This is a genomic window from Paenibacillus sp. LC231 (assembly GCF_001860525.1).
Taxonomy (GTDB): domain Bacteria; phylum Bacillota; class Bacilli; order Paenibacillales; family Paenibacillaceae; genus Paenibacillus_AQ.
In genome coordinates this window covers 1-57,671 of record NZ_JFOM01000049.1, presented here as the reverse complement: position 1 = coordinate 57,671, position 57,671 = coordinate 1, and the positions used below count along the sequence as shown (strand labels likewise).

The window sequence follows — 57,671 nt, the reverse complement described above, 5'->3', positions numbered from 1 at the left end:
CTCTGACCGAAATCTCAACATCAAATTCAGGAAGACCCCGATCATCCAGATGGACGCGAATGATCCGGTTGAACTCCTTGACTTCATAAACAAGCTGTTTGCCGTAAACAACCAGTTCCAATGATGCTGTTTTGACCGTTCCCTGGATCATATTACGGCCCGTGGTTTCATCCTGGTCCAGAAAGCCCTTGAACTTGTAGTTCTCACCGTTAAACACTGCGGCGCCACTGGTGGATATTCTGTCATCCTCCGTGATGGAAATCTTAGGTAGGGCATAACTGGACTTGGATAGCAGAAAATGATGCAGTTCACCAATATTTGTAGGAGGCGTTATGGATTCGCTCTTGTCCTTATTCTCTTGCGTTGAACGAATATATTGCGCAGGCAAGGTTTCAATCTTCGAATGGGTTTCCAGTATCTTGCTTGCCTCTCCATGAGAGACCATAATATTAGATGCTCTTCGGTTCTCCGGATCCCTGACGAATAAATCCAGTACATCGCCAACGTGCTCCGTTTCAACCAGTTTCTCCGAGATGACGATCACTTGGTTATGGGCAAGATAAGGAGAGCGGCTGATCTCATTCGACATCTTCCGTGCAGCCTTGAATACGCTGTCCGCGGTTGAGGATAGATTGATAAAAGGGCTTCCTCCCTCATTCTTCTGACCGCTGGACCCTTTCATCTGTGTAGGCACGACAATTTGAAACGTAAGCTTAATTTGTCCATCCTCTGCCGCATCAAGTGCAGTACCTACCACAAATCCACGCTCCTCGATTTCTATGCGGTCCCAGCAGCCTGCCAAAGGCCACACCAGCATGAACAACATCAGCATCCGAAGCATTTTAGCCATTGCCCTTCACCCCCCGTATCTTGGCCACCAAGAGCAGCAGAGCCGGAAGCAACCAGGCGAATCCGATACCCATATAGCTGATCCATTCGGCAAATACGTTAAGCTCCCTGAGCGTGCTTGGCAATAAACCGAGTATGAACAGGATTGGTGCCAGAATGAGGATCATCGTAAATCTGCGATATTTAGGAAAAACGGATTCCAGTGCCAGTAAAGCTACATCAAACGCCATCGCATTCGTGCTGAATAACGTCATCAACCAGATGACAAAAAAGAAAAATTCAAACCGTTCAAATATACCCCCAGGGACCTCAACCTCTTTAGCCAATTCCGCTAACGGATACAGTGTATTGGAGACCACGATCGGTCCAAAAACACCAATGACAAAAACGAAAATAATGAAGTAGATAAAGATGGGTATTAACACCCCCCGGAAGACGGAACCGAGAAGCTTGCTTTTCCTGACAACGTAAATGTTATAGAACAGCATAATTTCGAGCCCTAAATAGGAGAATACCGTATCTTTTGAAGTGATAACGATTCGTCTCCAGTCGGTTTTAAACACAGGCAGCAGATAATGCAAGTTTAAACTTCCGAGATTCAAAATTACGATCAGCAGCATGATCGATACAACGATGGGGAAAAAAATCAGATTCAGGCGTATCAAAGCGATGCTTGGCCCTGCGACTGCATAAATGAGCACCAGTAAGTAAACTAGACCGATGATTTCCTCCGGCGTGTTATCAAATAGATATAGTCTTGTGATGGTGGAAACCCCGCGTACTTGATAACTGACAAACAACAATAGGTATAGACTGATCAGCAGCGTCACCACATGGGCTGCTTTTCGATTCAGGATGAACGTTGCCATCGCATGATAATTTTTGCCGGGAAACCTTGATGCCAACGCCCCGATCGCCCATGCAAATCCAAGAGCGATCATGCCCCCAAGCATGATCGACATCCAGCCATCCGAAAAATGGGTATTCCTTGCAATCGTATTAGGGAGCGTAAGAATCCCGAGTCCTATCAACATATTACTAACAGAATATACAATCTCTTTACTGCCAATCGATTGATTGCTTAATTGGTTATTGTTCATTACAAATCACCGCTTTTTTGCCCGATGGATGTCTTGGGGCTTCATAAATAAAGGTCTGCGCGTAAGCCAAGTCACCGGCACGCGGATAAACATATCCTTCCAATCATGCTGAATAGAGGGGGCAATGGGACTGAGATAAGGGATTCCAAAAGTGTGCAGCCTCATCAAGTGGATACAGATCATGATAAAAGTCAACACGATCCCGTACAGTCCCAGAAAGCTTGCAGCAATCATGATTGCAAAGCGCAGCATTCGAAAAGATATGCCTGCGCTGTAAGATGGAATGGCAAAAGACGATATCGCTGTCAGTGCCACAATGATAACCATAATCGGGCTCACGATCCCAGCCTGAACCGCAGCCTCCCCTATTACAAGTCCTCCGACAATACCAATCGTCTGACCTATCGGCTTCGGTAGGCGGATTCCCGCTTCACGCAGCAATTCCAGTGTAACCTCCATCAGTAAGGCTTCGATCACAGCAGGGAAAGGTACGCCTTCCCGGGAAGCAGCAATCGAGAATACGAGTTTAAACGGGATCATCCCTGGATGGAAAGACAGAATAGCAATATACAGCGCAGGTAGAAACAAGGTAATTCCGATAGCCGCGAGGCGCAGCAAGCGTATAAGCGAGCCAATGCTCCATCGTTCATAATAATCTTCTGGGGAATGTAACAGAGAGACAAAAGTAAACGGTAGAAGCAGCACAAAGGGGGTACCATCCAACAAAATCGCTACTTTTCCCTGCAGCAGGGCAGAAGTCACTTTATCAGGTCGTTCGGTATTCAGGATCTGCGGAAACGGCGATAAAAAGCTGTCCTCAATCCACTGCTCTACCGTCCCGGATTCAGGAGCATAATCAAGATCCAGTGACTTCAGCCTGCGGTTCACTTCTTCAATTAGATCGGGATTCGTCAGGCCTTTAATATAGATGACCGCAAGGGATTGATTGGATCGTCTGCCGATGATGTGCGTGTCGATCGTCAGATTAGGCTCCCGAATATGTCTTCGTAATAGAGATATGTTCGTGTAAATGCTCTCCGTGAATCCCACCCTCGGCCCGCGAACCAGCGCTTCGGTTTGAGGCTCCTCAATGCTGCGTGCCGGCCACTTGCGGCTTTTGATCAGTAAGACTTCATCCGTCCCCTCCAGCATTAATGCCGTATCGCCCGAGAGAATGATAGGAATCACCTCATCCCATCGCCTTGTACGATTGGTTATCTGCAGCGATATCATCCGATTCTCAATCTCGTGCAGCATCATATGAGCACTTATCATGGATTCCTGGGAAAGCTCCTGATTTTGCTGGATCGGCTGGATAATCTGCTCCTTAATCAACAATTGATCAGATAACCCTTCGAGGCTGACAATGGCAGAGGTATAAGCGCTCCCTCCAACCTGCAGCACTTTCGTGGTAAGGTCGCTAGGATCGTTGAGTAACAAGCTAAATGTTGTCAGATTTTCCTTAAGATTCGTTGACAGGAATTCAGGTGTATGACCAGGCTGCCTTGTATCCAAGTGACCTCGACTCCTTCAACCATATTCTCCGTTATCATTGCCTCTGAAAGTTATTTTTATCCGGCATCAAAAATAGCCCCACAAAGTGGAGCCTATGCTTCGTTGCTTATTCGCTTCGCTGAAAACTAATAAATTCAGTAATATGAAAAAGGCTGCCCCATCAGCTTAAGCGGATAGAGCAGCCTTTGAATTATATTTCAATCTTACAGTCTAAAACGAGACAAGGTCTCTTTCAGGTCATTCGATACATTCTCCAGCTGCGATGATAGATTAACCAGCTGACTGCTAACGCTTTGCTGCTCTGTAGAGAGAGAAGCCACCTCTTCCGAAGTTGCGGAGGATTCTTCGGCTACCGCGCTCACATTACTCATCGCTTCCGAGAGTACATTCTGAGATTCATTCAGTTCATCAATCGAATGCGTTACCGAATCCAAGGACTCGATAAAATCGACCATCTGCTGCTGAACGGATACGAAGATATCATTCGTCTCCTTAACAGCATCCATCTGACCTTTGAAAAGTGGATTCGCATCCAGCAATACCTGGACGGTTTCATTCATCTCCGTCATGATGCGGTCTGTAATCTGGCTGACCATATCGATGGACTGCCTGGATTGGTCTGCCAGCTGGCGGATCTCATCGGCCACGACCATAAAGCCTTTACCAGCCGCCCCAGCACGGGCAGCCTCGATTGTCGCATTCAATGAAAGGATATTCGTTTGCTTTGTAATATTCTGAAGTACGTCCAGCACTTTGACAACCGAGGAAGTTGTCTCCTTCAAGCCATCAACCTTGTGCATCATCGAACGGGTCATATCCTCAGTCTGATGGGTCTTATCCAGCAAGTCACTCAAATGCTTCGTTCCAAGCTCACTGGCGCTTTCCACGTGACGGGCCGATTTGCCCATCTCTTCGTTGGCTGATACGACCATTTGCATCTGCTTCGAGATATTGTTGGTCAGATCGCTGCCGCGCTCGGCTTCAACCGCCAGACTGCTGGCACCGTTGGCAATCTCCTCGGTCGCTACGGCAATTTCTTTGGCGGAAATTGCCGTCTTCTTCGAGGCATCACTTAACTCGGTTGCCGTTCTAAGCACTTCCTGAGCGGTATTGCTCGTTTGCTGAACGAGTCCGGTAATCTGCTCCATCATATCGTTAAAGCTTGCGGAGAGCTGACCGATTTCGTCCTGGCTCTTATGATCTGTGCGAACATTCAAATTGCCTTTGGCGCCTTCCTTCATCAACAGGTTAAGCTTGCCTAATGGACGGGCAATCATTCTTACCATCCAAATCCCGATCAGAATAGCAAAAATAACGTCGATGGCAGCCACGATAAGCGTGATGACCAGTATGCTTGATGCATCCTTTGTCAGCTCGCTGGTTTGGACAGATCCTACGAGCTTCCAATCGTTGGTGTTCAGCGTATTATAGACCGCCAGTACATTTCTTCCTTCCTCATCCTTCGTTCTTACGTCATCCGTTTTGGTGTCGGCCGGAAATTCCTTCGCAAACGTCCAAGCGGTTTCCGAACCCACAATGGAGGACTCGCTGGAGGAAACAACGATGCCTTCCGGACTGATCAATTGCAGCTGGCCGTTCTCGCCCAGATTGATTCCCTTCAGCTGCGTGTCCAGTACCGAGGCGTTAAGTTCAAACATTACCACATACGTTGAAGTCAGATCGTTCATAGACCCCAAAGAACGGGCAATCGTGAAATATGGTGCCCCGCTGTTCTGCATCGTTGGCAGCCACGTAATCTTCTTGTCGCCTTCCTTCAATTCGGTATACCAGCTTTGCTCAAGGACGGTTTTCGAGGACTCCGAGGCTTGACCTGCCGATATGATCTTCTCACCCTTGGTAGGGATCAAATAAATGGCTCGGATCGACGAATCCGATGTTATCTGATTGGATAGTTTATCCCGAATGCTGCGCTCCACCGTAAACGCGTCGTAATCGCTTAACTTTTTATCCGTGTATTCAGACAACAACTTCTGCAATTCAATGTCATAGAAGATTTGTCTACCGGCATTCTCGTACTTCTCCAGAATGATGTCGATTTTCTCAGAGGTTTGAATGATCGTCTGCTGATTGCCGTTTGCAGCATTCTTCTCAATCGTGCTCTTCGCCTTATCGTAGGACAGATAACCCAAGACGATCACAAAAAATACAATCGCTGACAAAAAGATCAGGAACAACCGGATTCCGACGGATTTCGCCGGGTTCATCGGCATCCGGCTTACAGCCGTTCCCACGTTTGCAAAAAACGACTTGGCAGTATGTATCCCTGTTGATGCCGAAGGTTTTTCCTTTTTCTCTTTGATACCCCCGGGCTTCTTGCCCTTTTTCGGCTTCTTATCATGCTGCTCAACTTCTGACATTAGCTGTTCACCTACCACAATCATATTATTAATACGTCGGTCCAATCCCTTGAAACGTATTCGTTACTCTTTATTTCGACAATTGGAGGTGTTTTCCTTTGGGTTTTCGCAAAAAAATAATTCTTAATCCCTAATTTTTTCACAAACAAAAAGAATCCAAGGTCCATCCACAGACCCGGATTCTCAATTGTGTAGTTCTTTAGAATTATATTTTGTTATCCTTTACGCTTTCTCATCATATCAAAATGGCGCACCGGCTGATCCACCTTCATGCGAATGAGCTGCAAAGGATGGCGAGCTGCATCAAGTTCATTGCCGTTCTCATCCTCAATAGGACCAACTGCCTGCTTAAAGAAGGTTCCTTCCGGTCCGAAAAACTCGATTTCATCCCCTGGCTTAAAGTGGTTCCGCTGCTGAATGACAGCCGTTCCCGACTTCTCGTCATACTCCATCACCAGGCCGGCGAAGTCATAAGGGACCGCCTTCTCTTCGGGTTCATAGATATGATCCTCATGGTCAGGTGTATCATAGAAGAACCCGGTATTCAGCGGTCGATTGGCCGCTTTATTAATTTCTTCGATCCATTCCGGCTTCAATACATAATGATCAGGGTCAGCCATATAGGAATCAATCGCCTGTCGATATACATTAACCACAGTCGCTACGTAATGGATCGATTTCATCCGTCCTTCAATCTTGAAGCTGTCGATTCCCACCTCAATCAGATCCGGAATATGCCCCAGCATGCAGAGATCCTTCGACCCCATCGTAAACTGGTTGTCTTCCGGCTGGAACAGCGGGATCTGTGTAACGCCTGGTTTGAATGGGGACGGAGCAGGGGCTGGCTGTTCCATCAACTGCTGCTCTTCCGATATCCATTGGCCTTGCTCTTCTCTTCCATCCACAAACAAATCGTATTTCCAACGGCAGGATTGGCAGCATCCGCCCCGGTTGGAATCACGATCCGTAAAATGATTGGACAACACGCAGCGACCGGAGAACGAGGAGCACATCGCGCCATGGATAAAGGCTTCAATCTCAATATCGACATGCTCTTTAATCGCCGCGATTTCCTCCAGACTCGCCTCGCGTCCAAGTACAACCCGCGGCAATCCTTCATCCTTCCAGAACTTCACGGCCTGCCAATTCAGCGTGGATTGCTGTGTGCTCAGATGAACTTCGAGCTTGGGCGCGGCATGTTTGGCCACTTCAATAATTGCCGGATCTGCGGCGATGATTGCCGCAATGCCTGCTTCCTCCAAACTTCGCAGGTAGGCTTCAATTCCCTCAATGTCCTCATTATGCGCATATATGTTGGTTGCCACAAATACTTTGGCGCCGTATTTCTTGGCGAACTCCACGCCTTCTTTCATTTCTTCAAAGCTGAAGTTGTCCGCATTTGAACGAAGCCCGTATTTCTGACCCCCAATGTATACCGCATCAGCGCCATAATGCACCGCAAATTTCAGTTTTTCCAGATTACCCGCCGGGGCGAGCAATTCCGGCTTGTCCAGGCGATAGCGTTTGCCCTTGTACTTTGGCTGTGCCATTGCTTCCATGCTGTCCACTCCTTAATAAACTTGTTCCTTATAGAAAAATCCAAACGACAATTCACGTTCCGGATCCTGAATCGCACGAATTCCGTCCATCCACTCTTCCTGAAAAGCATAAGTGGATGCATCTGCAGCATATAAATCAATCGCTTGGCGATAGGTTCGAATCACCAGCTCATTGTAATGCCGCGGCTTCAGCAGCGTCTCAACCTTAAAGCTATCCATGCCTGCTGCCATTAACAGATGCAAATCCTCCAGGATGCAAATATCCTCCGAACTCATAATATGGGTTCCGTTGATATCTTCATAGATCGGATATTTCTCTTCTTGACGCTCAGCTTCAATGAGAAACAAACCGCGCTCCTTGCCAAGGCTGCCTTCATTCACCGGTCTGCCCTGCTGCTGCATATAGCTGTTCACCAGGCGCCGCTTGGAATGATAGATGTTGGTCATGCCATGAACCTGAACCTGTGCTTCCAGCTGAAGCTGCGGCTTCATGTCGGTTACCTCGTCCATATTTAATTCACGCGCAAGAATAACCCGGGAGGCGCCTTTGCTTCCCCAGTAATTGGCCGTTGAATAGTTGGTGGCGGTCATTTCTGCGTTCCAATGAAGTTTTACCTGTGGAGCCAGCTCTTTTACGGTAGTGAGTACGGATGGATCGTTAAATTCCACCGCGTCTACCCCGATTTCTCCGAGCGCCTTAACATAGGCAGGCAGCTCGGGCAGCAAATCATTTGTCATCAAGTTGTTCAAGCTGACGTACACTTTGCCTCCTCGTTCATGAGCAAGCTGTACGACTTGGGTTATTTCGTCCAAAGTCAGACTGCCAGGCAGTCTCATGCCGAATCGATCCTCGCCAACGAGCAGTGCGTCAGCTCCCGCTTCCAGATAAGCAGCGGCATCAGCCAGAGACCCGGCTGCTGCCATTAATTCAGGTTTGATACTCATTTAAAAAGTCCTCCCTACTTAGAGGTTGTTCAACAAGACTCTTCTGAGTACGAGCTGGATCTGTTCCTTGTCACTCAGCGTATCAGCGGACTTGCTCAACACGTAATATTATTGTTGTGCCATCTTCTTGCTGGTCTCGATATTCTTCAAATGCTCTTTATACGTTTTGGCAAACAGATGCTCTTGTGTACCGTCTTTCTTTGTTACATAGAACAAATAATCGGATTTCTCCGGATTCAAAGCAGCCTGAATCGATTGCAGGCTCGGGCTCGAGATCGGGCCAGGCGGCAGACCCTTTTGACGATATGTGTTATACGGGCTTTCAACCTCAAGGTCGGCATAAAGCAATCGTTCCTTCGGTTTATCCAACAGATATTGAACGGTTGCATCGATTTCCAGCTTCATGTCCTCTTCCAATCGATTATATATAACGCCAGCCACCAGGGCACGCTCCTGATCTGCAACCACTTCCCGCTCCACCAGCGAAGCGATGGTCATGAGTTCATGGAACGTTATGTCGCGAGCCTCCAATTGACGCTCCCAACCCGGAATTTCGGCCAAACGTTTCTCCGTTTCTTTCAGCATGGTTTCTACAATGCCTTTTGCCGTAATATCCTTCTTCGGCAGTTCATAGGTCGCAGGGAACAAGTATCCCTCGAGATGATGCCGGAGGTCTGCCTCCTGGGGAATTTCTCCAGCAATCGGAACATCCCAGCCGGCAGGCTGATCCACAACCTTCAAGAATTCCTTCTCGTCGATTCCGCTCTCTTGAGCGATGGTCTCCGCCATCTGAAGGATCGTATATCCCTCAGGGATCGTGAAACGAACCATCTCCTCGGGCTTCACTTCGCCATTGTTCATCTTCGATAACAGTTCCTGGAACGGAGTGCCCGGGGTTGCCTCATAGGTTCCTGCCATCAGACGGCTTCCTTCCCCGCTAAGTTTTAAATAACCTTTAAGTATAAGGGCATTCTTGATCAGTCCCTTTTCCTCAAGCAGATCGGCGATAGAGGACGTGCTCATGCCGGACTCCACGGTGAATTCGACGGGAGTTTCCGAGCTTTGAACGGGCTGTAAACCATTCCATACGTAAAATACGGCCCCGCCCGCAAGGAGGATCAGGACCAATACTGCTATTGCCAGTTTCTTCAATCTACTCATCCCTTCACACCAAAAGGGGCGGACAGCTCCGCCCCTTCCTGAACTTTCATTTGAAAATTAAGCATGTGCTCCTGCAGGAGGGAACTTAATCCTCGTCTCCTTCGGGAAACGTCAGCTCATCATAGAGCTCTGACACATTCTCCCATTCCTCGTCGTCGTCAATGGTTGCCAGCTGCAATCCGCCGTCCTCGCCCTTGACGATACGTAGCACCTCGTACTCCTCATCGGTTCGATCCGGCTGAACCAGAATGGCATACCCTTGACCATCCACTTCAAATTCGGCGGCAATATCATAAACCTCGATATGGCCTTTATCGTCCTCAAGCTCGACACTCTCACCGAATGCTTCCTTAAGTACTTGGGTCCATACGATATTCTCAACCGAAAAATCAGACATCATTCGTCTCTCCCGTCCAGCTCTTCCACGAGCGTATTGAAGGTTTCTTCAACAATGGCCCATTCTTCATCGTCTTCAATCATAAACAATTTCAAGTCGTCTCCGTCTTCCTCATAACGGAAGGCGTAGACCTCGTCTGTCTCTTCGTCGGCAGACTCCCTTGGTACGACCATCATATATTTAGCATCCGAGCCATCCACTTCGAATTTCATGATGACTTCGAATTCTTCCTCGTTGCCTTCATCGTCGGGAATATAAATAATTTCCGGTTCTTCTTCCATACCAATATGCTCATTAGCCATTGTAATCACCCTCACCTTTACCTTTTAGAATCCAAGTAGTTTTGCAAAATCAAGCTTGCCGCCATTTTATCTACAACCTGTTTTCGCTTCTTTCGGCTGACATCGGCTTCAAGCAATGTCCTTTCAGCGGATACTGTTGATAGCCGTTCATCCCAAAGGTGAACGGGTAAGGATAGGGACTCTCGCAATGTGCTTGCGAATTCCATGCAGATTTCGCCCCGCGGACCAATCGTGCCGTTCATATTTTTAGGCAAGCCGACCACGATTTCACCGACCTCGTTATCTTTAACGAGTGCGGCAATTCTGTCCAGTTCGGCTTCATCACGGCGGCGCTCGATAACTTCAACCCCTTGGGCCGTCCATCCGAACGCGTCGCTTATGGCAACACCGATTCTGCGGTCCCCGTAATCCAATCCCATGATCTTCTTCATCCCTGTGTGCTCCTAACGGTGACTGGCTAAATAGAACCGGACCAGTTCTTCAATCAATTCATCTCGCTCTTTTTTCCGGATCAAACTTCTGGCATTATTGTGCCGAGGTATATAAGCGGGATCCCCGGACAAAAGATACCCTACGATTTGGTTAATCGGATTGTACTCCTTCTCTACCAGCGAATCGTATACCGAAAGTAGAATGTCCTGGGCGGAAGCCTCCTTTTCATCACCTTTTACATTGAACTTGACAGTCTTATCCATGGAGTCCATGTGTGACACACCTCGCTTCTTCAAAGAACATGTTTACCATGCTTCGTCGAATAAATATTTACCAGCTTGATCTAGTTATATCATAACATAATCCTAAGTCTCTACGGAAATCGAAAGCGAAATATTTAGAGAGTGTTCCAAAAAATTCGGGATTGTGTACAGCAAAACGTTGGATCCCGCTTACGATTGCTTGCTGTACACAATCTGGACAAATCTGTTACACGCCCCGGGCTATGAGATCCTCGGCGTGCTGCAGCGCCTGGGTCAGTTTGGAACCGTCCTTGCCGCCGGCTTGCGCCATATCCGGACGGCCTCCGCCGCCTCCACCGCATATTGAAGCCACTTCTTTAACGAGCTTGCCGGCATGATAGCCCTGCTTCACCAGATCCTGCGGAACGGCTACGACGAAATTCACCTTGTCGCCTGCTTTGGAGCCGAGCACGAGGATCGTCTCCGGCAGCTTGCCCTTCAATTCGTCAGCAATGCCGCGGAGTCCATCCATGCTGCCAGCCTGCACTTCAGCTGCAAGCAGCGACGTGTTTCCGACCTGCTTCACTTTATCGGTCAACTGGCTAGCCTCAATCGCTCCGAGTTTGCCTTGCAGGGACTCGTTCTCCCGGGCAAGATCCTTCACCTGCTGGTTCAGGCCTTCAATCCGCTTTGGCACGTCCGCAAGATTGCTCTTCAACAAACCTGCGGCTTGCTTGAGCAGGTCCATTTGGCCTTCCAGATGCTCATAAGCGTAACGTCCCGTTACGGCTTCAATCCGGCGAACGCCGGAGCCGATGCCGCTCTCGCCAAGCAGCTTGAAGATTCCGATCTGGGAGGTGTTGCCTACATGGCATCCGCCGCACAGCTCGATGCTGTAATCTCCGACCTGAACGACACGGACGATATCTCCGTATTTCTCTCCGAACAACGCCATGGCGCCCATCGCCTTCGCTTCATCAATGGCCTTGCGCTCGATAACAACCGGAATGCTCTTCCATACCTGTTCATTCACGCGGCGCTCAATATCGGCCAGCTCCTCAGGCGTAATGCTGCCGAAGTGGGAGAAGTCGAAGCGCAGACGCTGCGGTTCAACAAGGGAACCTGCCTGATTGACATGATCGCCCAGCACTTCCTTCAACGCTTTATGCAAAAGGTGTGTAGCGGTATGGTTCTTGACGATATCATTGCGCATAGCGGAGTCCACCTGCGCTTTGACCGTATCGCCCACTTTAAGCTCGCCGAGCTCTACGGTTACGAAATGCACATGCTGTCCATGCGGAGCCTTGAAGAGACCTTCCACTCTGGCACGAACGGATCCGCCTTCTATCATCCCCTGGTCGCTGACCTGACCGCCGCTTTCGGCATAGAACGGGGTAACGTCCAGAATGACCTGACAGGTCTCGCCTTCACTGACGCTGTCTGCGAAGCTGTCACCTGAAACAATGGCGAGCACTTTCGCCTCGCTGACGGTGTCATTATATCCAACAAATTCACTTTTAACCGTATAATCGGAAAGAACGCCGCCTTGAACCTTCATGCTTTCCGTTTCATGACGGGCCGCACGCGCACGGTCACGCTGTTCCTTCATCGCAGCATCAAAGCCTTCACGGTCCACGGTCAATCCGTGTTCGGACGCATAATCCTCCGTTAAATCAAACGGGAAGCCATACGTATCGTACAATTTGAACGCGTCGCTGCCGCTGATGACCGATTTGCCCTGCTTCTTCGCATCGGCGCTAACGTCAGCCAGGATGTTCAAGCCGTCGGAGAGCGTTTTGTGGAACTGTTCTTCTTCCGTTGCGATGACCTTCTCGATAAAGGCGCGCTTCTCAACGACCTCTGGGTAGTATACGCCCATAATATCACCTACGGTTCCGGTCAAAGTATACATGAATGGTTTGTCCAGCCCGAGCACCTTTCCGTATCGAACCGCACGGCGGAGCAAACGACGGATGACATAACCGCGTCCTTCGTTGGAAGGCAGAACGCCATCGCCTACTGCGAATGCAACCGTACGGATATGGTCTGCAATGACCTTCAGCGCGATATCGTACTCCGTCTTCTCATTGTATTTAACGCCGACTAGCTCTGCCGTCTTCTGAATGATCGGCTGGAACAGGTCGGTATCGAAGTTGGACGCTACGTTTTGCAGGATGGAAGCAAAGCGCTCAAGTCCCGCACCCGTATCAATGTTCTTGTTCGGAAGCGGTGTATAGCTGCCGTCCTTGTTGTGATTGAACTGGGAGAATACGAGATTCCATACTTCGAGCCAGCGTTCATTCTCACCGCCAGGGAACATTTCGGATTCCGGAGCATCCGTGTCGTATCCTTCGCCGCGATCATAGAAAATCTCGGTACAAGGTCCGCAAGGTCCTTCGCCGATATCCCAGAAGTTATCCTGCAGCTTAATGATGCGTTCCTTCGGAAGTCCGATTTTTTCGTTCCACAATTTGAAGGCTTCCTCGTCTTCCGGATAGACGGTAACGGACAGCTTCTCCGGATCGAAGCCGATCCATTTCTTGTCCGTCAGGAACTCCCAAGCCCAGGTGATAACCTCTTCCTTAAAATAATCCCCAATGGAGAAGTTGCCCAACATTTCGAAGAATGTATGGTGACGACGGGTTTTGCCGACATTCTCAATATCATTGGTCCGAATACATTTCTGCGAGTTCGCAATTCGCGGATTTTCCGGCTTCACGCGCCCGTCAAAATAAGGCTTGAGCGGAGCCATGCCTGCATTAATCCAGAGCAGGGACGGGTCATTGTGCGGAACAAGCGATGCACTTGGCTCGATATTGTGGCCTTTCTCTGCAAAAAACTCTAGCCATTTGGAACGGATTTCACTAGCTTTCATCTCTACACTTCCTCCAGTCATAATATGGCGCCCGGATCACTTGGTTCCGAACACAAAAAACGCCCCTGAATTAAATTCAGGGACGATGTTCTCGCGGTACCACCCTGGTTATCGTCCATTCATCCTCCAGCAGGGTCCTCCTGGAATCACATATGTGACGATCGCCTCGTAACGGCTGGATAACGGGGGCCACCCGGTGAATTTGAATCACACTCAAAAATTAGCATTCGGCTTAGGTTCGCTTCCAGGTTCTCGCAGCCAGCCGGAAATTCTCCGGGCAGGAACCTGTTCTCTGGGCAAGGTACGCAAAGCCTACTTGATTTTCTCATCGTTTTGTTCGTTTATAGGTTTATCATTTCAAGTATATATAGGGCGAAACTATCTGTCAATGCATGAACATTGCCGCTACAAGACTGGAGTCTTCAGCCGGATTTCCTTCTGACATAATAAGCGAAAAAATGCTGCAGCAGCACTTTGATGACGGCAAAGACGGGAACAGCCAAAATCAAGCCCACGGTTCCTGCGATCTGACCGCCGACAAGGAGCGCAAAAATGATCAGGAGCGGATGCATATGCAGCTTTTTCCCCACCACTTGGGGCGAAATGATGTTGCTCTCCAGCGTCTGGCAGATCATATTAACGGCCACCACCAGCAGCACCATCTTCCAGGATATCGTGGACGCCATCACAAGCGCAGGCGCCGCCCCGAGAAAAGGGCCCAAATACGGAATGATGTTAAACACCGCCACGATGCTTGCCAGCAGCAATGCGTACGGCATACCAACGATCATATAGCCTACATAAGCCAGCACGCCGATGATTAAGCATACCAGGAATTGTCCGCGGACATAGTTTCCAAGAGCCGTGTCGATTTCCTTAAGCAGCGTAACAATCGACTTCCGGCGGCTCCGCGGCAGATAGGATACCGCGGTTCGCTGGAACACCTCAAAATCTTTTAATATGTAAAAGATCAAGAATGGAACAATTAACACGTTAAACAGGATATTAATCGTGTTGCCGATATTGTCCATGAAATCCGAGATCCCTCCGGCCAGCCTCGATTCCATCTGCAAGAACCAGCTGTTGACGCCTGTCCTTACTCCCGGAGGCAGCAGCCTGCTGTCCAGATTGGTCATCAAGCTTTGGGCGTTCATCGTTAATTCAGGCAAGTGCTCGTTGAGCTCCTCCAGCTGCCGAATCAGCATCGGAATCATGTTCATCAGAATGACGGCAAGGGACGTGAGAAAGACGGCATAAATGAGCAGCACCGCCATGCTCCGCGGAACTTTGCGGTCAGAGAGCATGCATACAACCGGATTGAGCACATAAGATATGATCATGGCAACCAGAAATGGCGCCAGGACAGCTTTGAGAAATCGATAGACATCCAGAAACAGCGGACGCAGCAGCCAGACAAAGTAAAGAGAGATGAGTCCGAGCATTAACCATACCAACAATCGAAACCATTTGTTCTCGGTCAACTGTTCCACACAGGCACCCTCCTTTTTCGAAAGCTACCCTGTAGTATATGTACAAGCATACAGAAATAAACTAACATTTCCGCCGGACAAAGTGAAAAAGACTCCTGCTTCGTCAGCCGTACAGGCCTTCAGCAAGGAGTCGTTATCTTACAATATGTACGCGTTCTTTAGGAAGACGCGTGCATAGGAGGGAAATCCGGCTGCATTTCATCACCGAAGAACAAATCATCCAGCGAGCTGAGCGTGCCATCCTCTTCTACCTGGTATACGGACATTTTCTCTCCGTTGACTGTCAATTCGATAAAGCAACCCCAGCAATAAAACTGGTGGGAGCCGATTTTCCCGATATCTTTGGAACTACAGTTTGGACATTTCATCCTACCTCACCCTATCCGTTCACAGAATTAATGGCTTTTTCCAGACGCTGTTCGCTCATCGGGGGTACCATAACGGCACTTTCGCCGATAGCCATTTCCGCTGTGCAAGGCAGCCATTTGCGACCTTCGATCAAATCCGAGACAAATCCATCGGATATTTCCAACCCTAGTATTGTATTGCCCTGTTCCTGCTCAAAATAAACATCCGATATACGCCCGAGCAGGATACCATCCTCTGTCAAGACCTGCATCTCTTTCAGTTTGCGCTTGCCCAAAAGGTACGTAAGCGGTATATCATTGGCGCCCAGCTTGCGGACAGCCTCTTGGCTCCGGATCATGACGGCATCTTCCCCGTATGCTACGATATCTTCCCATGAGACGCTTTTCACATGCGAGGAAAACAAAGCCTTGCCTTCCAGCTCCAACCCGGTAATCAACCAATTCTCATCTAGTATAAAATCGTGGATTTTGCCGATTTCCTTACCGTTCTCCACGTCGAATACAGCCAGTCCAATCATTTCTTGAAGTTTCATATACAGTGGACACCTCCTCATCCTTCATGGTTTGAAATCAGCCGCCGGTCAAAATTTCGTTAGCCTGACGGGCCATTTCCAAGGATGAAATGGACGAACGCATACCCCCTATTCCCTAGAAGGAGAAATCCCTTAACATCTATTTACGTAACCGATTAAGGATGGTTCCAATTTTTTGGGCTGTGTACTCCATTTCTTGTGTAGTATTACCCAAACCGAAACTAAAACGAATCGCGGAGCGCAAAACAGGATCAGAAAGTTTCATTGCTTGGAGTACATGGGATATTTCCAGAGATCCCGACGTACAAGCCGAGCCGCTTGCCGCCGCAATTCCTTCCATATCGAGGTTCATCAGCATCGTCTCCGTGTTGGCACCGGGAAAGCTGATATTTAGGATGTGAGGTAGGTAATGTTCCGAATTTCCGTTGATCACAAAAGCATCCTCGCCAATCTCCTGACGAAGCCCTTCAAGCAGCGTCGATCTCAGCTCGCGATAATGCCGGATACGCACCTCCATATTATGAACGGTCCATTCCACTGCTGCTGTAAAACCGGCAATTCCAGCCATATTCTCTGTTCCGGCGCGACGCTTCTTCTCCTGCAGCCCTCCGAACAGACGTGGAGATACGCTGAGACCTCTGCGGACAACCAATGCTCCGACACCCTGGGGTCCGTTGATTTTGTGGGCGGAAAAACTCCACATATCCACAGGAAGCTCACGGCAGTTGATCGTTTCCGATCCCAAGGCCTGAACCGCATCGGTATGGAACACGATGCCCCGGCTCCGGCAGAGCTCGCCGATTTCGATGATCGGCTGAACGGTGCCTACTTCATTGTTGCCATACATAATGGTGACAAGCACTGTGTTGTCCTGAATCGCGCCCGCAATGTCCTCCACAGAGACACGCCCAGTAGAGTCGACGGGGACATAGGTGACCTCACAGCCCCGCCGTTCCAGCTCATGGCATGTATGAAGCACCGCATGGTGTTCAATCGCCGACGTAATCACATGCTTGCCCTTCACACCAAGCGACTCCAGCAATCCAAGTATAGCCAGATTATCGCTCTCGGTTCCGCCTGCGGTGAACACCAGCTCGTCCGATTGGCATCCTAAAAGGGACGCAATTCGATCACGCGCCCCATTCACGATCTTCTTCGCTTCCCGTCCAAAAGCATGAACGCTTGAAGCATTGCCGTATTGGCTTGTCATCACCTTCATCATCCGCTCGGCAACCTCCGGATGAACCGGGGTTGATGCGGCATGGTCCAAATATACTGATCTCATATCGTCACCCTTAAATATAGAACATATAGTTGTCTGCAGCAGACTGTTCCTGATAGTTGATCAGATAATCCAGCGTCGTGGAATCCAGCACTTCAGCAATGCTGTCGCGGATACGGAGCCACAGATCCCGCTTCGCCGGATCGTCCTCTTCCGTGAAATCCACAGGAGATATCGGTCCTTCCAGTACGCGGATGACGTCCCCGGCCGTTATGGATGCCGGATCACGGGACAGGATATAGCCTCCGTATGCGCCGCGGATGCTTTTGACCAGCCCTGCATTCCGCAGCGGTGCGATCAGCTGCTCAAGATAATGTTCCGACAGCTGGTTCTTCTCGGCAATGCTCTTCAGCGAAGTCGGCCCTTCACCAAACCTGGCGGCCAGCTCCATCATAATGGTTAATCCGTATCTTCCTTTTGTTGATATCTTCAAAGGTGACACCTCTTTCGGTAATTGTATATTATGTCCATCCTGTAATGAGTTGTAGGTGGCGGGTGAGCGATAAATACGGCGTAATCTACGTGTGAAGCAGCTTATCCTGTATTTTTCTCCGTATTCCGATCATTACCCTCAGCTTATGGTAACATATCCTGAACCTCAATGGGTAATATTCCAGCTGGAAAGATTGAAAAATGTTCACCCTGAGTGGACAAAATGAAACGTGTGAACCTTGTTCCAATATGTTAAAATACCTCCATGGGCACAATTCAATATGAAAATGGTGATAACGATGTCAAAAGAAAAACATAACACTCGTATCGTTGTCGGCATGTCGGGAGGAGTCGACTCCTCCGTAACAGCGCTCCTGCTCAAACAGCAGGGCTATGAAGTGATCGGCATCTTTATGAAAAACTGGGATGATACCGATGAGCTTGGCTACTGCACAGCTGAAGCGGACGCTGAAGACGTGCGCCGCGTGTGCGAGCAGCTCGACATTCCCTACTATACCGTCAATTTCGAGAAGGAATACTTCGATAAAGTATTTACCTATTTCCTCGATGAATATAAAGCTGGGAGAACGCCGAACCCCGATGTCATGTGCAACCGTGAAATCAAATTCGGCGAATTTCTGAACAAGGCAATGGATCTGGGAGCCGACTATGTCGCTACCGGCCATTACGCCCGCGTCATCGAAGAAGACGGACAGTACCGGCTGCTGCGCGGCGTCGACAGCAACAAGGATCAAACCTACTTCCTCAATGCGCTGAGCCAAGAGCAGCTCTCCAAGGCGATGTTCCCGATCGGGCATCTGCCGAAACCGGAAGTTCGCCGACTCGCCGAAGAAGCCGGGCTGTATACCGCCAAGAAAAAAGACAGCACCGGCGTTTGTTTCATCGGCGAACGGAATTTCAAAGAATTTCTTGGACAATACCTCCCCGCCCAATCCGGCGATATGGTGGACATTGTCACCGGTGAGGTGAAAGGCCGCCATGATGGCCTGATGTACTACACGCTGGGACAACGCCAAGGTCTCGGAATCGGCGGCTCAGGCTCCGGAGAGCCTTGGTTTGTTGCCGACAAGGATTTGACTAACAATATTTTGTACGTTGTTCAAGGCGATCATCCGTGTTTGTATTCAACCGGACTCGTTGCCTCCGGAATGAACTGGATTGCAGGACAAGACGCTATGCCCAAAGACGCCTACACCTGCACCGCGAAATTCCGCTACCGTCAGCCGGACCAGGAAGTAACGATAACGCCGCGCGAAGACGGAACCGTTCATGTCGCGTTTGCGAAGCCCCAAAAAGCAATCACGCCGGGCCAAGCCGTTGTCTTCTACCAAGGGGACGAATGCCTTGGCGGCGGAACGATCGAAACGGCGGATAAAGTTCCTTATTAATCCGCTGGCTTAAACGAAAGAGCACACACTTCACACGGAAGATTCCGTAAAGTGTGTGCTCTTTTTTACGTGTTAGCGAAGAACATATTCTACCGTTTCTCCGCGTTCCAGGCTGGCGGATACGTCAATGAAACGCTGATTCGAGCTGCCTCGGAAGGGAAGCGCGACATCCCTTAGCTCCAACTGGAATTTGCCATCCACGATAACGTCGCACTGTTTTGCCAATTCGCGCAGCTTCGGCTGCCTCATCAGCGCTTCAAAGGTGAAGCCCGTGTAGGCCCATATGCTTTTCCCGGGACAGAGGGTTCTGAGCTTGCGAACAAGTGCCGCGCATTCCTCCGGCGAGAAGAACGGGTCCCCACCGCATAAGGTCACGCCATCCAGCAAAGGGTTGTCGACGATGTCCTGCAGTATGGACGCGGACAATTCTTCTGTAAACGGCTCCCCCGCTTCAAAGTCCCAGGAATCCGTATTAAAGCATCCAGCGCAGGCATGACGGCAGCCGCTCACGAATAGAACTGCCCGAAGTCCTGGGCCTTCATTAATGCTCTCGGGGATATATCCGCACACATTCACAGATGCTTCACCCGATCCCTGACTTCAGCCTGCTTGGCCGAATTGAAGCGCTCCGTATAATTGCCCGTTAGGTATCCCGTCACCCTCCGCAGCCGCTGGAAGTTCCCATTGTCTTCCGTAGCGCCGCATCCAGGGCAAGAGCTTCCGATGATCCCTTCGTAGTTGCATGCAAGGCAGCGGTCGACGGGATGGTTTACGGAGAAATATCCAATGTTCTGCTGCAGGGCAAACTGCACGATGTCCCGAAAAGCAGCCGTATTCTGCCGGGCATTGCCGTCGAGCTCCACATAAGAAATCGCTCCTGCATTACACAGCTCATGGAAAGGAGCTTCGGAACGGATTTTGCGGTACGCGGCCATCGGATAGTACACCGGAACATGAAACGAGTTCGTATAATACTCACGGTCTGTCACACCCTCGATCACACCGAAGGTTTGCCGGTCAAGCTTCGTGAATTTTCCGGACAGCCCTTCTGCCGGCGTGGCAAACAACGTAATGTTCAGGTCGTATTTTTCACTGGCCGCATCGCAGAATCGGCGCATATGTCGGATGATTTCGATTCCCAGCCTGCGGCTGTTCTCATCCTCTCCGTGATGCAGTCCGGTCAATGCCTTCAGGCATTCTGCAAGCCCAATGAATCCAAGTGCGAGAGTGCCATGCTTAATCAGTTCGCGTACCTTGTCCACCGGCGCCAGGTCTTCGCCGCCTTCCCACACGCCTTCGCGCATCATAAAATCGGACGCTTTGGCCGGTTGGTCCGCCTGCAGCTCGTAGCGGTGAATCAAACCCTCTACCGCAATCGTCATATACTGATCCAACTGCTCGTAGAAGAGGCTCAGGTCGGGCATATCCCGCTTGCCTTCGACGATGCCATGCTCGATGCCGAGACGAACCAGATTGATCGTATTGAAGGACAAATTGCCTTTTCCGCTCAGGCGGTTTCGCCCGAACCGGTCTGAAATCGTCCGTGTCCTGCAGCCCATGGTGGCAATAATCGTGTCTGGCTCGTCCGGCTTATAGTAGACCAGATTAAACGACGCATCCACGTTGACAAAGTTCGGGTAGAGCCTGCGGCTTGAGCAGTCAACGGCTTTCAGGAACAGATCGTAATTGGGCTCCCCTTCCGCCTGGTTAACCCCTTGCTTGCACTGGAATATATGCTGCGGAAATATCGGCGTCTCTCCCCCACCGAGCCCTCTCATCGTGGCATCCAGCAGAGCGTGGGACACCAGCCTTCCTTCCGTTGACGTGCACATGCCATAGTTCAGCGATGTGAAAGGGATCTGTCCCCCCGCCCGGCTGCTCATCGTGTTCAGATTGTGAATCAGGGATTCCGCGGCCTGCTTTACTTCATTCACCGTTTCGTTATATGCGCAGTGATATATTCGCGGGAACATGTCCTTCAACTGCTCGTTGTCTATGTATAATTCGTTATCGGAAAGAATTTGTACATTGCGTCTATGCTCGCCCTGCTCCACCTCTCCGAAGTAGGCAAGCCCTTTCCGAAAATGCCGGCGAAACGATTTGCCGACATACGGGGCCAGATCCCAATCGATTTTATTTCCGGACACGCCGCCGAATTGACTGTTCTGCTGAGATTGAAATATGATGGCCACCAGCGCCATCGCGGTCATGATGCTCTGCGGCGGCCTGACCGATCCGTTACCGGTATTGAATCCCTTGGCCAATAGACGGTCAAACGGGATGAAAATACAGTTCGTCGTACCGAGTGCATACTGGTCCAGGTCGTGCACGTACACATAACCATCCCTGACCGCTCTCATGAGCTCTCCGGGCAGGATAAATTTGCTTGCCATCCATTTGGCATACTCGGAGCCGATCCGACTCATTTTTCCACTGAAGGATTCCCCGTTGAGATTCGCATTCTCCCGCAGCAGATCCAGATTCGTTACCCCAATCACATCCCTGCTGATCTTGTAGAGCTCTCCCCGCCGCATTCGCTCCAGATCACGGGCTTCCCTGTAATGTTGGTAGGCTGCCGCTGCCTCAGCATAACCTGTGCTTTCCAATTGTTCAACAACGATATCTTGAATTTCCTCCACACTCACCTGCTCCATCCCCGCGGTGGCGCGGGCAACCTCCTCGCCAAGCTGCAGGGAAGCCTCCTTGCGGGACACACCCTCAACAGCTATAAAAGCTTTATCCACTGCCTTCACAATCCGGCTTATCTCAAAATTCACCAGGCATCCGTCTCTCTTCATGACTTTCATGAAACGATCAACTCCTTCTTCTCAGATCATTCACACACTATATATAGTTTCGTTTAATCAATTTACATCCATATATAGTTTAATGCTGTGAGATAGATCACGTCTGCTGATCCTATGAAGCGTATGAGCGATTCCTGATAACGTCCTTAAAGGACATGAATCCCAACAGAAAAAAGGCACTCGAGTGATCCACTGATCACATCGGGTACCTTCTTGTTTAACCACAGTAGAATTAACTTTCGGCAGGCGGCATCGGGGTTGGTGTCGGCTTAGCATAACCTGTGCTGTATTTCTCGTCGATTGCGGTCCGAATATCCGTCAGGCTTTTGCCCTCGCTGCTCATTTTGGCAGATTCCACGGCAATGTCCAGGCATACCCCGCAGCGGGTGCCATGATCATCCCACACCACGGTGCCGTCCTCCTGGATCTCATCAATAAAACAGTTCAGGTTGCTCTCATGACCGGCGCTGTCCCCACAGCCGCAATAACAAGGGATGTATTTCAGGACATCACTGACCTGCGCGGACAAGGCATAGATCGTTTGGAGCTCGCTGGTCTGGCTCTTCAAAAAGGCAGGCAGCTCATCAATCGAAGCCGTCGCCTCCTGGATATCCCCGTTGGACAGCTGCGTCTGATGTCCATGCTCATGCGCTGCCTCGGTTGCCTGTCCACTTTCGACCTGCTCCTGGGCGCTTTTCCCCGAACAGCCGCTCAGCATAAGACCGACGGACAGCAGCAGGATGACAAACCGTTGTTTCCCTGTTTTCATCTTTCGTTTCCTCCATTTAACTAAACTAGCAGCCGTAGATCCCATTATCGCAGTAAGGCCCTATTCTTCGCGTCGTAATCGCTGGTTGTGAGCGATCTTGGCTTCGTTCCCCTGCTCCGTCGCCTGATAGAACACCCTGCGGGAGAGCTCCTTCGGCAAATATTCCTGCTTCACGTAATGGCCCGGATAATCATGCGGGTACTTATAGCCGACATGCCCCAGCTTCACCGCCCCCGAATAATGCGCATCACGCAGATGAAGCGGGACCTCCGCCGATTTTACTTCATCCATGGCGGACATCGCCCGTGATATGGCGGTCACAACGCCATCGGATTTTGGACTTTCCACCGCAAACAGGATAGCCTGGGCGATATTAAGCTTGGCTTCCGGCCAGCCGTTATTCCGGTAGGCGTCCAGTGCGCTTACCGCCTGCACCATCGCTTGCGGATTAGCCAGCCCGATATCCTCGCTGCTGGCAGCAATCAAGCGGCGGATGAACACCATCGGGTCCATCCCCAGCTTTTCGACCGCATACAAGAACCAGAACAATGCCGCATCGCTGGAACCCCGAATGCTTTTATGAAAGGCGGACAGCACGTCATACTGCGTGGACTCGTCCGCCTTAACGAGCGGCTTGCGTATCGATTCCTCGGCCACATCCAGCGTAATATGGACCGTACCGCCTGCATCAGGCGGGGTCGTCATCGCAGCGAGCTCAAGCGCATTCAATGCACGCCGGATGTCGCCGTTCGCCATCGTTGCAATATGCTCCAAAGCTTCCTCATCTGCCTGAAGCTCCATGAATCCAAGACCTTTATCCGGATCGGATAGCGCGCGCTGCATCGCGATCAAGGAATGGTTCTTATTCAGGGGCTCAAGCTGGAACAAGGTTGAACGGCTCATCAAGGCCCCATTTACATAATGAAAGGGGTTCTCTGTCGTCGCGCCGATAAATATAATCGTGCCATTCTCCACAGCAGGCAGCAGCGCGTCCTGTCTTGAGCTGTTAAAGCGGTGGACCTCATCCAGAAACAGGATCGTTTTGGTGCCGTACAGACTGCGGTTGCTCTGGGCTTGCTCAATGACCTCCCTGACGTCCTTAACCGAGGCCTCCACGGCATTCAGCCGAACAAAGTACCCCTTCGTTTGCTGTGAGATAATATGCGCAAGCGTTGTTTTGCCGCATCCCGGCGGGCCGTACAATAAAATGGAAGAGACTTGGTCTGCCTCTATGGCCCGTCTGAGCAGTTTGCCCGGACCGATAATATGTTCTTGTCCTATATATTCATCCAGCGACGAAGGGCGCATCCGATCGGCCAGCAGCCGGGAATCCCGGTCCCCTTCACGCCCGATACTGAATAAATCCATTGCTACACTTCCTTGTCTGATATCAATGTAAAGATAAGCCGGTTTCAATCAAATCCGTCACACTCTATCATACCATATTCAATTTCGCCATGCCTGTAGAAACCCTATGACATCCACTCTAGTGAAGGGAGGTTTTTGAATTGAAACGAAAACCTATGCGAAAAATGACCCTCTTCATCATCTTGGCAGCGGCACTTTCCATCCTCATCGTTTGGACCTTGATCCGGTATATCGAGAATCTGGGCTCTTCCTACCAAATGCTTGGTTAAGCAAAAAGCAGAACAAAAAGTCCCGCAGAGAAAGCACATGCAGACATGTGCCACCCCACGGGACATCTTCCCATTTTTCCACTTCACACTGAACATTACAACGTTAGTAACACAATTTCAACTTACTCCACGGGCCAGCCGCTGGCAGTAATTTCTGAGGTCTCCGTCCTGATATAAGTTGGCAGCTGCTCACCATGCAGCAGCCACAGCTCATGCAGCGCCCGCGTACATCCCACGTACATCAGCTTGGCATCCCAAGCTTTTTCCGCGTAATGCGCCCGATCTGCATCCGCCACCACAACCGCATCGAACTCAAGCCCCTTGGACAAATAAACAGGAAGCACGGAATAACCGCCCTGATACGTTCCTTTGCTGCCATCGATCAGATTCAGCATCGGCCATGCAGTAATGAATTGCTCATGCAGCTCTTGCGCTTCTCGCAAGGTTCGAGTGAGTATAGCGACCGTCCGATATTCCTTAGCGATGAGTGCCTCCATCGCCCGTTCCAAATCTCTCGTTCTGGATTTCGCCGAATCATAAGGAATCAGGCGAACGGTATCGCCGCTCCGGAATACCGGAACGGCAAGCAGATCACTGCTGACACCCTTCTCCAAAATGCCGTTCGCAAATTCGATGATCTCCATCGTGGAGCGATAACTGCGCGTCAAGGCAAAATAGGCTGTTTCCTCTTCCTTAAACAGGGAGCTCATCTCTTCCCACGCATGAACGCCGCGATAGGCATGAATGCCCTGCGACAAATCACCTAATATGGTGAAGGAATGTCCTCTGACGAACAGGTCCAGCACAGCCACCTGAAATGGCGAGAAATCCTGTGCCTCATCAATAACGATATGGTCAAAACGCTGCTCTCCGGTAATATCATTCAATAAACAGTGGAAATACAGCAAGGCAGGCAAATCCTCTTCGCGGACCACATTCTTCTTCAGATCTTTACGCGTTGCGGCGAGCACCTCGGACGGAATCAGAGCGGATAGCTCTTCAAACCACGATCCGGTTGCCTTAACCGCCCCAAACAATTGTTTATATAATGAGACCGGCTCAAATTTCGGCCATCGGTTCCCATAAGCCTTTTCTCGTTGAGCCGCTTTTTTCTTCCGTTCTTTCATCACGGCCGCTGATGGCGATTTCTTCAGCTCCATCTCGACCCAGCGGTGCAGCCTGGCCAGCAGCCGTTCCTTCCGTTTGGCCAGCGGATACGGTTTATATTCCTGGTAGAACCATTCCGCGATCGTCTCCTGTTTCAGTACAGCCCCATCCCATGGAGAGAAGTCCCCGTCTGGAAGAGCCTCCGCTTCGATGGATTCCACGCAGCGCCGGATGATCTCCATCAGTCTCAATGAGCCTTTGTAGCGGCCGCTGACATTATCGTCAATATCCGGGGTACCCTGACCTGGCTCTGTCTCGAACCATTGATGAAGCGTCTGTGCATGATCATCCGAAGCGAGCTGAATATCGAGCAGCTCCGCTGCCCAATCGCCAAACGTGCGCTGCTGTATATCGCCGACTCCGAGCTCAGGCAGCACGTCGGATATGTAATCCAGAAACATCAGGTTGGGTGCGAATATGATCATTTTCTCCGCGGTTACCTGCTCCTTGTACTGATAGAGCAAATATGCCAGCCGATGCAGCGCCACCGTCGTTTTTCCGCTTCCCGCCACCCCTTGGATGATAAGTGCGGTATTTTTGGCAGCACGGATGATTTTGTCCTGCTCGGCCTGAATCGTGGATACGATATCCCGCAGCCGGTTATCCTTGTTCTCCCCGAGACGGTAAACCAAAAACTCATCGGATACCGCAGGTCCGCCGCTTTCCCGATTGTACGTATCCGATACCCGTTCCAAAATTTGCTTTCGGATCACGACATTGCGTTTTAAATACACTAGCCCCTCGATGATTCCTTCGGGTGCTTCGAACGAAGCCGGGTCGGTACCGCCGGTAAACGAATAAAAAAGACTCGCGACTGGAGCTCGCCAATCAATCACCATCGGGTGATCCCCGGCATCTTCCTTATCGAAGCCGATCTTCCCGATGTAGAGCGGTTTCTTCGCTCCCGTTCCGCTCTCCTGAAAATCCAGCCTCCCGAAGTAAGGCTCCGGCAAACTTTTGGCGAGGGCCTGCCGTTTCTCTTCCCGCCCCGCTTCGAGCACCTGCTCCGTAAAATCATGACCCGTGTATACCGGAATCCCGCGCAAACGTTCAAGCTGACGGTCAATTTCAACGATAACCTCGTTTAGCCTTGACTCTTCTTCTTGATAGGCACTTTGAAAAGATTCTGACACTTTCAGTTACCTCCTAAGAAACATATTTTTTTTCGCATCGAAGTCTGGCTTTAAAGGCCGTGACACAAAAAGGAGTTTCATTGTAGCACAACTTGCCCGGATATACTAGCAATGCTCTGTCATAGGAATTTTTGTTTGGGTTTGTTGTCCTGATCTCTTTCGTCCACGGCAGAAAAAAACGCAGCGTCCTTTGGCTGGACGCTGCGTTTGGTTAACCAAACTCAATTTTGCCGAAAGGCTGTTCTTACTCCCTGCCTTCCGTTTATCTATCATTTTCTCGAGCCGAGTTTAGTTTTGTCCGGACGCCTCGTTATAACGAGATGCCGCCTTTTTCGAGCAGTTCTTTCACCGTTACGCTCACCATAATCAGTCCGGCCACAGGCGGAACGAATGCATTGCTTGCCGGAGGCTGCTTCGCTTTCCGGATTTCAGGAGCATTCTCGGGTACAATCTTCTCCGTAACGTCCTGGCGGGGCTTCATCGGCTCCTCTAGTGAGAAAACAACCTTGACCCCTTTCTTGATGCCGTCTTTGCGCAGCTTGGTGCGTACAATACGGGCAATCGGATCCATGGACGTTTTGGAGATGTCAGCTACCTGGAACTTCGTGGGGTCCATTTTGTTGGCTGCCCCCATGCTGGAGATGATCGGAATACCGCGCCGCAGGCATTCCTTGATCAGATGAACTTTATAAATAATCGTATCCGACGCATCAATCACATAATCCAGATCGAATTTAAACAACTCTTCATACGTTTCTTCGGTGTAGAACATGTTCAGAGCGATCGCTTCACATTCCGGATTGATCAATTTGACCCGATCAACCATCAGGTCCGCTTTCTTCTGGCCTACCGTGGTCGTTAACGCATGAATCTGCCGATTGATGTTGGTGATATCCACCACATCTTTATCGATCAGAATGATACGGCCAACCCCGGTACGGGCGAGGGCCTCCACCGCAATGGACCCCACGCCGCCGATACCAAGCACCGCCACCGTGCTGTTCTTCATGATCTCAAGGCCCTCAGGGCCTATGGCTAATTCCGTACGGGAAAATTGATGCAGCATAATTCAAGCAACCTCCTTTATCAAGAACAACGGACTTATTTCTCGTCGCCCGGCTTCTTGGCGAGTTTGATATGCAGCTGCTCCAGTTGTCCTCCGTCCACCTGGGAAGGAGCATCCATCAACAGATCCGTTGCGCTTGCCGTTTTCGGGAACGCAATCGTTTCACGCAGGTTGGTGCGTCCGGCAAGCAGCATCACCAAACGGTCCAACCCGAAGGCGATTCCGCCGTGTGGAGGAGTGCCGTACTCAAAGGCGTCCATGAGATATCCGAATTTGTCGTGCGCCACTTCCGGCGACATACCAAGCGCCGCAAACATTTTCTCTTGGATCTCGCGTTTGAAAATCCGCATGGAACCGCCGCCTACTTCATATCCATTCAGCACGATGTCATAAGCTTCCGCGCGTACAGCAAGCGGATCCGTATCCATCAATTCCAGATCTTCGTCTTTTGGACGGGTGAACGGATGATGCTCGGCCACGTAGCGCTTCGCCTCTTCATCATAGCTGAACAGCGGGAAGTCCAGCACCCAAGCAAACTTGTACTCGTTGTCGTTGATCAGGCCAAGCTGACGTCCAATTTTCAAGCGGAGCGCGCCAAGCACGTCGGCAACCACTTTTTTATTGTCTGCGGAGAACAGCAGCAAGTCGCCGTCTTCGGCTCCTGTGCGTTCTCTTACCGCTTCAATTTCCTGCTCGCTGAAGAATTTCACGATCGGCCCCTTGAACTCGCCTTCCTTCACTTGAATCCAAGCAAGACCCTTCGCTCCGTAACGGGCTGCATATGGCCCCAGATCGTCAATCTCCTTACGTGTCCAAGTCCCGCAGCCTTTAGCGTTCAAGCACTTCACTTCGCCGCCTTTTTCAATAACGGAAGAGAATACTTTGACGCCGCTGCTTGCAACGATATCGTTCATTTCGATCAATTCCATACCGAATCGGAGATCCGGCTTATCGGAGCCGTATTTGCCCATCGCATCAGCATAACTGATACGCTGGAATGGCGTTGCAAGTTCAACGCCGATGGTTTCCTTGAACAACTTCACCATCAGCAGCTCCATCATGTTCAGCAGGTCGTCGCGTTCCATGAAGGACGTCTCGATGTCGACCTGGGTAAATTCCGGCTGACGGTCAGCACGCAAGTCCTCGTCACGGAAGCAGCGTGCAATTTGGTAGTAGCGTTCAAGCCCGCTCACCATAAGGAGCTGCTTATAAATTTGTGGAGATTGCGGAAGCGCAAAGAATTCACCTGCGTGTACGCGGCTCGGTACGAGATAGTCGCGTGCGCCTTCCGGGGAGCTCTTGGTCAGAATTGGTGTCTCCACGTCCACGAAGCCCTCGTCATCGAGGAAGTCGCGGAATACTTTCGACGCTTTGGAGCGCAGCATCAGCGTTTTTTGCATCTCTGGACGACGAAGGTCCAGATAGCGATACTTCAAACGAAGCTGCTCATCCACTTCCACGCCGTCTTCGATAAAGAACGGAGGCGTTTTGGCTGCATTCAACACTTCAATGCTTGTCACTTGAACTTCGATTTCGCCAGTAGGCAGATTCGGGTTGAACGTTTCAGGATCGCGCTTTACGACTTTACCGGATACAGCCACCACGAATTCGCTGCGGACCTTATCGGCAACAGCCAAAGCTTCGCCTGAGAAATCCGGGTTAAATACGATTTGCATGATGCCGCTCCGATCGCGAAGATCGATGAACAGAACGCCGCCCAAGTCGCGGCGGGTTTGTACCCAGCCGTTCAGTGTTACAGTTTCTCCAATGTTCGCGGTTGTCAGATGACCGCATTGATGCGTCCTTTTCATCGTTTATCATTCCCCTTTACTATAATTAAGTCGCTTCATGCGACGATTAAACCAATTCTTGAACCAGAGCGTCCAATCTAACCGTACGCTGCTCGCCGGTCTCCATCGACTTCAGTGCAATCTCTCCGCGCGCCAGTTCATCTTCACCCAAAATGGCGGTATAACGGGCTTGCAAACGGTCGGCGGACTTCATCTGGGCTTTCATTTTTCGGCCAAGGTAATCGCGTTCGGCAGCTACGCCCTTGCTTCGCAGTTCGTAGATCAATTTGGCCACTTCCTGCTCAGCGGTTTCACCCAGCGCAACCAGATAGACATCCAGCGGCTTGGCTGCCGACAGATTGACCCCTTGGTGCTCCAGAATCAATTGGATTCGCTCAAGACCAATCCCGAACCCGATGCCAGGCTGATCCGGTCCACCGATCTGATCGACCAGTCCGTTGAACCGCCCTCCGCCGCCTACCGTATCAATCGCGCCGATGCCCTGGGCCTTGAATTCAAATGCGGTATGCGTATAATAGTCCAATCCCCGAACCAGTCTTGGATTGATTTCATACTCGATGCCCATCGCATCCAGGTACCCTTTCACTTTCTCAAAGTGCGTGCTGCATTCCTCATCCAGGCTGTCCAGAATCGAAGGCGCCCCATCGAACTTCCCTTGGTCCTTCTTGCAGTCCAACACGCGCAGCGGGTTGCGTTCCATGCGAGACTGGCAATCCGAGCATAAGTTCTCTTTCATCGGTTCCAGGAAAGCAAGCAGCGCACTGCGGTAAGCCGCCCGTACCTCAGGCGTCCCTACAGAGTTAATCTCTGCTTTTACCCCGTTCAGCCCAAGCTCCTTATAGAAACTGTATCCCAGCGCAATCACCTCGGCATCGATAGCCGGATCTGCCGTGCCGAACACCTCGACGCCGAACTGATGGAACTGACGGTAACGTCCCGCCTGTGGTCGCTCGTAGCGGAACATGGGACCCATGTAGTACAGTTTCGTGACGTCAGGCTCTCCATACAGCTTGTTTTGCACATATGCCCGCACGACGCCTGCCGTTCCTTCCGGACGTAGGGTCATGCTGCGATCCCCTTTATCCTTGAACGTATACATTTCCTTCTCTACGATGTCGGTGGTTTCGCCCACCCCGCGTTCGAACAACTCGGTCTGCTCAAAGATCGGTGTGCGAATTTCGCGGTAGTTGTATCTCCGGCACAAATCGCGTGCCTTCTCCTCGATAAACTGCCATTTCTCGACGGCACCTGGCAGGATGTCCTGCGTGCCTGTCGGTTTCTCGAATTTCTCGTTTGCCATCTTCATCCCTCCACGTCCTATGACATCTTCACCCTTGGAACATGTCTTGCCTTGATCTGATTCACTTCTTGAAACTAACTATGAAAAAACTCCTGGGGAGTCATTTCGCAACAAGCCGTGAAAACTAAAAAATCTCCCGCCCCGCTGTCCTAAGACAACAGGGACGAGAGATCGTTATATAATCACCCGTGGTACCACCCACATTCCGGTATTGACACACCTTTAATCAGTGCGTTCAATCATCCGCTTATTCCGTATAACGCCCGGCCGCGCAGTTCGGCTACTGTCTATCCCACCGGTTAACCGGTGCTTGCTTCGCCGTCTGTTCTCGAGGAGGTCATTCGTCCACTCATCAAGCGAATCCTTACAGCCAAGGGATTCTTCTCTGGTCTTGTGGGGATGGAGTACTTGTTCCCGTCATGAAATCTGTTATTGATAAATATAGTATACCCAAAACATTATATTTTTAGATTCTAATGAACTACCACACTAAAGTCAAGAAACTTTGTTGAAATTGCCCGAAAAAAGAAAAAAACCTACAAACCACGTTGTAGGTCCAAAACATATATTATATAAAAAAGGGGGTCATGCTGTTATTATAAACAGGGAATATTAAAGAAACATTGAACAAACATTACAGTTATGTTACAAGCAAGAAAGCGCTTTTAATATTATAACCAAAAAAGGCTGCTCCATCAGCGGAACAGCCCTATTGCGTTCCCAGGGACAGCTCCCCGAGCATGATGATCTTCCGTCTTCTAAAAGAGAAATAACGCGCTGCTAGCTTTTCCGCTAATTAGTCAAATCGCTCCACGTAAGCGTTATTCGCCCGCAAATCATGGACGATCTGATCGTAATCCTCGTCCCTTACCTTAACGGACAGCGTATATCTCAGATCATCATAGTCCAGGTCCGTTACGTCTGCTTCGCGCCACGTGTCGCCGAGTGTGTCATCGTCTTGCGGTCGATCTTGCGCTATATCGCGGCTGTCATTGGCGTCACGGGAGCCCACGAGGACCCCGGGAGCCCCGACGACTCCGCCGGGCGCTCCCATCGTTGTAGCCCCTGCAGTCGCTCCGCCCGTGCCGGAATTGCCCCACGGCACCAGCGGCACGAGGATATTGCCTCCGCCTCGAACCGAATCCTGAAGCTGTCCCACCTCCAGCTGTTCCGTATTGTACGTTAACAGCCTCGTCCTTGCGCCTTCAGCGTCGTCTTCCGTTCTGAAATAAGCTTGAATTTGTCTAGACATGTCCATTCCTCCTTTTTTTCAACCCAAGTGTTTGAAAGACCGGTATAACATGGACAACCATACAGCATGCAGCTTCTTTCTTCTTACAGTGCCTTTAAGAGCTCACGCACAAAGGCCGGCTCATCTTTCGGCGTCCGGGACGTAATGAAGTTGCGATCCACGACGACTTTTTCATCCTTAAAGTTAGCGCCAGCATTTACCATATCATCCTGAAGCGGAGGATAGGAAGTGATCGTGCGTCCCTTCAGCAGGTCGGCACTTGCCAGAATTTGCGGCCCGTGGCATATCGAGGCAATCGGTTTGCCTGCCTTGTCCGCTGCTGCAACAAACTGCAATATATGGGAATCCAGACGCAAATTTTCCGGGGAAGAGCCGCCTGGAATAACCACCGCATCATAATCGTTTATATTGACGTCGGCAATGGCTTTATCCGTTGTATACGATGCCTTGCCTTGTTTACCCTTAACCTCTTGTCCTTGCTTCAAACCAATAATATCAGCTTGATGCCCCGCTTCCTTCACGGCATCATAAGGAGTTTTCATCTCGGAATCTTCGAATTGGTCAGCTAGTAGAAATGCAACTTTACTCATCTGGCATGTCTCCTTTCATGATTGTCCTCGATTTGTTATTACCCTGGAATGTCCTTTTTATAACAGCGGAATGGACGAAAGCCCCGCGATCTGCACCATTCAGGCACATGGTCATGATAGGGGGTCTGTGGGACTCACAGCTTATGAAAAGGAGCCCGAGAATATTCTCAGGCTCTTTCATGAAGTCACCATGAGTGACACACGATCCTATTGGGTCCTACGATCTCGGCAGCTGCTTCCGCATTTGTCCCTTTATGCTGATGAGTTGTACAGGATCTTCCGAAGCTGCAACCATGCGCTCTGTGCTCGCTGCTTCCCTAATGTCTCCGGACCCGACCATCGTGGGCAAACTGCTCCATATCGAAAATTTGGGAGGTTGGCGCATAGCTAACACGGCTCCTTTTTTGTGTGAATGCCTCACAAGCATTTGTTCACTCAGGATGCCCCATCTCTTCAATATGATGCATGCTGTCCGTCTTTTTTAGCCGCTTATGATCTGCTGTCAATGATCAGGGTTACCGGGCCCCAATTGGTTAGCGACACGTCCATCATGGCTCCGAACACCCCGGTCTCAACCTGCAACCCCTTCGCTAAGAGCTCGCGGTTAAACGATTCATACAATGCATTTGCTTCATCCGGTTTGGCGGCGGCCATGAAATTCGGACGTTTTCCCTTGCGGGTGTCACCATAAAGTGTAAACTGGGATACCGACAGAATGGCTCCGCCCACGTCCTGGACGCTAAAATTCATTTTTCCATCCTCGTCCTCAAAAATGCGCAGTCCCGCAACCTTCTCGGCAAGGTATTTGGCATCCTTCTCTTCATCCTCATGCGTCACACCGACCAGCACCATCAATCCAGCTTCAATCTGGCCAACGATTTCATTGTCAACCGTGACTTGCGCATGCTTACATCTTTGAATAACCACTCTCATTGTGTTTAGCTCCTTCTTTTCCATAAGAAAAATGTCTATCGATGTACTCTCTAAGAAGACAGACCGCGTTTATCGGTAGTTTTTCTTGTGATATCAGGCAGACAGATCCTCCGAAGTTTATACTCTGATATCTTAAGAAAAATGTCTATCGATGTACTCTCTAAGAAGACAGACCGCGTTTATCGGTAGTTTTTCTTGCGATATCAGGCAGACAGATCCTCCGAAGTTTATACTCTGATATCTTAAGAAAAATGTCTATCGATATGCTCTCTAAGAAGACAGGCCGCGTTTATCGGTAGTTTTTCTTGCGATATCTGGCAGCAGATCCTCACACTTAAAATAAAACGGCCTGTCTCCCGCAGGATAACAGACCGCATTCGTATAATCATCCGAGACTGTACATGTCCATAAAACCCCGGAGTCCGTTAACCACGCTACCGTGCCATCACTTGCGTCACTGCATGATTCGATGAACGGTATATACATCCTTCACCCGCTTGATTCGCTCCACAACGGAATGAAGGTGATCCGTATTGCGGATCAAAATCGTCATGTGAATCATCGCCATTTTATTCTTGTCAGATCGGCCGGTCACAGCGGAAATATTCGTTTTGCTCTCTGAAACGGCCTGAAGAACTTCATTTAACAGTCCGTTGCGATCATGGCCCGTCACTTCGATATCAACGCTGTAGTTAGCCTCAACCGCCGTTTCCCATTCCACCTCGATGACGCGAGCGGCATCCTCGCCTTCACCCATGGACGGCAGATTGGCACAATCCGAACGATGGACCGATACACCGCGTCCGCGGGTAACGTAACCGACAATATCATCGCCGGGTACGGGATTGCAGCATCTCGCGAAGCGCACCAGCAGATTATCAATCCCCTTCACGCGCACGCCGTTAGTCGGACGGCTTCGTTTCTCCGCCGGCTTGATTTCCTTCATCTCGGAGGTCAATTCAAGCTGATTTGCTTCCTCCTGCTCCTTACGGAGCTTCTCGGTCACTTTGGTACAGATTTGTGCGGCCGTGATCCCGCCAAAGCCAACCGCCGATAACATATCCTCGATATCATTAAAGGCGAATTTCTTGGCCGCCTCCATTAATTTATCATCGGTCGTCCATTCGGACACCTCAAGACCGAGGCGCTTAATTTCGCGCTCCAGCATATCGCGCCCCTTCTCCACATTCTCTTCCCGCTTCTCTTTCTTGAACCACTGCTTGATCTTACTGCGGGCATGGGAGGATTGGGCAATCTTCAACCAGTCCTGGCTAGGACCGTACGAATGTTTCGATGTTAAAATTTCCACGATATCGCCAGTCTTGAGTTGATGATCCAGCGGAACGATTCTGCCGTTGACCTTGGCACCAATCGTCCGGTTTCCTACTTCAGTATGAATTCGATAGGCAAAATCGAGAGGGACGGAGCCTGAAGGCAGCTCGATCACCTCGCCTTTTGGCGTAAACACAAAAACCAAATCGGAGAAAAAGTCCATCTTCAGAGATTCTACAAATTCCGAGGCATCCTTCGTCTCATGCTGCAGCTCCAATATTTCACGGAAGAACGTCATCTTATTATCGAAGCTGCCTCCGTTGCCTGCGGAACCTTCTTTATAGGACCAGTGAGCCGCGATACCGTACTCTGCCGTACGATGCATCTCCCAGGTCCGGATCTGTACCTCTGTCGGTTCCCCATTCGGTCCGACCACCGTCGTGTGAAGGGATTGATACATATTCGTTTTTGGCATGGCGATATAATCTTTGAAACGGCCAGGCATCGGCTTCCACAAGGTGTGGATGATGCCAAGCGTAGCATAACAATCCTTGATATTGTCCACAATAATGCGGATTGCAAGAAGATCATAAATTTCGTTGAATTGCTTGTTCTTCACCGTCATTTTCTTAAACACGCTGTAAATATGCTTCGGCCTGCCCGATAAGTCGGCTTGTATGCCCATCTCATCGAGCTTCTCACGGATACAGACTATGACATTGTCGATATACTGCTCACGTTCAGCCCGCTTCTTGTGCATCAAATTCGCAATGCGGTAATACTGCTGCGGATTCAAGTAACGAAGCGCGATATCCTCCATCTCCCACTTGATCGCGGAAATACCTAGACGATGAGCGATCGGACAAAAGATCTCTAGCGTTTCATAGGAAATACGGCGCTGGCTTTCCTCGGACTGATACTTAAGCGTGCGCATATTGTGAAGCCGATCCGCCAGCTTAATCACGATCACCCGGATGTCCCTAGCCATCGCGATAAACATTTTACGATAATTTTCGTTCTGCTGTTCTTCTTTGGATCGGAATTGGATACGTTCCAGTTTCGTTAAACCATCCACCAGCAGTGCGCAGGTATCCCCGAAGCGCTCACGGATCTGCTCGAGCGATACAGTTGTATCCTCAACGACATCATGAAGCAACGCAGCAATAATAGACAACGTGTCCATCTGCATATTCACCACGATGTCTGCAACCGCAAGCGGATGAAGAATATAAGGTTCTCCCGATTTCCGCACTTGTCCGTGGTGGGCTTGCTCCGCAAATTCATAAGCTTCCTGGATGCGGAGAAGATCGGGTTCTTTTATATAGGCGCTGGCCTTTTCGAGTAATCGCTCTATGCCCATTTTGGAGTCCTTCTCTTCCCTTTCTATATAAAATGGAACCCGCCCTTGTCAAAACGTGCAGGTTCCCTCGTGATTGTTTTCCTATCATTATGACGCTTGTGACGTTATACGTCAACATGTCGAGCGTTCAGACACTTATAGTATGCCCGTTTCCGGCTCGGAGACATCAAAACTTGACATGAAATGGATATTTTGACGAACTGTAAAAATTAGTGTTGAAAAAACGAACGATTGTATTTAATCTATTAAAGATCGTACGCGAACGGTCCTATATTTAAAGTCCTAAGAGGAGTGAAATGGTTTGCAACGAGAAATTCAAGTAGATGAGAAACTTCCGTTTGGCCCAGGTTTCCTTCTGAGCCTGCAGCATTTGTTCGCCATGTTCGGAAGTACGGTGCTTGTACCGAACCTATTCGGCGTGGATCCCGGCATGATCCTGCTGATGAACGGCATCGGCACGCTGCTCTACATTTTTTTATGTAAAGGGAAGATCCCGGCCTACCTCGGCTCCAGCTTCGCCTTTATCGCACCGGTTCTGGTCGTGCTCGCCGGCGATCCGGAAGCCAACTATAGCAAGGCACTGGGCGCCTTTATCGTAACAGGGATTATCTTCTGCCTGGTAGCTCTTATCGTTAAATATGCAGGAACCAAATGGATCGACTTTGTATTCCCGCCAGCGGTAATGGGTGCCATTATTGCCATGATCGGGCTTGAGCTTGTACCGGTTGCCGCTGGTATGGCCGGCTTCTTGCCAGAAGAGGGACAATCCATTGATCCTACAACCATTACGATTTCACTCGTGACACTTGGTGTCACCGTACTCGGATCCATCCTGTTCCGCGGCTTCGCCAAAATCATTCACATTCTGATCGGAATTGTTGTCGGTTATGCACTCTCCTTCGCGCTAGGCGTGGTAGACACCGAGAAAATCGCGAACGCGAAGTTCCTGTCTGCTCCGGAGCTGACAACCCCGGTATTCGATAACGGCGCGATCTGGTCCATCATTCCGGTGGCAATCGTTGTTATCGTAGAGCACATCGGGCATTTGCTGGTAACAAGTAATATCGTGGGCAAAGACCTCTCCAAAGACCCTGGCCTGCACCGCTCCCTTCTCGGTAACGGTATATCCACCATCCTGTCAGGATTCGTAGGTTCCACACCCAATACCACCTATGGTGAAAATATCGGGGTTATGGCACTCACAAAGGTATACTCGATATTCGTAATTGCCGGAGCAGCCGTTATTGCGATTCTGCTCTCCTTCTCTGGAACGTTCTCCGCCGTTGTAGCCAACATTCCTACACCTGTAATGGGCGGCGTATCTCTATTGCTGTTCGGGGTTATCGCAGCTTCCGGCCTTCGGATCTTTGTTGAGCAAAGGGTCGATTTCTCCAAAGCAAGCAACATGATCCTGGCTACGCTAGTTCTGGTAACAGGAATTAGCGGCGTAACATTGAAGATCGCTAACATCGAGCTAAAGGGTATGGCCCTGGCTACTATCGTAGGTGTTCTCATGGCCCTCCTCTTCAAAGTCTTCGAGATTACCGGCCTCTCCAATGAAAAAAATGATGAGCCGCTCGTAGAAAAAACGCCGGATTGAAACGACAACTCGATTGCAAAATAGAAAAATGCCCTGAGATGACTGCTCAGGGCATTTTATTATTTCCCGGGAAAATCAGGGAGAATGTTGTCGATTACTCGTATTGCATTAATGTAAATACATCGATTCCATCCAGCTTCGAACGGCCATTGAGATCAGCCAGCTCGATCATGAATGCTGCTCCAACAACGTTTCCGCCCAATTGACGAATGAGGTTAACCGAAGTCGCAATCGTACCGCCTGTTGCAAGAAGATCATCCGCAATCAATACATTTTGTCCCTTCTCGATTGCATCGGTATGCATCGCCAAGCGATCTTTACCATATTCGAGGTCATATCCCACTTCGATCGTTTCGTAGGGAAGCTTTCCACTTTTGCGAATGGGCGCGAATCCTACCCCAAGAGCATAAGCCAGCGGAGCACCTACAACAAATCCACGGGCTTCGGGACCAGCTATCACATCAATTTTGAGGTCGGATACCAAGACCTTCAATTCTTCGATGGCTTTGCGATACACCTCACCATTCTTCAGCAGTGTAGTAATATCTTTGAAGCTGATCCCCGCCTGCGGAAAATCGGGAATGACACGAATATAATCTTTAAAATCCAAAATAATCTCCTCCTGTATAGTTGCGGTTAAGATACGCCTTTTGTGCGGGACATCATCCATTGGGTTAATTGTTCCGTACCGGCATGCAGCAGATGCTGCTCCATATCTGCCAAATCGCTTAGTTCACGGAAGTGACGGGAAGCATCCAGCGGCTTTTTCTCCGGCTTCGGTATAAAGGTAATCTGTCCCTCATCACGCTGGATGAACGCCAATTCCTCAAACACATCCAGTACTTTGAGCAGCATGCGTTCGGACAAGGACGTCTGCTTCTGCAGACGTGCTACAACCTCATACTCCGACACGGGAGCGGACGTCATTCCGGCAAGTGAAACGTACAGCTTTTTAAACTGTTCGCGGTCCGGAATTTGCAGTCGTTCGCGCAGGTTCCGGGTCGGATGCAGCATGAATATATTAGGAACGGAATGGAAGGCTGACATGAATGCATCCAATTGTTCAGCCGTCTCCGGTACATCCAGTACGAACAAAACGGAAATATCTTCTTGACTGTTCTCAGCAATATCATTATCCGGCATGATGCCAGCATTCCTATCATATACCCAAAGGCACATATCATACAATTGACTTTTTATTTCCGGATGTGAATCTTTTGCGTACACCACTGCCGAACGGACTGCCGTGCAGCGCAGATGCGGCTCCAGCTCCGCTCTCCACCTCTGAATTTCCTGTATCGGCTCCTTGATCCCGCGGTAGTCAAACACCTGTTGATAAGGGGCGCAGATATCCTGAATCATGAGCTGTACTTTACGGCTCCCGTTCCATTCATTCACGGAAAGCTCGCCAAGCACATCCACAACCGATCCCACCGGCAAAATATCGGCTAGATGTCCCCAGCCGAATGAGATTGCATCGATAACCTCCCGCTTTTGCTGCAAACGAAGCTTCAGATGTTTCCCCTCTTTGCCGATTTTGCGGACGTCCTTGATGACAACATCCCGAAAGACAATCTTCGGCACAGCATTGGCCATGCCAAACGGGCCTAACTGTTCAATTTGTTCAATAACAGGCACCGATACCTCCGACAAGCTAGCCTCCAGGTCCGCTTCACAGATTGCAATCAGATGCTCTTCTTCGAGCGCTTCTTCCGCATATCGATGAAGTCCCTGTTCAAATTCCTCCAAACGGTCCCGATGGAGGCTCATGCCCGCTGCGGATGGATGACCCCCAAAGTGGTCCATGACGTCTTTGCAGGAATGCAGAGCCGCATAAATATCGAATCCTGGAATCGATCGGGCGGAACCTTTGCAGTTCCCCGTCTCGGGATCAATCCCGAGAATAACAACGGGCCTGTAGAATCGCTCCAGTATTTTTGAGGCCACGATGCCAACTACGCCCACGTTCCAGCCTTCACCCGCCAACACGATTACAGGAGGAACCTCCTGTCCTCTCCAGCGGTTTTGAACCATGCCCAGCGCTTCCTGGACGATGTTTTCGACCACTTGCTGCCGATCCTTGTTCAGCCCATCCAATTCCCAGGCAAGCCGCTCCGCTTCTTCCCGGTGTTCTGTTGTAAGCAGCGTAACGGCACGGCCTGCATGATCCAGACGGCCACTGGCATTAATCCGTGGTGCCATCGAGAATGCCACATTAACGGCTGTCACCTGCTCCACATGGATCCCTGATACCTCAAGCAGGCATCGAATGCCTTCATACCTCGTATTCCGCATCGATTCGATCCCGTGCTTCACAAGCACCCGATTCTCCCCCGTGAGCGGCATCAAGTCAGCAATGGTTCCGATAGAAACAATCTGAAGCCATTCCTCCGGCGGGTCTCCAACGAGAGCCTGTGCCAGCTTGTAAGCCACGCCTACGCCCGCCAGTCCCTTAAAGGGATAGGGACATGTAGGGATTTTCGGGTTGATCAGCGCATAAGCTTCTGGCAGCACCTCAGGCGGCTCATGATGGTCCGTGACAATTACGTCGATGCCAAGGCTGTTGGCATACGCAATCTGTTCGACTGCGCTAATCCCAGTATCGACGGTAATGACCAGACTGACCCCTTGCTGATGGGCCCAATCCAGCGCGTGATTATGTAAGCCATAACCTTCATTGGATCGGTGAGGTATATAAATATCATAAGATGCACCCAAGTAACGCATCAGATGAATCATCAATGACGTGCTGGAAACACCGTCTGCATCATAATCGCCGTAGATTAGAATATGCTCCCGATCCTCCAGCGCTTTACGAATACGCGGTACAGCCTCCTGCATCCCTTGCATGAGATAAGGGTCATGCGTCAGCTCAAACGTTCCATATAGAAATCTCCGTCCATCCTCGGCTGAATGTATCCCTCGTGACGCCATGAGCGAAGCCACCATCGGTGGCAACGACAGATCCTGGGCCAGCCTATCGGTGATTGATGACTCTGCCCAGTGTATTCTCCATTCATATTTGGAATACAGCACAGGGACTCACCTTCCTTTTCCTGCCTTTTTCCTGCTGTCTTATACCTGTTAGCTCCAGACGCTACTGCGGCAGTGTCGGCATATCGTTGTCCATCAAGTCAAAATTCGATTTATACGGATAACCCGGTTCATAGGGTACAACGTGAACCTTGGCATCCGTAACCTGAATAAAACGATGAGTTAACAGCTTCCGGATACGCTCGGCAATTTCTTGAGCCTCCAACACGGACGTCCGGGGATTCACGGTAATTTTCACTTCAATATTCACATGACGGATCTGCCCGTATTCCTGAACCTTCAGTTCCTCGATCGTGATCACGCCATGTACCCGCTGAATCGTATCCATGAATTCGGCTTCGTGCTCATGCCGCTTCTCTTCCACGAGGGTACCATAAACGGAATGAACGATTAATATATACCCCTTGCGGATCACGAGACAAGCCACAATCAGAGCCGCAACCGAATCCATATAGAGCAGGGGTGTCCAATCGAAGTAGGAGCCCCCCATCGCTAGTGACACGCCGATCAATACCGTTAGCGAAGAGTACAAGGTATATCGATGATCAGCGGACAGCACCTCGTACCTGGGGTCATTGTTTCTTTTTATCTGCCGGGATTGGTACTGAAACACGGCTTCATTCACCGCGAGTGATATAAAAACTGCAAGCAATGCCGATTCGGTCGGCGGCTCCAGGTCGCCTGATGCCATGGTTTGGATCGCGGATACCGCAATTTGAATACCACCCATGATCAATAAAACCGCAAATAGGATCGAGATGACCGGTTCCGTTGTGCCCGAAACGTTCCGTTTGTCCCGAATTAAGTTTTTATTGCCGAATATACCGAGGCTTGGCAAACGGTCCACCAATAAAGTTACGGCATTCGCAGCAGAATGCAGAGCATCTCCGATTAGAGCCTTACTCCCGGATAAATAACCGGCGATCCCTTTGCACAAGGCCAATGCAAAATCCGTTACAATGCCTGTCCAAAGGACAGTCTCCGTATGATTCAAACGTTCATTGCTCACTTGAGGCCCCCCTCAATGTCACTATTGATCCTGTGCTTATCACGCTGTTAACTTTAGAAAGCCGCGTCGCCAGCGACGCGGCTTTCCACTTGTATAGGATCCTCTGCTATCTAGACTGTTACACCAACAGCGGCTCAATTAGATTTCAATCTTATCTTTGCTTGGCTTAGGCGAATTCGGTTTATTGCTGACATTGCGCCCTTTAAGGAGGAGCCACAACGGACTCGCGATAAAGATCGAAGAGTACGCGCCGAATAGCAACCCGATACAAATCGCCAGCGAGAACATCTGAATCGACTCACCGCCAAGCAGAAGTATGAAGAACGCTGCAATAAACACGGATAGTGCCGTATATATCGAACGGCCGAGTGTCTGAGATAAGCTTTTGTTTACCAGATCCTTAAGATCCGAGTACCGCTTGATCTTGGCAAACCTTAGATTTTCCCTGATCCGGTCAAAGATGACGATCGTATCGTTAATTGAGTAACCGATAATCGTCAGAACGGCAATAATGAATGTCAGGTCTACCTCAAGACCGAGGATAGAGAAAATACTGATAACCACAAACGCATCATGCAGCAGGGCTACGATGGCTGCTATCGCAAAGCGCCATTCAAAGCGGATGCTGACATAGATGATAATTCCGATACAGGAGATCAATACGGCATAAATTGCGTTTCGGCCCAGCTCTTTTGCCATCTCGGGGTCCACCGTGTTGACCTCGAAAGTAGCCTTTTCATCCAGCTTCTCGATGCCGGTACGCATCTTCATATCCTGATCCTCGGTCAGCACCTCTCTGAATCGGATATTCACGCGGTCATTACCAGGTGTAATGCTCGCATCTTCACCGATTCCCGCCTCTTCTAACACGGTATCAATCTGCTCCGTAGTCAGCGTTTTGGAGAGGGAAATGTCCACGTTCGAGCCGGATTGGAAATCAACGCCGTAGTTAAGACCACGAGTCAAGAGGAATACCAAGCCCAGAATCGTAATTGCAATGGACAGTATATAGAAAAACCTGCTTTTGCCTACGAAATCGAAGTTCTTAAAGCTCACGAATGTCACGCTCCTTTACGCCATATTGGCTCGGTTTGCGGGCCCAACCAATATTCACAAGCAGATTGAGCAAGAAACGGGAGAAATAAACGTTCGTGGCAATACTCACGATGATCTCCAGAATCAATACAAGCGCAAAACCTTTGACCGCGCCAGTACCAAATCCGAACATGACAGCGGCAACGAGTATCGTCGTCAAGTTGGAGTCCATAATAGCTCGCAGGGATGACTTACCGCCTGCTTTCACAGCGGAAGGAACACTCTTGCCAGTTCTGATCTCTTCCCGAATGCGCTCATAGGTGATGATATTGGCATCAACCGCCATACCAATACCTAAAATAAATGCCGCAATACCTGGAAGCGTCAGCGTAAAGTCAGCCCATACGAAAATAAGGATCAGAAGCCATGTATGCAAAATAAGTGCAAAGCTTGCCAGCAAGCCCGGTACACGATATCTGATAATCATGAACAGCAGGATCGCAACAGAAGCGATCAGACCGGCTTGTAAAGTCTTTGTAAGAGATTGCATGCCAAGCGTAGCCCCTACGCTCTGCGAATATTTCTCAACCAGTTTCAGCGGCAGGGCGCCGAGATTAATCGTATCCCGGATCTGCTTTGCTTCATCCAGCGAATAATTCCCCGTAATTTGAGCGGTACCGTCCGTTAATACGGCTCGTACCGTCGGAGCTGACAGCAATTGGTCGTCCATGAAGATAGCCAGCTCTTGACCGAGAAGACGTTCTGTAATTTCAGCAAACTTCCCTTTGTCCTTCACTTTAATATCTATCATAGGCTGATTAAGCTGATCATAGGCAACCGATGCGCCGTTCTCGACGAAATCGTCGCCGCGGAGCTCAATTTTACAGAACTCCTCGCCTTCTTTGCAGCCGTCATTGCTTCGGAATGTGAGGTTTGCAGGTTCTTTCATTGTTTTTCGAACTTCAGCCTCATCCGTTACGCCTGCCACCTTTAAGCGAATCCGGTTCGTTCCTTCCGGCGTAACCTCAGGTTCTGATGTTCCCATTGCATCCGCACGCTTTTGCAAACTCTTTGCGGTTTCCTGCAGTGCTTCTTTTGTGACTTGCTGCCCTTCCATCAAAGGCTCCGCTTCATAAAGGATTTCGAATCCACCCTTAAGATCCAAACCTAGACGGACGTCTTTCAGCAAGCCCGGAGTTGTAACGGCCATTAATACAGTGATCACGAGTACGGTTCCGACGAAACTGATAATTCTCTTCATGCCGTCCTTTGTTCCCCCTTTTTACTCAATATTCCTATTATAGCGATGTCATAAAACCCAGTCAATTTATCAAAATTTGTCGGGCTTATGAATGAACCCTTATATCCGCAAGGCAAAAGGGACCTCTTCGATTAATCGAAAGAAGATCCCTTATATGCTGATATTGTCATATAGTTCATCAACGCTGTCGCCTTCAAGGACAGAATGTCATTGACCAGTTTATGGAGGGAGGGAACGCCTTCCTTTTCATACTTGCTGCTGACACAGTTCCAAATATCGTCGCTAGTCACATATTCGTACCCAATCAAATGCATTTCCTCAACCTTGCTCAAGCATACCATTTCAATGGTGCTCATCAATTCTTCCTCGCTCATTTGCTCGAGTTCCATGCATATGGCCTCCTCACTGACTCCCTGTTGTCCCTAAGTTACATTCGACATGATACATTGCTTTCCTTCTATTCCTACCATGTCCTGAAAAAAAAGTAAAGTCATCAGATGGGACAGGTAGGGCATATCCATAAGAATAGCCATGTCGTGTCATCGTATTCAGTCTTAACCAGGGAGTGGGATGGACAGTGAACAAGCAATCATTTATTAAAGGAACGCTGATTTTACTTGCAGCCGGCATATTAAATCGCCTACTCGGTTTTATCCCCCGGATCGCCCTCCCCCGGATCATCGGACCCGAGGGTGTCGGAATTTACCAACTGGGCTACCCCTTCTTTATTGTGCTCGTGACCATCATTACCGGCGGAATTCCGCTGGCCATTGCCAAAATGGTTGCCGAAGCGGAAGGCGCCGGGAAGCGGGATGCTTCCCAAAAAATTCTGCATGTCAGTCTAATGCTGACGCTTACAGCAGGCACCCTCTTTATGGGACTCAGTCTGCTCCTTGCTCCTTGGGTTACCGGCGTGCTTTTGCCGGACGAGCGTGTATACCAGACCTTTATCAGTATGACCCCCATGATGATCATCATTGCCGTTTCGTCAGTCTACCGCGGATATTTCCAGGGCAAACAGAACATGATTCCCTCCGCAAGCTCCTCCGTGATCGAGACCATTGTCCGCATTATTTGCATGCTGTGGTTTGCACATCTCTTGATGCCCAAAGGCATTGCTTATGGGGCAGCGGGCGCCATGCTCGGAACAGCCGTAGGAGAATTGATTGGCATGATCGCACTGCTGCTGCAATACTCCGGCGAGGGACGGCGAACGAGTAAACTTTTACCCAAGCCCCAAGAAGCTGTATCCGAAAAAAAAGCAGACGAAGCCCCCCCGACGAATCAAGGCATTTTGAAACGTTTACTCGGCATTGCATTGCCTGTTACGGGGGGCAAGATGGTAGGGTCCTTCTCCTACCTGCTGGAGACGATTCTGACCAATCGCAGCCTGGCTATGGCAGGTATAGCGACATCCGTAGCCACAGCCCAGTACGGTGCCCTGCAAGGGATGATCATCCCGCTCCTGCTGCTGCCCGGTGCACTGACGGTTTCCCTGGCCATCTCTCTGGTACCTTCACTCTCGGAAGCAGCCGCCCGTAATGACCGGTCTACGATTCATAAACGGATGAATCAATCCCTTCGGCTAGCACTTGTCTCGGGAGCTCCGTTCGCCATCATTATGTTTGTCCTGGCTGAACCATTATGTCTGCTCCTGTACAACAACGCGGAGATTAGCGATATGCTCAAAATCATGGCGCCGTTTGCCTTGTTCCTGTATGTGCAGTCCCCGCTTCAAGCTGCCTTGCAAGCACTGGACCGTCCAGGCCGGGCATTACTGAATACGTTATTCGGGGCGATCATCAAAATGAGCCTCATTGTGTATTTGGCATCCAATCCCGCCTTTGGCATAAAAGGAGCCGTCATTGCCATTATCGTAAACAGCATTGCAGTTACAATACTCCACGGTTTCAGCCTATCGAGGCTGATCGGCTTTCGATTCCGCCTGCTGGATTATGTCAAAATCGGGGCAGTTATGATCATTATGGGTGCCTGCGTTCTCTATGGGTACAAACATCTTCCGTTTTCGGCCGCGCCATGGTTGCAATTTTGGACCTCCATCGCAGCTGGTATTCTGGTTTATTTCATCATGATTTTTATGACCAAGCTGGTAACACCACGAGATTTGGAGCGAGTGCCTGTCATCGGTGCCTGGTTCAATAAATTTAGCCGCCGTTAGATTCTGTCTTTACGGTCAATGTAAATCCGGCCTTTATGGTCAATAGAGCATAGAAAAATATCCTTAAAATCCTTAGCACCGAAATTCTGGATCTCGTTCTTAAGCCAGAACCGCGTTTTATGAATTAATTCAAGGTTCTCGTCCTGCACCTTTCCATCCAATATAAGCGGTATGGGCAGTCCTTCATACGTAATTTTATCGTAAGGAATATCTACGACTGTAGGGTTTTCTTTTTCGAATTGAGATGAAGTGGATGAAGAGTTGGTGGCGCCTGAGGTGTTGGATGAACTTGAAGAGCTATTCGAACTGCTGTCGGAGCTGCTGTCCGTATCCTTCGGAATCACGGTAAGCTGGCCGGATGTTTCGAGTATCGCAAATTCGACGTCCGCGAGGCTGTCAATGTCTTTGCCCCTCAGCTGCTGCATCAGATCATCCAAATTATAGCGAAGCCTTGCCATCTCTTTGCGATGGAGTCTGCCCCGGGACACCAACACGCTCGGCTTTCCGTCAGCAAATAGCCGTATATTTCGATTTTTTAAGCCGATATAAGCAAGTCCTACCTGAATGGCAACCAAAACAGCGATAGGAGCAAGTCCCTCCCAAATCGGCTTTTTGATATCTTCAAGAACAAAAACGGCGATCTCTGCAATCATGATGGATATGACCAAATCGAAGATGGACAGCTTTCCAATTTCCCGTTTGCCCATGATTCTCATGGTGACAAAGATGACCACATACATCAGAATGGTCCGCAGAATCAGAATAGTCATATGAGACATAATCAATCCCTCCTAGCTTATCGAACATTCTCATGTACAGCTATTCTGGCCTGCTACTGCTGTTCCCATTCGATTACAACAGATTAATTAATGGAAATCATGTTAATCCGTCAGCAAAATATTCAGTTTGTACTATATGTACAGGCTTGGCCATACAATTTAATGATCAAGATTTGTTAAGGGGGATGATTCATGGAACCGATCCGGCGAGTCTTCACTTTCAGGATCACCAATCCGATTCTTTCAGGACTATTGTATTCTTTTTTCTGGATGTTTCTTGGCGCGTTGGTATTATCCCTGCTTCTATGGGGCAGCGGGCTGGCCGAAGATGATTTATCGTTCTACACGTTTCTTGTACATGCCGTCTCCGCCTTTATCGGGGGTTGTGTGAGCGGCAAGCGCGCAGGAAACAAAGGTTGGTATTACGGCTGCCTGACAGGGCTGGTATACGGCGTTACACTGCTCGTCATTGGTTTTCTTGCTTTGGATAGCTCCTTATCTCTCGGAGATTTGACGCTGATTGCCACGGTATTTGCTGGCGGCGCCATCGGGGGGATGTTCGGGGTCAATTTGAAAAAATAACGCTGGCTCAAATGCTCTCCATTACTTAAGGACTTCTGCTTCCCATTCTTCACGCTCATATAAAAAACAAAGGCCGGCTCCCATGAGGGAGTCGGCCTTTGCTTTAACGATTACATTCCATATGTATGTGATACGTCATTATGCATCCGCATTCACACTATGGCTTATCGAGTTACGGTCGAACGTTAACTTCGTTACATCGTTCACTTTCAAGACCACAATGTCGTCGGTAATCTCCACAATCGTGCCGTGAAGACCTCCGATCGTTACGACTTTGTCTCCCTTGGACAAGGCGCTAAGCATGGCATTTCTGGTCTTCTGTTTCTTCTGCTGTGGACGAATAAGCAGAAAATAAAAGATGACAAACATCAGCACGAACGGCAAAATCAATCCCAAAATGCCTCCGCCGCCTTGAGTCTGTCCTGCTGCGAGATCAAATGAAGTTCCAAACATTTCTTTCCCCCCTTTCACAAACTTATCATGATGGCCATGATCTTGCTTTAGAACCCTTTTTCATTATCGTGTAGGCCGTACTTATCAAAAAACTCATCGCGGAAGTCAAGCAGACGATCTTCCATAATACTCTGACGCACATTACGCATCAAATTAATCAAGAAATGCAGGTTATGATACGTCGTCAATCTTAGTCCAAACGTTTCATCACTCTTGATTAGGTGACGCAGATAAGCACGCGAGTAGTTACGGCAAGTGTAGCAGTCGCATTCCGGATCCAGCGGTCCGTAATCCCTGGCATATTGAGCATTTCGAACGACAAGACGGCCTTGACTTGTCATCGTTGTCCCGTTGCGAGCGATCCGCGTCGGAAGCACGCAATCGAACATATCCACACCACGAATCGAGCCCTCAATCAACGCATCGGGTGATCCGACTCCCATCAAATAGCGAGGCTTATTGTTCGGCAGCAGGGGCACCGTGTAATCCAGCACTTCATACATAAGCTGCTTCGATTCTCCCACACTAAGTCCACCAATAGCATAACCCGGGAAATCCATGGAAGTCAAATCACGGGCGCTCTGACGGCGCAGATCCTCATGCATGCCTCCCTGAACGATGGCGAATAGGGCTTGGTCTTCCGGTCTGGCATGACTCTTCAGGCAGCGTTCAGCCCAGCGAGAGGTCCGCTCGGTGGATTGTTTAACGTATTCATACTCCGCAGGATAAGGCGGGCATTCATCAAAAGCCATCATAATATCAGATCCGAGCGCGTTCTGAATCTCCATCGCAACTTCCGGGGAGATAAACAGTTTATCTCCGTTCAAGTGGGAACGGAAATGTACGCCTTCTTCCGATATTTTTCTCATTTCTGCCAAGCTGAATACCTGGAAGCCACCGCTATCGGTCAGGATCGGACGGTCCCAGTTCATGAATTTGTGCAGTCCGCCCGCTTCTTTCACAATATCATGTCCAGGACGCAGAAAGAGGTGATAGGTGTTGCTCAAAATAATATGGGCATCCATAGCTTTTAACTCTTCCGGGCTCATGGTTTTTACGGTTGCCAATGTTCCGACAGGCATGAATGTCGGCGTATCGATCACGCCGTGCGGGGTGTGCACTCTGCCGAGCCTGGCGCCTGATTGTTTGCACGTTTTAATATGTTCATAAGTAACAGCTGCTGCCATTGTGATAACCAACCTCCGAATTAATAGATAAACATCGCGTCGCCAAAGCTGAAGAACCGGTATTCCTTCTCAACAGCCTCCTTGTACGCTTTCATAATGTGTTCGCGACCGGCCAGCGCACTGACCAGCATCACCAACGTGGATTTCGGCAGATGAAAATTCGTGATCAGCGCATCCACGACGGTAAAAGCATAACCGGGATATATGAAAATGCTCGTCCAGCCGCTGCTTTCGCGCAGAGGTTCGCCGTTTCGCTCCGATCCAACCGTCTCCAGCGTTCTGCAAGAGGTGGTTCCTACAGCGATAACCCGGCCGCCGCGCCGCTTCGTCTCATTCAGCAGCTCAGCGGTTTCCTGGGAGAGGGAATAGTACTCTTCATGCATGACATGATCCTCAACCTGATCCACGGACATCGGACGAAATGTCCCCAGTCCGACGTGCAGGGTAATGAAGGCGATGTCCACTCCCTTGGCCTGGATCTGTTCCAGGAGAGCTTCCGTGAAGTGCAGGCCAGCCGTCGGTGCAGCCGCGGATCCTTCATGCTTCGCATATACGGTCTGATAACGATCGCGGTCATCCAGCTTTTCCTTAATATATGGCGGGAGTGGCATTTGCCCCAGTTCATCGAGGATTTCTTGGAAAATTCCCTTATACGAGAAGGATAAGGTGCGGGCACCCATCTCTCCTTCTTCCTCGATGACCGCTTTTAATTTTCCGTCGCCAAAGGAAATGACGTTTCCTTTTTTTAGCTTCTTGCCAGGTTTTACAAGTGCTTCCCACCGGTCTTGCCCCATATTCTTCAGCAGAAGGACCTCTGCCTTCGCACCGGTGTCTTCCTTTGCACCGAATAATCGGGCCGGGATTACCTTGGTATCGTTTAATACAAGCGTATCTCCCGGATTGAGGTAGTCTATGATGTCCGCAAACGTTTGATGGCGTATATCTCCGCTCTGTTTATCCAGCGTGAGGAGCCTGGAGGAACTTCGATCCAGCAGCGGTGTCTGCGCAATTAAATGTTCGGGTAATTCAAAATCATACAAATCCACATTCATATCGGTCAGTCCTTCGTAATAGTCGTGTTGCGGTAATAGTGTTGGAGTATCTGCTTGTAATCATACCCTTCGTCTGCCATTCCCTTGGCACCCCATTGAGACATGCCCAGTCCATGACCAAAGCCTTTACCGGTAAATTTAAAGCCGGGAGAGCTTTCAATCACGCGTGCTTTCCCCGTTCCATTCATCACAACGGTACCGGAACCTTTGACATTTCCGTTGCCGCTCCCTGAGATGACGGACACCGATTGGCCGCTTGATACCGTTGATACCGCACCATTCGCGCTCAATACAGTATAACTTCCGGTTGATTCAATATCAAACAATGTGCTTGGCAGACCGTTAAAAGCCGAGCGGAACATATCCGGATATTTCACGTCCAGCACTTGACCGTTGGCTTTAACCGCAAGGGCACGTCCGGACGGGCCTCGCTCCGTTACATCCAGCGAAGTAATGGAAGAAGGCAGGCTATTGGAGGTTTTTCCTTTTAGAGAGGCGAGCAATTGATCCGAAGTATAGGGGCCGCGAACCCAATCATAGCTGTTGGATTCCGCCACTTTCTCCAGGACGACAGCCGTTTCGCCCGGATTCATCTTGCCTACAGGCTCAACATTCGATTGGATCAATGGGAGTGGGCGTACGTTCGTATCCTTGGCGGTAACCGTCATATACAGGAACCCTGCCGATGTTTTATTTCCGGTTTCCTTCACATTGTCCTCACGTACATAACCTGTAACACCACTCGGAAGAAGTACATGATACCAAGATTTCAGCGCTGCCTGGGACGAGGAGTCTCCAGGGCTTTCCACCGCAGCAAACAGATCGTTACGGTTACCCCACACCTCGGTGGAATCTGCCGTCATTCCTCCGCTATTGGAAGAAAAGACCGTTTCCACAATTTTGCCGTCCTTCATGACAACTTCGCCGTCGGTTGCATCCACTGCTTGAATAATGCTCGGATACTCATAGGCGGTCCCGTAATAAGCCTGGCTTAACGTTGTGTCCACGACATGAGCTACTTCGAACTTATTACCTTGGAAGAGCGCATAGCTGCGCGCTGCCACAGCCTGTGCTTTCAGTGCTTCAGCCCCCCAAGTAGACGGCACCTCGGCTCCAACGACGGAATACAAGTACTGCTGGAACGGGAGCTCATTGACAAGATACAATTGACCGTTCTTTTGTCCGATCTCCAAAGCGCCTCGATACGAACGATCCGATCGTTCCTTCACATTCGTTCCGGCGCCTGAAGTCCCTTCTAGATGCAATACGGACTGCCCCCCCGACAACATATAATGCTGTGTCGCTTGAGGAGTCGCCAGGTTCAGACTTACATCTCGTCTCATAATCAGACCCGGAGCTGACGCATTCTGTTCAACGAGGGAGCCGGATAGTTTAGAAGCTTCCTGTTTGAGCACAGCCAGATCGGCTGTGTTGGCTGCCTCGCCGACCCACACCTCATAAGCGGATGCACCTCCGCTAGGCACCACAACATTAAAAGCATCCATGCCGGCATCCACATACGTCTTACGCACAGACTCGGCTTCAGCCTCCGATCCGTACGATCCTGCTGTCAGATGCAGCCCGCCTTTAACCGAAGGCGTTTGACCATTCAGATGAGCAGCCGCCGTCTTTGCCGTTCGGGCAGCCCCGTCCAAGGCCGCTTTCTCTGTTCCGTACATACCTGCATATAGTTTGTAAACATTGCCGTCCGCAAACAGCAACGGTTTGTCATTCGTCGCTTGCAGTTTTTTTGCTGCTTCCGAAGCCGTTTTCCAATCCGTGGTCTCAAGCACCTTAACGCGGTATGTATCCACACTCATTCGGACCTGCTGGTTTGCTGGAATGTTTATCAAAGCCTGCTGTGCACCGGATGCAAGCAGCGATGCCGTCAGAGCCTCAGCGGATTTCAGTGTTACGGCATTGGTTGTTGATTTATACTGACTTCCCAGATCCAGGAACATCGCAACACGAATCGTATCTAATGAAGGAGCGGCCGCATGTACCGCAGGCGCGCTCCATAAGGTTCCGGCAACAGCCAGTGACAAGAGTCCTTTGGTGGTCCAACCGAATAATGATTTCGTCCAGTTCCTATCCATTTACGTATTTCCTCCTGTAGCTATTAGGATTTGGTATGAAATGTATTGATTCTATAATTTAACGACGATCCTCAGGGAAGGGAATGCCTAAATGTTGATAAGCTGTGGGCGTTACAACTCGTCCGCGGGGTGTACGCTGCAAGAAACCGATCTGTAAGAGATACGGTTCATAAACATCTTCAATGGTTTGGCTTTCTTCTCCAATGGTTGCCGCAATGGTATCCAGACCTACTGGTCCCCCGCGGAAGCTTTTGATCATGGCATTCAGCATTTTATGATCGATAAAGTCAAGACCCATCGGATCGATCTGCAGCATCTTCAACGCTTCCTGAGCGATGCTAGGCGTGATCATGCCATCTCCCCGGACCTGGGCATAATCACGCACCCTTTTCAAGAGTCGGTTGGCTATGCGTGGCGTCCCCCGCGATCTCAAGGCAATCTCTTCTGCTGCCTCTCCTAATATCTCGATCCCCAAAAGATCGGCATTGCGCGACACAATGTAACTCAATTCGTCGACCGTATAGAATTCCAGACGGCTTACCACGCCAAAACGGTCCCTTAATGGGGCAGAAAGCAATCCAGCCCGGGTGGTGGCGCCAATTAAGGTGAACGGTGGCAGATCCAGGCGAACCGAGCGTGCGCTTGGCCCCTTGCCGATCATAATATCCAGTGCAAAATCCTCCATCGCCGGATACATCACTTCCTCTACCGTCCGGTGCAGGCGATGGATCTCATCAATAAACAGGACATCTCCTTCCTGCAGATTGGTGAGAAGCGCAGCGAGATCTCCCGGACGCTCAATGGCCGGACCGGAAGTCGTACGGAGATTAACGCCAAGCTCATTGGCGATAATATTCGCCAGCGTCGTTTTTCCGAGTCCCGGTGGACCGTACAGCAACACATGGTCAAGCGCTTCGTTACGCATTTTTGCCGCTTCGATATATACCTTGAGATTTTCCTTAACTTGATTCTGTCCTATATATTCAGCCAAATAACGTGGACGAAGACTAAGCTCGACAGCCTGCTCGTCCATCATCAGATTGGCGGAAATAATTCGATCATCCATCTATTAAACCCCTCTCCTGCAGCGATCCTCTAGCCGGCGTATAGCTGCTGCAGTGCCCGTTTCATCAGCACGTCAACGGATTCACCGCTTGCGGCAGAATCCTTAATCTTAAGCCAGACCTTATCCAGCTCGCTATCCGTATAACCAAGAGCCTTCAGTCCTTCACGTGCCTCAGACCACGCCGAGCCGTCAGCTTTCGGTTCAGGCTCCTGAATGGCAAACAGACCGGTCATCATGCTCGCATTTCCGAATCCCTCGAGCTTGTCCTTCAGATCCAGAATCATGCGCTGCGCTGTTTTCTTACCGATTCCCGGAAGCTTGATCAAGAAGGATACATTCTCTTGGTAGATCGCGGAAACCACATGGTCCGGAGATCCCCCGCCCAATATGCCGAGCGCCACACGCGGGCCGATTCCCGAGACTTCAATCAGTTTACGGAACAGCTTCTGTTCCTCCCGCGTCGGAAATCCAAACAGCAGGATGGCATCCTCACGGACATGATGATGGGTAAACACCGTAATAGTTCCGTCGGTTTTGGCAAAAGCATACGGATTCGGGCAGAATACCCGATACCCTACTCCTTGAACATCCAATACAATATATTCACTCTCTAAGTGGACAACCTGTCCCCGTAAAAAATCGATCATTTTCGCAATACCTCATTTAACTTGGAATTCAGTGTATAGGAATGGGCGTGACAGATCGCTACAGCCAGTGCATCCGCCACATCGTCAGGTTTGGGAATGCTCTGCAGCTTCAGGAACATCCTGACCATCTCCTGTACCTGTTTCTTCTCGGCCTTGCCATAGCCGACAATCGCCTGCTTCACCTGCATCGGCGTATATTCCGCAATTGGGAGCCCGCGCTGGACTGCAGCCAGGATGAGCACCCCTCTGGCCTGGGATACGGACATCGCCGTGGTTACATTCCGGTTGAAAAATAACTTCTCGAAAGCAACGGCCTCAGGCTCATATTTATCAATAAGCTGCCCCATGCCCTCGTAGACGTGGTGCAGCCTCTCTTCATCCGGAGTGTGGGCTTCCGTCTGGATACAGCCATACTGTACCGGCGTGACTTTACTTCCAACCTTATCTACAAACCCGAAACCTACAATCGCAATCCCGGGGTCGATCCCTAAAATGCGCAAACCAATCTCTCCTCTGATGAAGCGAACATATGTATCGTTCTCTCATTATAACAAAAGATCGACCACTATTGAGGAAAAACTTTGATCCTTTAAGCACCGGTTACGTATCCTCTATATTGAGACCGCTAACATACCTGTCCAACGCAAAAAACTGCCCGGGAAATTTCCGGGCAGCACCATTTTCGGTCACCAAGCGACAAGGCCGGGAGGTCCTATGGGGTCGGGTTCATGACATTTTCAGCCATATCCCGGGCATAGTCGCTAAAGGTTGACAGAACACTGTTATACTCTTCCATATCTTGAATTCGAATCCCTTCCTCAAGCTGCTGAATCACATCTCTAGGCAAAGACGACTCCATCGAACCGACATCCAGCTGAAAGAAGGTCCGCATCACTTTTTCTTCCTCCGGTGGTCCATCGAACAAGGTTAAGTTTCCGTTGGAATCAATGCTCATATAGGCTTGCCTCTTACAGGTGGGTGAAAGGTCGGATACGGTTTGCTCCAGCCAGACTTCACCCTTGTTATCCAATCGTCCCTGCCATAAAGGATTTTTATTCATCAGTTCATAAATGCCATCCGCCGTAAGCTTTCCCATATCCTGCTCTTCGATGCCACATACATAGGTGATCCGAACATGAACATGCTTCTTTCCCTTCGAGGTATTCAGCTTTTGCATGAATTCCCTCTGATCCTGCCGGCGCTCTTCCAACTTATCATCCTCGATCTGCAAGTAATGCATCGTTTCTACGGCCAGTGGCGTATCGTCGGATGCAGCAGTGAGCAGCTTATTCATCTGATCCTTTATATTCTGGCCTGACCATATCATGATACCTGCGATCAATAGGATCGCACAGGACCAAATCGCGCGTCTCCAGCGTCTCCAGCGTTTTCTGAACAGCTTCTTAAAGAAATGAAAAACACTCAAGGTTATCCCCTTCTATTCAATGTTTTTCATATTGTGACCGGGAAGCTGCCAAATTATTCAGTTCCGCTTTTGCCATCAGCCTCATTTTCAATCCATAACAAAGAAAGACCGCCTTCAGTTACACTGAAAGCAGTCTTTCGATCGAATCGGGATGACACGATTTGAACATGCGACCCCCTGGTCCCAAACCAGGTGCTCTACCAAGCTGAGCTACATCCCGTTATTTAATGCCGGTGAAGGGACTCGAACCCCCACGGTTTCCCTCACGATTTTGAGTCGCGCGCGTCTGCCAATTCCGCCACACCGGCACAATGAAATTTCATAATGAGTTAAGTAATTATTTCAAAAATGGCACGCCCTGAGAGATTCGAACTCCCGACCTTTTGATTCGTAGTCAAACGCTCTATCCAGCTGAGCTAAGGGCGCAAAATGGAGCGGACGACGGGAATCGAACCCGCGACCCTCGCCTTGGCAAGGCGATGCTCTACCGCTGAGCCACGTCCGCAATGTAATATGTATTCCGTCTTATGCTCTCTTGGTAAAGATGGTGAGCCATGAAGGACTCGAACCTTCGACACCCTGATTAAAAGTCAGGTGCTCTACCAACTGAGCTAATGGCTCTTATTACTAAGAGTAAATGGCGGAACTGACGGGATTCGAACCCGCGATCTCCTGCGTGACAGGCAGGCATGTTAGGCCTCTACACCACAGTTCCACGAGGCATTATCGCTATCGCGATATAAATTGGTTGCGGGGGCAGGATTTGAACCTACGACCTTCGGGTTATGAGCCCGACGAGCTACCGAACTGCTCCACCCCGCGTCATTAAAAAGGTTGCTTATATGGGGTCCCCGAAAAGTAATCGGAATTACCTGCGAAGCATGTGCTTCACTATTTGGGGATAAATCATGGTGGAGGCTGAGGGGATCGAACCCCCGACCCTCTGCTTGTAAGGCAGATGCTCTCCCAGCTGAGCTAAGCCTCCGTCTGGTTTGTTGTTACTTAATTAAACGCTTCTCCTGAAGCAATTAAGAAAGTGGTGACCCGTAGGGGATACTCTCACTTCGTTCGAGACTGCGAAGTCAATGCTTACGAAGTTATCCTCCGACGAACCGGCGGGATTCTCATCCCCTGATGCAATTAAGAAAGTGGTGACCCGTAGGGGATTCGAACCCCTGTTACCTCCGTGAAAGGGAGGTGTCTTAACCCCTTGACCAACGGGCCATATATGAAGTCCTTGCTGGCGGAGAGAGAGGGATTCGAACCCTCGAGACACTTTTGGCGCCTACACGATTTCCAATCGTGCTCCTTCGGCCAACTCGGACACCTCTCCATAAGTGGCTCCCCGAACAGGACTCGAACCTGTGACAACTCGATTAACAGTCGAGTGCTCTACCAACTGAGCTATCAGGGAATATGTATCCGCTTGGCGACGTCCTACTCTTCCGGGACCCTTCGGTCCAAGTACCATCGGCGCTGGAAGGCTTAACGGTCGTGTTCGGTATGGGAACGCGTGGAACCCTTCCGCTATCGCCACCAAACGTATATTCAGGATCCGGCATCGCCAAATGCCGTGATCATCCTCCATGCAAGTATAGCTTGTACACTTACAATTCAGTTTTGATCACCTGAAAACTAGATACGAAACGAATTTGCGTTGATTAGAATCCGTAGCATTACCCGATGTGGTATCGGGGTCCCCGGAAAGTATTCGGCGTTGCTTCAAAGCTTCGCTTCACTTTTTTGGGGTAATTTGGATAAGCCCTCGACCGATTAGTATTGGTCAGCTCCATGCATTGCTGCACTTCCACCTCCAACCTATCTACCTCGTCGTCTTCAAGGGGTCTTACTAGTTGGGAAATCTCATCTTGAGGGGGGC

At 49.9% G+C, this 57,671-nt stretch carries 50 protein-coding genes, 11 tRNA genes and 2 rRNA genes (1 of these 63 running past the window's edge); 5 read left to right on the top strand and 58 right to left on the bottom strand.

Annotated features, from left to right (window positions below; genetic code table 11):
• From AK95_RS25840 to cymR, 17 genes are all read right to left on the bottom strand, one after another.
• On the bottom strand, window positions 1-850 hold the 5' portion of the coding sequence (locus AK95_RS25840; RefSeq protein WP_071222787.1) for a Ger(x)C family spore germination protein. Its footprint begins 302 nt before the window's first position; the window shows 850 of its 1,152 coding nt (coding positions 1-850); the start codon lies at window positions 848-850; its stop codon lies beyond the left edge, outside the window.
• Window positions 843-1,949, bottom strand: coding sequence for a GerAB/ArcD/ProY family transporter (locus AK95_RS25835; RefSeq protein ID WP_071222786.1), 1,107 nt, complete (start codon window positions 1,947-1,949; stop codon window positions 843-845). Before AK95_RS25835 ends, AK95_RS25840 begins: the two co-directional genes overlap by 8 nt.
• A gap of 6 nt (window positions 1,950-1,955) precedes the next feature.
• Complete coding sequence (locus AK95_RS25830; protein WP_071222785.1) at window positions 1,956-3,464, bottom strand: spore germination protein; 1,509 nt, start codon at window positions 3,462-3,464, stop codon at window positions 1,956-1,958.
• Window positions 3,465-3,667: 203 nt separating this feature from the next.
• Complete coding sequence (locus tag AK95_RS25825; protein ID WP_071222784.1) at window positions 3,668-5,842, bottom strand: methyl-accepting chemotaxis protein; 2,175 nt, start codon at window positions 5,840-5,842, stop codon at window positions 3,668-3,670.
• A gap of 215 nt (window positions 5,843-6,057) precedes the next feature.
• Entirely contained in the window at window positions 6,058-7,401 is a 1,344-nt protein-coding gene (locus AK95_RS25820; protein ID WP_071222783.1) for a peptidase U32 family protein, read from the bottom strand.
• A gap of 12 nt (window positions 7,402-7,413) precedes the next feature.
• A complete protein-coding gene (locus AK95_RS25815) occupies window positions 7,414-8,346 on the bottom strand; it encodes a peptidase U32 family protein (RefSeq protein WP_071222782.1) in 933 nt (310 codons plus the stop codon).
• Between the two features lie 108 nt (window positions 8,347-8,454).
• Complete coding sequence (gene mltG, locus AK95_RS25810; RefSeq protein ID WP_071222781.1) at window positions 8,455-9,498, bottom strand: endolytic transglycosylase MltG; 1,044 nt, start codon at window positions 9,496-9,498, stop codon at window positions 8,455-8,457.
• Window positions 9,499-9,592: 94 nt separating this feature from the next.
• Window positions 9,593-9,907 (bottom strand): DUF1292 domain-containing protein, encoded by a 315-nt coding sequence (locus tag AK95_RS25805; RefSeq protein ID WP_071222780.1) that lies wholly within the window; start codon window positions 9,905-9,907, stop codon window positions 9,593-9,595.
• Window positions 9,904-10,206, bottom strand: coding sequence for a DUF1292 domain-containing protein (locus tag AK95_RS25800; RefSeq protein ID WP_071222779.1), 303 nt, complete (start codon window positions 10,204-10,206; stop codon window positions 9,904-9,906). The genes AK95_RS25805 and AK95_RS25800 overlap by 4 nt, the downstream gene beginning before the upstream one ends.
• 17 nt (window positions 10,207-10,223) lie before the next feature.
• The gene (ruvX, locus tag AK95_RS25795) at window positions 10,224-10,637 is read right to left on the bottom strand and encodes a Holliday junction resolvase RuvX (protein ID WP_071222778.1); all 414 of its coding nucleotides are present in this window, start codon (window positions 10,635-10,637) and stop codon (window positions 10,224-10,226) included.
• Between the two features lie 12 nt (window positions 10,638-10,649).
• Window positions 10,650-10,910, bottom strand: coding sequence for an IreB family regulatory phosphoprotein (locus AK95_RS25790; protein WP_006208869.1), 261 nt, complete (start codon window positions 10,908-10,910; stop codon window positions 10,650-10,652).
• Between the two features lie 217 nt (window positions 10,911-11,127).
• The gene (gene alaS, locus AK95_RS25785; RefSeq protein WP_071222777.1) at window positions 11,128-13,755 is read right to left on the bottom strand and encodes an alanine--tRNA ligase; all 2,628 of its coding nucleotides are present in this window, start codon (window positions 13,753-13,755) and stop codon (window positions 11,128-11,130) included.
• A gap of 422 nt (window positions 13,756-14,177) precedes the next feature.
• A complete protein-coding gene (locus tag AK95_RS25780) occupies window positions 14,178-15,245 on the bottom strand; it encodes an AI-2E family transporter (RefSeq protein ID WP_071222776.1) in 1,068 nt (355 codons plus the stop codon).
• 158 nt (window positions 15,246-15,403) lie between these two features.
• Entirely contained in the window at window positions 15,404-15,613 is a 210-nt protein-coding gene (locus AK95_RS25775) for a hypothetical protein (RefSeq protein WP_071222775.1), read from the bottom strand.
• 11 nt (window positions 15,614-15,624) lie between these two features.
• On the bottom strand, window positions 15,625-16,146 hold the full coding sequence (locus tag AK95_RS25770; RefSeq protein ID WP_071222774.1) for a PRC-barrel domain-containing protein: 522 nt from the start codon (window positions 16,144-16,146) through the stop codon (window positions 15,625-15,627).
• 139 nt (window positions 16,147-16,285) lie between these two features.
• Entirely contained in the window at window positions 16,286-17,431 is a 1,146-nt protein-coding gene (locus AK95_RS25765) for a cysteine desulfurase family protein (RefSeq protein ID WP_071222773.1), read from the bottom strand.
• 10 nt (window positions 17,432-17,441) lie between these two features.
• Entirely contained in the window at window positions 17,442-17,861 is a 420-nt protein-coding gene (gene cymR, locus AK95_RS25760; protein ID WP_071222772.1) for a cysteine metabolism transcriptional regulator CymR, read from the bottom strand.
• A gap of 298 nt (window positions 17,862-18,159) precedes the next feature.
• On the opposite strand from cymR, the gene mnmA reads away from it, so the two are divergent.
• On the top strand, window positions 18,160-19,269 hold the full coding sequence (mnmA, locus tag AK95_RS25755) for a tRNA 2-thiouridine(34) synthase MnmA (RefSeq protein ID WP_162487654.1): 1,110 nt from the start codon (window positions 18,160-18,162) through the stop codon (window positions 19,267-19,269).
• Window positions 19,270-19,341: 72 nt separating this feature from the next.
• On the opposite strand, the gene nrdG is transcribed toward mnmA, so the two are convergent.
• The 4 genes from nrdG to AK95_RS25735 form a co-directional block, all read right to left on the bottom strand.
• Window positions 19,342-19,845, bottom strand: coding sequence for an anaerobic ribonucleoside-triphosphate reductase activating protein (nrdG, locus tag AK95_RS25750; protein ID WP_071222771.1), 504 nt, complete (start codon window positions 19,843-19,845; stop codon window positions 19,342-19,344).
• A complete protein-coding gene (locus AK95_RS25745; protein WP_074961952.1) occupies window positions 19,842-22,076 on the bottom strand; it encodes an anaerobic ribonucleoside triphosphate reductase in 2,235 nt (744 codons plus the stop codon). The genes nrdG and AK95_RS25745 overlap by 4 nt, the downstream gene beginning before the upstream one ends.
• A 232-nt stretch (window positions 22,077-22,308) precedes the next feature.
• A complete protein-coding gene (locus AK95_RS25740; RefSeq protein ID WP_071222770.1) occupies window positions 22,309-22,845 on the bottom strand; it encodes a PCYCGC domain-containing protein in 537 nt (178 codons plus the stop codon).
• Window positions 22,846-22,905: 60 nt separating this feature from the next.
• Window positions 22,906-24,213 (bottom strand): replication-associated recombination protein A, encoded by a 1,308-nt coding sequence (locus AK95_RS25735; RefSeq protein ID WP_071222769.1) that lies wholly within the window; start codon window positions 24,211-24,213, stop codon window positions 22,906-22,908.
• Window positions 24,214-24,353: 140 nt separating this feature from the next.
• On the opposite strand from AK95_RS25735, the gene AK95_RS35190 reads away from it, so the two are divergent.
• Window positions 24,354-24,482: a hypothetical protein gene (locus AK95_RS35190; protein ID WP_259445409.1), complete on the top strand. Its 129-nt coding sequence runs from the start codon at window positions 24,354-24,356 to the stop codon at window positions 24,480-24,482.
• Window positions 24,483-24,604: 122 nt separating this feature from the next.
• On the opposite strand, the gene AK95_RS25730 is transcribed toward AK95_RS35190, so the two are convergent.
• The 9 genes from AK95_RS25730 to AK95_RS25690 all read right to left on the bottom strand — a co-directional run bounded on the left by AK95_RS25730 (window position 24,605) and on the right by AK95_RS25690 (window position 36,366).
• Entirely contained in the window at window positions 24,605-26,782 is a 2,178-nt protein-coding gene (locus AK95_RS25730; RefSeq protein ID WP_071222768.1) for a HelD family protein, read from the bottom strand.
• A gap of 310 nt (window positions 26,783-27,092) precedes the next feature.
• Window positions 27,093-27,848: a tRNA threonylcarbamoyladenosine dehydratase gene (locus tag AK95_RS25725; RefSeq protein ID WP_071222767.1), complete on the bottom strand. Its 756-nt coding sequence runs from the start codon at window positions 27,846-27,848 to the stop codon at window positions 27,093-27,095.
• 35 nt (window positions 27,849-27,883) lie between these two features.
• A complete protein-coding gene (gene aspS, locus AK95_RS25720; RefSeq protein WP_071222766.1) occupies window positions 27,884-29,659 on the bottom strand; it encodes an aspartate--tRNA ligase in 1,776 nt (591 codons plus the stop codon).
• Between the two features lie 46 nt (window positions 29,660-29,705).
• Complete coding sequence (gene hisS, locus AK95_RS25715; RefSeq protein WP_071222765.1) at window positions 29,706-30,959, bottom strand: histidine--tRNA ligase; 1,254 nt, start codon at window positions 30,957-30,959, stop codon at window positions 29,706-29,708.
• 796 nt (window positions 30,960-31,755) lie between these two features.
• The gene (locus tag AK95_RS25710) at window positions 31,756-32,211 is read right to left on the bottom strand and encodes a hypothetical protein (protein ID WP_071222764.1); all 456 of its coding nucleotides are present in this window, start codon (window positions 32,209-32,211) and stop codon (window positions 31,756-31,758) included.
• A gap of 83 nt (window positions 32,212-32,294) precedes the next feature.
• On the bottom strand, window positions 32,295-32,801 hold the full coding sequence (locus AK95_RS25705; protein ID WP_071222763.1) for a type 1 glutamine amidotransferase domain-containing protein: 507 nt from the start codon (window positions 32,799-32,801) through the stop codon (window positions 32,295-32,297).
• Window positions 32,802-33,018: 217 nt separating this feature from the next.
• Window positions 33,019-33,186 (bottom strand): hypothetical protein, encoded by a 168-nt coding sequence (locus tag AK95_RS34615; RefSeq protein ID WP_201259434.1) that lies wholly within the window; start codon window positions 33,184-33,186, stop codon window positions 33,019-33,021.
• 104 nt (window positions 33,187-33,290) lie between these two features.
• Entirely contained in the window at window positions 33,291-33,734 is a 444-nt protein-coding gene (gene dtd, locus AK95_RS25695; protein WP_071222761.1) for a D-aminoacyl-tRNA deacylase, read from the bottom strand.
• A gap of 454 nt (window positions 33,735-34,188) precedes the next feature.
• Window positions 34,189-36,366: a RelA/SpoT family protein gene (locus tag AK95_RS25690; RefSeq protein WP_071222760.1), complete on the bottom strand. Its 2,178-nt coding sequence runs from the start codon at window positions 36,364-36,366 to the stop codon at window positions 34,189-34,191.
• Between the two features lie 301 nt (window positions 36,367-36,667).
• On the opposite strand from AK95_RS25690, the gene uraA reads away from it, so the two are divergent.
• The gene (gene uraA, locus AK95_RS25685) at window positions 36,668-37,966 is read left to right on the top strand and encodes a uracil permease (protein ID WP_071222759.1); all 1,299 of its coding nucleotides are present in this window, start codon (window positions 36,668-36,670) and stop codon (window positions 37,964-37,966) included.
• A gap of 94 nt (window positions 37,967-38,060) precedes the next feature.
• Here uraA and AK95_RS25680 read toward each other — a convergent pair whose 3' ends face one another.
• From AK95_RS25680 to AK95_RS25660, 6 genes are all read right to left on the bottom strand, one after another.
• Complete coding sequence (locus tag AK95_RS25680) at window positions 38,061-38,576, bottom strand: adenine phosphoribosyltransferase (protein WP_071222758.1); 516 nt, start codon at window positions 38,574-38,576, stop codon at window positions 38,061-38,063.
• 26 nt (window positions 38,577-38,602) lie between these two features.
• Entirely contained in the window at window positions 38,603-41,002 is a 2,400-nt protein-coding gene (gene recJ / locus AK95_RS25675) for a single-stranded-DNA-specific exonuclease RecJ (protein WP_071222757.1), read from the bottom strand.
• A 61-nt stretch (window positions 41,003-41,063) separates the two neighbouring features.
• Window positions 41,064-42,029, bottom strand: coding sequence for a cation diffusion facilitator family transporter (locus AK95_RS25670; protein WP_071222756.1), 966 nt, complete (start codon window positions 42,027-42,029; stop codon window positions 41,064-41,066).
• A gap of 138 nt (window positions 42,030-42,167) precedes the next feature.
• Entirely contained in the window at window positions 42,168-43,085 is a 918-nt protein-coding gene (secF, locus tag AK95_RS33660; protein WP_074961950.1) for a protein translocase subunit SecF, read from the bottom strand.
• Window positions 43,075-44,325, bottom strand: coding sequence for a protein translocase subunit SecD (secD, locus tag AK95_RS33655; protein WP_074961948.1), 1,251 nt, complete (start codon window positions 44,323-44,325; stop codon window positions 43,075-43,077). The genes secF and secD overlap by 11 nt, the downstream gene beginning before the upstream one ends.
• A gap of 131 nt (window positions 44,326-44,456) precedes the next feature.
• Window positions 44,457-44,714 carry a post-transcriptional regulator gene (locus AK95_RS25660; RefSeq protein ID WP_006208841.1) on the bottom strand — a complete coding sequence of 86 codons (258 nt, stop codon included), beginning with the start codon at window positions 44,712-44,714 and terminating at the stop codon, window positions 44,457-44,459.
• Window positions 44,715-44,902: 188 nt separating this feature from the next.
• On the opposite strand from AK95_RS25660, the gene spoVB reads away from it, so the two are divergent.
• Window positions 44,903-46,504, top strand: a complete 1,602-nt coding sequence (gene spoVB, locus AK95_RS25655) for a stage V sporulation protein B (protein WP_071222755.1) — start codon at window positions 44,903-44,905, stop codon at window positions 46,502-46,504.
• Here the strand turns inward: spoVB and AK95_RS25650 are convergent.
• Complete coding sequence (locus tag AK95_RS25650) at window positions 46,501-47,283, bottom strand: YetF domain-containing protein (protein WP_071222754.1); 783 nt, start codon at window positions 47,281-47,283, stop codon at window positions 46,501-46,503. The two genes, spoVB and AK95_RS25650, sit on opposite strands and share 4 nt — an antisense overlap.
• Before the next feature lie 192 nt (window positions 47,284-47,475).
• Between AK95_RS25650 and AK95_RS25645 the strand changes: the two genes are divergently transcribed.
• Window positions 47,476-47,865, top strand: a complete 390-nt coding sequence (locus AK95_RS25645) for a TIGR04086 family membrane protein (RefSeq protein ID WP_071222753.1) — start codon at window positions 47,476-47,478, stop codon at window positions 47,863-47,865.
• Window positions 47,866-48,003: 138 nt separating this feature from the next.
• On the opposite strand, the gene yajC is transcribed toward AK95_RS25645, so the two are convergent.
• The 21 genes from yajC to AK95_RS25540 all read right to left on the bottom strand — a co-directional run.
• Window positions 48,004-48,318: a preprotein translocase subunit YajC gene (gene yajC, locus AK95_RS25640; protein ID WP_071222752.1), complete on the bottom strand. Its 315-nt coding sequence runs from the start codon at window positions 48,316-48,318 to the stop codon at window positions 48,004-48,006.
• Window positions 48,319-48,365: 47 nt separating this feature from the next.
• Window positions 48,366-49,505: a tRNA guanosine(34) transglycosylase Tgt gene (tgt, locus tag AK95_RS25635; protein ID WP_071222751.1), complete on the bottom strand. Its 1,140-nt coding sequence runs from the start codon at window positions 49,503-49,505 to the stop codon at window positions 48,366-48,368.
• A gap of 20 nt (window positions 49,506-49,525) precedes the next feature.
• Window positions 49,526-50,557, bottom strand: a complete 1,032-nt coding sequence (gene queA, locus AK95_RS25630; RefSeq protein WP_071222750.1) for a tRNA preQ1(34) S-adenosylmethionine ribosyltransferase-isomerase QueA — start codon at window positions 50,555-50,557, stop codon at window positions 49,526-49,528.
• A gap of 5 nt (window positions 50,558-50,562) precedes the next feature.
• Window positions 50,563-52,653, bottom strand: a complete 2,091-nt coding sequence (locus AK95_RS25625) for a SpoIID/LytB domain-containing protein (RefSeq protein ID WP_071222749.1) — start codon at window positions 52,651-52,653, stop codon at window positions 50,563-50,565.
• Between the two features lie 58 nt (window positions 52,654-52,711).
• Window positions 52,712-53,719, bottom strand: coding sequence for a Holliday junction branch migration DNA helicase RuvB (gene ruvB, locus AK95_RS25620; protein WP_071222748.1), 1,008 nt, complete (start codon window positions 53,717-53,719; stop codon window positions 52,712-52,714).
• A 29-nt stretch (window positions 53,720-53,748) separates the two neighbouring features.
• Window positions 53,749-54,366: a Holliday junction branch migration protein RuvA gene (gene ruvA / locus AK95_RS25615; protein ID WP_071222747.1), complete on the bottom strand. Its 618-nt coding sequence runs from the start codon at window positions 54,364-54,366 to the stop codon at window positions 53,749-53,751.
• On the bottom strand, window positions 54,363-54,866 hold the full coding sequence (gene ruvC, locus AK95_RS25610; protein ID WP_071222746.1) for a crossover junction endodeoxyribonuclease RuvC: 504 nt from the start codon (window positions 54,864-54,866) through the stop codon (window positions 54,363-54,365). The genes ruvA and ruvC overlap by 4 nt, the downstream gene beginning before the upstream one ends.
• Before the next feature lie 212 nt (window positions 54,867-55,078).
• A complete protein-coding gene (locus tag AK95_RS25605) occupies window positions 55,079-55,792 on the bottom strand; it encodes a BofC C-terminal domain-containing protein (protein WP_071222745.1) in 714 nt (237 codons plus the stop codon).
• A gap of 146 nt (window positions 55,793-55,938) precedes the next feature.
• A tRNA-Pro gene (locus AK95_RS25600) sits at window positions 55,939-56,012 on the bottom strand.
• Between the two features lie 8 nt (window positions 56,013-56,020).
• Window positions 56,021-56,100 (bottom strand) — tRNA-Leu (locus AK95_RS25595).
• Window positions 56,101-56,141: 41 nt separating this feature from the next.
• A tRNA-Arg gene (locus AK95_RS25590) sits at window positions 56,142-56,218 on the bottom strand.
• Window positions 56,219-56,222: 4 nt separating this feature from the next.
• Window positions 56,223-56,297: transfer RNA gene (locus AK95_RS25585), tRNA-Gly, on the bottom strand.
• Window positions 56,298-56,337: 40 nt separating this feature from the next.
• Window positions 56,338-56,413 (bottom strand) — tRNA-Lys (locus AK95_RS25580).
• Between the two features lie 17 nt (window positions 56,414-56,430).
• Window positions 56,431-56,507 (bottom strand) — tRNA-Asp (locus AK95_RS25575).
• A 30-nt stretch (window positions 56,508-56,537) separates the two neighbouring features.
• A tRNA-Met gene (locus AK95_RS25570) sits at window positions 56,538-56,614 on the bottom strand.
• Window positions 56,615-56,701: 87 nt separating this feature from the next.
• Window positions 56,702-56,777 (bottom strand) — tRNA-Val (locus AK95_RS25565).
• Window positions 56,778-56,941: 164 nt separating this feature from the next.
• Window positions 56,942-57,016, bottom strand: a tRNA-Glu gene (locus AK95_RS25560).
• Between the two features lie 17 nt (window positions 57,017-57,033).
• Window positions 57,034-57,125, bottom strand: a tRNA-Ser gene (locus AK95_RS25555).
• Between the two features lie 5 nt (window positions 57,126-57,130).
• Window positions 57,131-57,206 (bottom strand) — tRNA-Asn (locus AK95_RS25550).
• Window positions 57,207-57,216: 10 nt separating this feature from the next.
• A 5S ribosomal RNA gene (gene rrf / locus AK95_RS25545) occupies window positions 57,217-57,333 on the bottom strand.
• 212 nt (window positions 57,334-57,545) lie between these two features.
• Window positions 57,546-57,671, bottom strand: a 23S ribosomal RNA gene (locus AK95_RS25540); the annotation flags it as partial.

Coding starts and splice junctions, on each gene's coding strand:
- AK95_RS25835 (WP_071222786.1), bottom strand. CDS start 1,949: ATGAACAATAACCAATTAAGCAATCAATCGATTGGCAGTAAAGAGATT.
- ruvA (WP_071222747.1), bottom strand. CDS start 54,366: ATGATCGATTTTTTACGGGGACAGGTTGTCCACTTAGAGAGTGAATAT.
- AK95_RS25740 (WP_071222770.1), bottom strand. CDS start 22,845: ATGAAAACAGGGAAACAACGGTTTGTCATCCTGCTGCTGTCCGTCGGT.
- AK95_RS25645 (WP_071222753.1), top strand. CDS start 47,476: ATGGAACCGATCCGGCGAGTCTTCACTTTCAGGATCACCAATCCGATT.
- hisS (WP_071222765.1), bottom strand. CDS start 30,959: ATGGCAAACGAGAAATTCGAGAAACCGACAGGCACGCAGGACATCCTG.
- AK95_RS25765 (WP_071222773.1), bottom strand. CDS start 17,431: ATGAGATCAGTATATTTGGACCATGCCGCATCAACCCCGGTTCATCCG.
- AK95_RS25660 (WP_006208841.1), bottom strand. CDS start 44,714: ATGGAACTCGAGCAAATGAGCGAGGAAGAATTGATGAGCACCATTGAA.
- AK95_RS25815 (WP_071222782.1), bottom strand. CDS start 8,346: ATGAGTATCAAACCTGAATTAATGGCAGCAGCCGGGTCTCTGGCTGAT.
- yajC (WP_071222752.1), bottom strand. CDS start 48,318: ATGTTTGGAACTTCATTTGATCTCGCAGCAGGACAGACTCAAGGCGGC.
- AK95_RS25735 (WP_071222769.1), bottom strand. CDS start 24,213: ATGGATTTATTCAGTATCGGGCGTGAAGGGGACCGGGATTCCCGGCTG.
- tgt (WP_071222751.1), bottom strand. CDS start 49,505: ATGGCAGCAGCTGTTACTTATGAACATATTAAAACGTGCAAACAATCA.
- AK95_RS25745 (WP_074961952.1), bottom strand. CDS start 22,076: ATGAAAGTCATGAAGAGAGACGGATGCCTGGTGAATTTTGAGATAAGC.
- ruvX (WP_071222778.1), bottom strand. CDS start 10,637: ATGAAGAAGATCATGGGATTGGATTACGGGGACCGCAGAATCGGTGTT.
- AK95_RS25775 (WP_071222775.1), bottom strand. CDS start 15,613: ATGAAATGTCCAAACTGTAGTTCCAAAGATATCGGGAAAATCGGCTCC.
- mnmA (WP_162487654.1), top strand. CDS start 18,160: ATGTCAAAAGAAAAACATAACACTCGTATCGTTGTCGGCATGTCGGGA.
- queA (WP_071222750.1), bottom strand. CDS start 50,557: ATGAATGTGGATTTGTATGATTTTGAATTACCCGAACATTTAATTGCG.
- AK95_RS34615 (WP_201259434.1), bottom strand. CDS start 33,186: ATGCGCCAACCTCCCAAATTTTCGATATGGAGCAGTTTGCCCACGATG.
- AK95_RS25625 (WP_071222749.1), bottom strand. CDS start 52,653: ATGGATAGGAACTGGACGAAATCATTATTCGGTTGGACCACCAAAGGA.
- secD (WP_074961948.1), bottom strand. CDS start 44,325: ATGAAGAGAATTATCAGTTTCGTCGGAACCGTACTCGTGATCACTGTA.
- AK95_RS25705 (WP_071222763.1), bottom strand. CDS start 32,801: ATGAGTAAAGTTGCATTTCTACTAGCTGACCAATTCGAAGATTCCGAG.
- AK95_RS25725 (WP_071222767.1), bottom strand. CDS start 27,848: ATGCTGCATCAATTTTCCCGTACGGAATTAGCCATAGGCCCTGAGGGC.
- AK95_RS25690 (WP_071222760.1), bottom strand. CDS start 36,366: ATGGGCATAGAGCGATTACTCGAAAAGGCCAGCGCCTATATAAAAGAA.
- alaS (WP_071222777.1), bottom strand. CDS start 13,755: ATGAAAGCTAGTGAAATCCGTTCCAAATGGCTAGAGTTTTTTGCAGAG.
- dtd (WP_071222761.1), bottom strand. CDS start 33,734: ATGAGAGTGGTTATTCAAAGATGTAAGCATGCGCAAGTCACGGTTGAC.
- AK95_RS25790 (WP_006208869.1), bottom strand. CDS start 10,910: ATGGACTCCATGGATAAGACTGTCAAGTTCAATGTAAAAGGTGATGAA.
- AK95_RS25805 (WP_071222780.1), bottom strand. CDS start 9,907: ATGATGTCTGATTTTTCGGTTGAGAATATCGTATGGACCCAAGTACTT.
- AK95_RS25800 (WP_071222779.1), bottom strand. CDS start 10,206: ATGGCTAATGAGCATATTGGTATGGAAGAAGAACCGGAAATTATTTAT.
- ruvB (WP_071222748.1), bottom strand. CDS start 53,719: ATGGATGATCGAATTATTTCCGCCAATCTGATGATGGACGAGCAGGCT.
- AK95_RS25825 (WP_071222784.1), bottom strand. CDS start 5,842: ATGTCAGAAGTTGAGCAGCATGATAAGAAGCCGAAAAAGGGCAAGAAG.
- AK95_RS25820 (WP_071222783.1), bottom strand. CDS start 7,401: ATGGAAGCAATGGCACAGCCAAAGTACAAGGGCAAACGCTATCGCCTG.
- AK95_RS25770 (WP_071222774.1), bottom strand. CDS start 16,146: ATGAAACTTCAAGAAATGATTGGACTGGCTGTATTCGACGTGGAGAAC.
- AK95_RS25650 (WP_071222754.1), bottom strand. CDS start 47,283: ATGTCTCATATGACTATTCTGATTCTGCGGACCATTCTGATGTATGTG.
- AK95_RS25710 (WP_071222764.1), bottom strand. CDS start 32,211: ATGTCTAGACAAATTCAAGCTTATTTCAGAACGGAAGACGACGCTGAA.
- aspS (WP_071222766.1), bottom strand. CDS start 29,659: ATGAAAAGGACGCATCAATGCGGTCATCTGACAACCGCGAACATTGGA.